Source organism: Thioalkalivibrio thiocyanodenitrificans ARhD 1, assembly GCF_000378965.1.
Lineage (GTDB): Bacteria > Pseudomonadota > Gammaproteobacteria > Ectothiorhodospirales > Ectothiorhodospiraceae > Thioalkalivibrio_A > Thioalkalivibrio_A thiocyanodenitrificans.
The window spans coordinates 54274-110328 of record NZ_KB900537.1; the positions used below are offsets into that span (position 1 = coordinate 54274).

The 56055-nt window shown below is 61.3% G+C and carries 57 protein-coding genes (2 of these 57 cut by a window edge); 15 read left to right on the plus strand and 42 right to left on the minus strand.

The features are described 5' to 3' along the window. The 14 genes from THITHI_RS0116520 to THITHI_RS0116585 form a co-directional block, all read right to left on the minus strand. Positions 1–37 carry the 5' portion of a hypothetical protein gene (locus THITHI_RS0116520; protein ID WP_018234193.1) on the minus strand. Its footprint begins 2015 nt before the window's first position, so only the first 37 of its 2052 coding nucleotides appear in the window; its start codon is at positions 35–37; its stop codon lies beyond the left edge, outside the window. Positions 38–125: 88 nt separating this feature from the next. Continuing rightward, positions 126–2387, minus strand: coding sequence for a conjugal transfer protein TraN (locus THITHI_RS0116525; RefSeq protein WP_156820674.1), 2262 nt, complete (start codon positions 2385–2387; stop codon positions 126–128). Between the two features lie 223 nt (positions 2388–2610). Further along, positions 2611–3666 carry a TraU family protein gene (locus tag THITHI_RS0116530; protein ID WP_018234195.1) on the minus strand — a complete coding sequence of 352 codons (1056 nt, stop codon included), beginning with the start codon at positions 3664–3666 and terminating at the stop codon, positions 2611–2613. Between the two features lie 71 nt (positions 3667–3737). Then, positions 3738–4490: an HDOD domain-containing protein gene (locus THITHI_RS0116535; RefSeq protein ID WP_018234196.1), complete on the minus strand. Its 753-nt coding sequence runs from the start codon at positions 4488–4490 to the stop codon at positions 3738–3740. A gap of 72 nt (positions 4491–4562) precedes the next feature. Beyond that, entirely contained in the window at positions 4563–5735 is a 1173-nt protein-coding gene (locus THITHI_RS0116540; protein ID WP_018234197.1) for a type II secretion system F family protein, read from the minus strand. Between the two features lie 8 nt (positions 5736–5743). Then, positions 5744–7243 (minus strand): GspE/PulE family protein, encoded by a 1500-nt coding sequence (locus THITHI_RS0116545; RefSeq protein ID WP_018234198.1) that lies wholly within the window; start codon positions 7241–7243, stop codon positions 5744–5746. A gap of 15 nt (positions 7244–7258) precedes the next feature. Further along, a complete protein-coding gene (locus THITHI_RS0116550) occupies positions 7259–7495 on the minus strand; it encodes a hypothetical protein (RefSeq protein WP_018234199.1) in 237 nt (78 codons plus the stop codon). Positions 7496–7648: 153 nt separating this feature from the next. After that, a complete protein-coding gene (locus THITHI_RS19930; protein WP_018234200.1) occupies positions 7649–8110 on the minus strand; it encodes a hypothetical protein in 462 nt (153 codons plus the stop codon). Positions 8111–8271: 161 nt separating this feature from the next. Further along, positions 8272–8595, minus strand: a complete 324-nt coding sequence (locus tag THITHI_RS0116560; protein ID WP_156820676.1) for a hypothetical protein — start codon at positions 8593–8595, stop codon at positions 8272–8274. 41 nt (positions 8596–8636) lie between these two features. Beyond that, on the minus strand, positions 8637–9017 hold the full coding sequence (locus THITHI_RS0116565) for a hypothetical protein (RefSeq protein WP_018234202.1): 381 nt from the start codon (positions 9015–9017) through the stop codon (positions 8637–8639). Further along, positions 9017–9796: a hypothetical protein gene (locus THITHI_RS0116570; protein WP_018234203.1), complete on the minus strand. Its 780-nt coding sequence runs from the start codon at positions 9794–9796 to the stop codon at positions 9017–9019. The genes THITHI_RS0116565 and THITHI_RS0116570 overlap by 1 nt, the downstream gene beginning before the upstream one ends. Continuing rightward, positions 9793–11343, minus strand: a complete 1551-nt coding sequence (locus THITHI_RS0116575) for a type II secretion system protein GspD (RefSeq protein WP_018234204.1) — start codon at positions 11341–11343, stop codon at positions 9793–9795. Before THITHI_RS0116575 ends, THITHI_RS0116570 begins: the two co-directional genes overlap by 4 nt. Further along, on the minus strand, positions 11340–11633 hold the full coding sequence (locus THITHI_RS0116580) for a hypothetical protein (RefSeq protein WP_018234205.1): 294 nt from the start codon (positions 11631–11633) through the stop codon (positions 11340–11342). The genes THITHI_RS0116575 and THITHI_RS0116580 overlap by 4 nt, the downstream gene beginning before the upstream one ends. Before the next feature lie 8 nt (positions 11634–11641). Next, a complete protein-coding gene (locus tag THITHI_RS0116585; protein ID WP_026186444.1) occupies positions 11642–13747 on the minus strand; it encodes an HD domain-containing protein in 2106 nt (701 codons plus the stop codon). Positions 13748–13893: 146 nt separating this feature from the next. Between THITHI_RS0116585 and THITHI_RS0116590 the strand changes: the two genes are divergently transcribed. Next, positions 13894–14160, plus strand: coding sequence for a hypothetical protein (locus tag THITHI_RS0116590; RefSeq protein ID WP_018234206.1), 267 nt, complete (start codon positions 13894–13896; stop codon positions 14158–14160). A gap of 54 nt (positions 14161–14214) precedes the next feature. Here the strand turns inward: THITHI_RS0116590 and THITHI_RS19355 are convergent, their stop codons facing one another. The 10 genes from THITHI_RS19355 to THITHI_RS19360 all read right to left on the minus strand — a co-directional run bounded on the left by THITHI_RS19355 (position 14215) and on the right by THITHI_RS19360 (position 27529). Further along, a complete protein-coding gene (locus tag THITHI_RS19355; RefSeq protein WP_018234207.1) occupies positions 14215–17475 on the minus strand; it encodes a conjugal transfer protein TraG N-terminal domain-containing protein in 3261 nt (1086 codons plus the stop codon). A gap of 123 nt (positions 17476–17598) precedes the next feature. Next, entirely contained in the window at positions 17599–19140 is a 1542-nt protein-coding gene (locus tag THITHI_RS0116600; protein ID WP_018234208.1) for a conjugal transfer protein TraH, read from the minus strand. 51 nt (positions 19141–19191) lie between these two features. After that, complete coding sequence (gene traF / locus THITHI_RS0116605) at positions 19192–20178, minus strand: conjugal transfer protein TraF (protein ID WP_018234209.1); 987 nt, start codon at positions 20176–20178, stop codon at positions 19192–19194. Positions 20179–20236: 58 nt separating this feature from the next. Further along, entirely contained in the window at positions 20237–20503 is a 267-nt protein-coding gene (locus tag THITHI_RS0116610; RefSeq protein WP_018234210.1) for a hypothetical protein, read from the minus strand. Positions 20504–20588: 85 nt separating this feature from the next. Beyond that, complete coding sequence (locus THITHI_RS0116615) at positions 20589–20969, minus strand: hypothetical protein (protein ID WP_018234211.1); 381 nt, start codon at positions 20967–20969, stop codon at positions 20589–20591. A 46-nt stretch (positions 20970–21015) separates the two neighbouring features. Then, complete coding sequence (locus tag THITHI_RS0116620; protein ID WP_018234212.1) at positions 21016–21690, minus strand: nucleoside/nucleotide kinase family protein; 675 nt, start codon at positions 21688–21690, stop codon at positions 21016–21018. 58 nt (positions 21691–21748) lie between these two features. Next, the gene (locus THITHI_RS0116625) at positions 21749–23470 is read right to left on the minus strand and encodes a GspE/PulE family protein (RefSeq protein ID WP_198005657.1); all 1722 of its coding nucleotides are present in this window, start codon (positions 23468–23470) and stop codon (positions 21749–21751) included. Between the two features lie 267 nt (positions 23471–23737). Next, positions 23738–24790, minus strand: coding sequence for a recombinase RecA (recA, locus tag THITHI_RS0116630; protein WP_026186445.1), 1053 nt, complete (start codon positions 24788–24790; stop codon positions 23738–23740). Between the two features lie 212 nt (positions 24791–25002). Beyond that, on the minus strand, positions 25003–27225 hold the full coding sequence (gene recD2, locus THITHI_RS0116635) for an SF1B family DNA helicase RecD2 (RefSeq protein ID WP_018234215.1): 2223 nt from the start codon (positions 27223–27225) through the stop codon (positions 25003–25005). A 58-nt stretch (positions 27226–27283) separates the two neighbouring features. Further along, the gene (locus THITHI_RS19360) at positions 27284–27529 is read right to left on the minus strand and encodes a TraR/DksA C4-type zinc finger protein (protein ID WP_018234216.1); all 246 of its coding nucleotides are present in this window, start codon (positions 27527–27529) and stop codon (positions 27284–27286) included. Between the two features lie 224 nt (positions 27530–27753). Here THITHI_RS19360 and THITHI_RS19935 point away from each other — a divergent pair, with 224 nt between their 5' ends. Continuing rightward, positions 27754–28152 carry a hypothetical protein gene (locus tag THITHI_RS19935; protein ID WP_018234217.1) on the plus strand — a complete coding sequence of 133 codons (399 nt, stop codon included), beginning with the start codon at positions 27754–27756 and terminating at the stop codon, positions 28150–28152. A gap of 60 nt (positions 28153–28212) precedes the next feature. On the opposite strand, the gene THITHI_RS0116650 is transcribed toward THITHI_RS19935, so the two are convergent. Further along, a complete protein-coding gene (locus THITHI_RS0116650) occupies positions 28213–28395 on the minus strand; it encodes a hypothetical protein (RefSeq protein ID WP_018234218.1) in 183 nt (60 codons plus the stop codon). A gap of 114 nt (positions 28396–28509) precedes the next feature. On the opposite strand from THITHI_RS0116650, the gene THITHI_RS0116655 reads away from it, so the two are divergent. The 5 genes from THITHI_RS0116655 (at position 28510) to THITHI_RS0116675 (ending at position 31682) form a co-directional block, all read left to right on the plus strand. Beyond that, entirely contained in the window at positions 28510–29268 is a 759-nt protein-coding gene (locus THITHI_RS0116655; RefSeq protein WP_156820678.1) for a hypothetical protein, read from the plus strand. Between the two features lies 1 nt (position 29269). Then, on the plus strand, positions 29270–29938 hold the full coding sequence (locus tag THITHI_RS0116660; RefSeq protein ID WP_018234220.1) for a ParB/RepB/Spo0J family partition protein: 669 nt from the start codon (positions 29270–29272) through the stop codon (positions 29936–29938). A gap of 111 nt (positions 29939–30049) precedes the next feature. Beyond that, positions 30050–30355, plus strand: a complete 306-nt coding sequence (locus THITHI_RS0116665; RefSeq protein ID WP_156820679.1) for a hypothetical protein — start codon at positions 30050–30052, stop codon at positions 30353–30355. 17 nt (positions 30356–30372) lie between these two features. Beyond that, positions 30373–30942 carry a hypothetical protein gene (locus tag THITHI_RS19370; RefSeq protein ID WP_018234222.1) on the plus strand — a complete coding sequence of 190 codons (570 nt, stop codon included), beginning with the start codon at positions 30373–30375 and terminating at the stop codon, positions 30940–30942. 173 nt (positions 30943–31115) lie between these two features. Then, a complete protein-coding gene (locus tag THITHI_RS0116675; RefSeq protein WP_156820680.1) occupies positions 31116–31682 on the plus strand; it encodes a hypothetical protein in 567 nt (188 codons plus the stop codon). Between the two features lie 41 nt (positions 31683–31723). On the opposite strand, the gene THITHI_RS0116680 is transcribed toward THITHI_RS0116675, so the two are convergent. From THITHI_RS0116680 to THITHI_RS19940, 4 genes are all read right to left on the minus strand, one after another. Continuing rightward, complete coding sequence (locus THITHI_RS0116680; RefSeq protein ID WP_018234224.1) at positions 31724–31945, minus strand: hypothetical protein; 222 nt, start codon at positions 31943–31945, stop codon at positions 31724–31726. A gap of 19 nt (positions 31946–31964) precedes the next feature. After that, positions 31965–32222: a hypothetical protein gene (locus THITHI_RS0116685; RefSeq protein ID WP_018234225.1), complete on the minus strand. Its 258-nt coding sequence runs from the start codon at positions 32220–32222 to the stop codon at positions 31965–31967. Between the two features lie 39 nt (positions 32223–32261). Continuing rightward, a complete protein-coding gene (locus THITHI_RS0116690; protein WP_018234226.1) occupies positions 32262–32840 on the minus strand; it encodes a hypothetical protein in 579 nt (192 codons plus the stop codon). 156 nt (positions 32841–32996) lie between these two features. After that, entirely contained in the window at positions 32997–33674 is a 678-nt protein-coding gene (locus THITHI_RS19940; protein WP_156820681.1) for an LPD29 domain-containing protein, read from the minus strand. Between the two features lie 179 nt (positions 33675–33853). Between THITHI_RS19940 and THITHI_RS0116700 the strand changes: the two genes are divergently transcribed. Then, positions 33854–34252: a hypothetical protein gene (locus THITHI_RS0116700; protein ID WP_018234228.1), complete on the plus strand. Its 399-nt coding sequence runs from the start codon at positions 33854–33856 to the stop codon at positions 34250–34252. Between the two features lie 87 nt (positions 34253–34339). Beyond that, positions 34340–34729, plus strand: coding sequence for a hypothetical protein (locus tag THITHI_RS21240; RefSeq protein ID WP_018234229.1), 390 nt, complete (start codon positions 34340–34342; stop codon positions 34727–34729). 147 nt (positions 34730–34876) lie between these two features. On the opposite strand, the gene THITHI_RS0116710 is transcribed toward THITHI_RS21240, so the two are convergent. From THITHI_RS0116710 to THITHI_RS0116740, 7 genes are all read right to left on the minus strand, one after another. Further along, positions 34877–35542: a hypothetical protein gene (locus tag THITHI_RS0116710; RefSeq protein WP_018234230.1), complete on the minus strand. Its 666-nt coding sequence runs from the start codon at positions 35540–35542 to the stop codon at positions 34877–34879. A gap of 46 nt (positions 35543–35588) precedes the next feature. Further along, entirely contained in the window at positions 35589–36770 is a 1182-nt protein-coding gene (locus THITHI_RS0116715) for a Wadjet anti-phage system protein JetD domain-containing protein (RefSeq protein ID WP_018234231.1), read from the minus strand. Next, positions 36763–40161, minus strand: coding sequence for an SbcC/MukB-like Walker B domain-containing protein (locus THITHI_RS0116720; protein WP_018234232.1), 3399 nt, complete (start codon positions 40159–40161; stop codon positions 36763–36765). Before THITHI_RS0116720 ends, THITHI_RS0116715 begins: the two co-directional genes overlap by 8 nt. Next, positions 40158–40793, minus strand: coding sequence for a DUF4194 domain-containing protein (locus tag THITHI_RS0116725; RefSeq protein ID WP_018234233.1), 636 nt, complete (start codon positions 40791–40793; stop codon positions 40158–40160). The genes THITHI_RS0116720 and THITHI_RS0116725 overlap by 4 nt, the downstream gene beginning before the upstream one ends. After that, entirely contained in the window at positions 40790–42241 is a 1452-nt protein-coding gene (locus THITHI_RS20880) for a Wadjet anti-phage system protein JetA family protein (protein WP_018234234.1), read from the minus strand. The genes THITHI_RS0116725 and THITHI_RS20880 overlap by 4 nt, the downstream gene beginning before the upstream one ends. Before the next feature lie 434 nt (positions 42242–42675). Then, positions 42676–43221 carry a hypothetical protein gene (locus THITHI_RS0116735; protein ID WP_018234235.1) on the minus strand — a complete coding sequence of 182 codons (546 nt, stop codon included), beginning with the start codon at positions 43219–43221 and terminating at the stop codon, positions 42676–42678. Positions 43222–43562: 341 nt separating this feature from the next. Next, a complete protein-coding gene (locus THITHI_RS0116740) occupies positions 43563–44333 on the minus strand; it encodes a site-specific integrase (protein ID WP_018234236.1) in 771 nt (256 codons plus the stop codon). A 167-nt stretch (positions 44334–44500) separates the two neighbouring features. Between THITHI_RS0116740 and THITHI_RS0116745 the strand changes: the two genes are divergently transcribed. Both THITHI_RS0116745 and THITHI_RS0116750 read left to right on the plus strand, forming a co-directional pair. Further along, positions 44501–44890 carry an MbcA/ParS/Xre antitoxin family protein gene (locus tag THITHI_RS0116745; RefSeq protein ID WP_018234237.1) on the plus strand — a complete coding sequence of 130 codons (390 nt, stop codon included), beginning with the start codon at positions 44501–44503 and terminating at the stop codon, positions 44888–44890. Further along, on the plus strand, positions 44862–45569 hold the full coding sequence (locus tag THITHI_RS0116750; protein ID WP_018234238.1) for an RES family NAD+ phosphorylase: 708 nt from the start codon (positions 44862–44864) through the stop codon (positions 45567–45569). The genes THITHI_RS0116745 and THITHI_RS0116750 overlap by 29 nt, the downstream gene beginning before the upstream one ends. An 80-nt stretch (positions 45570–45649) precedes the next feature. Here THITHI_RS0116750 and THITHI_RS0116755 read toward each other — a convergent pair whose 3' ends face one another. From THITHI_RS0116755 to THITHI_RS0116765, 3 genes are all read right to left on the minus strand, one after another. Next, a complete protein-coding gene (locus THITHI_RS0116755; protein WP_018234239.1) occupies positions 45650–46321 on the minus strand; it encodes a GNAT family N-acetyltransferase in 672 nt (223 codons plus the stop codon). Beyond that, entirely contained in the window at positions 46318–46581 is a 264-nt protein-coding gene (locus THITHI_RS0116760; RefSeq protein ID WP_018234240.1) for a hypothetical protein, read from the minus strand. Before THITHI_RS0116760 ends, THITHI_RS0116755 begins: the two co-directional genes overlap by 4 nt. A gap of 111 nt (positions 46582–46692) precedes the next feature. Next, on the minus strand, positions 46693–48720 hold the full coding sequence (locus tag THITHI_RS0116765; RefSeq protein ID WP_026186448.1) for a PcfJ domain-containing protein: 2028 nt from the start codon (positions 48718–48720) through the stop codon (positions 46693–46695). Between the two features lie 99 nt (positions 48721–48819). Here THITHI_RS0116765 and THITHI_RS0116770 point away from each other — a divergent pair, with 99 nt between their 5' ends. Next, a complete protein-coding gene (locus THITHI_RS0116770) occupies positions 48820–49356 on the plus strand; it encodes a hypothetical protein (RefSeq protein ID WP_018234242.1) in 537 nt (178 codons plus the stop codon). Positions 49357–49413: 57 nt separating this feature from the next. Here THITHI_RS0116770 and radC read toward each other — a convergent pair whose 3' ends face one another. Continuing rightward, a complete protein-coding gene (gene radC / locus THITHI_RS0116775; RefSeq protein WP_018234243.1) occupies positions 49414–49905 on the minus strand; it encodes a RadC family protein in 492 nt (163 codons plus the stop codon). Between the two features lie 132 nt (positions 49906–50037). Here radC and THITHI_RS0116780 point away from each other — a divergent pair, with 132 nt between their 5' ends. Both THITHI_RS0116780 and THITHI_RS0116785 read left to right on the plus strand, forming a co-directional pair. Next, positions 50038–52299, plus strand: a complete 2262-nt coding sequence (locus tag THITHI_RS0116780) for an RNA ligase (protein ID WP_018234244.1) — start codon at positions 50038–50040, stop codon at positions 52297–52299. 144 nt (positions 52300–52443) lie between these two features. Further along, a complete protein-coding gene (locus THITHI_RS0116785; RefSeq protein WP_198005658.1) occupies positions 52444–53517 on the plus strand; it encodes a helicase associated domain-containing protein in 1074 nt (357 codons plus the stop codon). Positions 53518–53721: 204 nt separating this feature from the next. On the opposite strand, the gene THITHI_RS0116790 is transcribed toward THITHI_RS0116785, so the two are convergent. After that, positions 53722–53973: a hypothetical protein gene (locus tag THITHI_RS0116790; RefSeq protein WP_018234246.1), complete on the minus strand. Its 252-nt coding sequence runs from the start codon at positions 53971–53973 to the stop codon at positions 53722–53724. Positions 53974–54092: 119 nt separating this feature from the next. Here THITHI_RS0116790 and THITHI_RS0116795 point away from each other — a divergent pair, with 119 nt between their 5' ends. Further along, on the plus strand, positions 54093–55370 hold the full coding sequence (locus THITHI_RS0116795) for an RNA-guided endonuclease InsQ/TnpB family protein (protein WP_018234247.1): 1278 nt from the start codon (positions 54093–54095) through the stop codon (positions 55368–55370). Between the two features lie 181 nt (positions 55371–55551). On the opposite strand, the gene THITHI_RS0116800 is transcribed toward THITHI_RS0116795, so the two are convergent. After that, positions 55552–56055: the 3' portion of a DUF4942 domain-containing protein gene (locus THITHI_RS0116800; protein ID WP_018234248.1), read on the minus strand. 1077 nt of this gene lie beyond the right edge of the window; the window shows 504 of its 1581 coding nt (coding positions 1078–1581); its start codon lies off the right edge, out of view — the gene reads right to left on this strand; it ends in the stop codon at positions 55552–55554.

The following is a 56055-nucleotide window of genomic DNA, read 5'->3' on the forward strand; positions in this document are numbered from 1 at the left end:
CTCCGATGACGATGGCTGTGCACACGAGTCTGAACATGAAGGCAAATCCGGTTAGAGGTTCGTTTCTGGTATAGGGAAGGCGCGCCACCCTCTTGCGAGGCCGAGCCGCTGGCCAGGGCGCCCGTTCACGGCGCCTCAAAATCGAGCATCAGGTCAAACAGGAGATCCTCGGCCGCCCTTCTGGCATCTTCCCGGGTAGCGGTCAGCAGCGACTCCACGTACTCGCTCAGGTCGATCTTGTCCATATCCAGCGCCATGAACTCATCCAGAGTGAACCCCTCGCAAAGCGGCTGGTAGCGCCGGTCATGGATCGTGCTGGCACGAGAGAGACACCGGCCAAAGACGCGCAGCATGCAGGGGCGGTACTGCTTCTCCGAGTAATCGAACCAGGGCTTTGCATTGATATCGAGCGTAAACATGGCTCGATAGTGGCAATCGTTGCCGGAGCACTCTCCCGTCAGCGTGGTATGCGGGTTGAACAGGATCGTGTGCTGGGCGCTGCTGATCGGGTTGGGCACGTTGAGCTCCGTCCACGCCCCATGGTTCGCGGTTCTGCAATGCTCCGTGCTGCCTCGGCAGTAGCGCAGCCTCGGGTAGGGGTTCTGCGGATCATCGAGCGAGTTCCAGGTGAAGGCCTCGATGTGGACATCCCCGTAGGCCCAGCGGTAGTCGCCCCAGGCGGTGCGGTTGAACACCATGGGCCAGGTCATATCGATAGGCGCCCGCAACTGCCCGCTGCGCCCGGCAGGCCAGGCGTGGATCGTGTACTGACACGCGCTGTTGTCAAAGCATCCGCCCTCGGGGATCACGTAGCGATTGACGGGCTTGACCGCGTGATCCTCAGCCGGGAGGAAATAGATATCCCACCCGGAGGATCTGTCGAACGGATCGACGGGCATGGCGCCGCAACCCGTCTCCGGCTTGGAGCACACCGCCAGCGGCACATCCGGGAACACCGGGCACGTGATCGACCCCATCATCTCCAGGCCACCGCCTTCCTCGGTCTGACAGCGCTGATCCCACTGCCAGGCGGCGACGCGGTTCTGGTTGACGAAGTATTGATTCGTCCACCGCCCGGTGGGAGCCCAGAACGAGAAGTTCATCTGGATACTCTGGGCATTGCCGGCGCCCATGGCCGCCATCTCGTTGATCTGCTCACGGCCCTGCTCATGGATGATGCGCGCAAGCATGGAGTCGAACTCGCACCACGCCTGATAGCGGTCCACCTGGATCTTCTGGTTCAGGTAGGACCAGGGCCGCGTCCAGTGCGAAGTGATCTGCCGGCAGGTGTTGATGTCACCGGCGGCCGGCGCATTCGGGGGTCCAAACGGCCCCAGAATGGTCAGGCAGTTATCCGTGGGCACCCAGGCCGGCCACACCTGATAGGCCCGCTTGCCGAGGCGCGCAGCCGCAAGGCTCACATCATCCTGATCGCAGTACTCGATCAAGGGGTTGAGCTTCACGTTCTCCGGGTTGTCCTGGCAGCACTTGAGATCATTGGCCATCTGAGCAACCGAGCCCCCGGCCGCGGCGGTCAGCAGCGCCGACCACCAGGGCCCAAAGTAGGCGCTGATCCCTGTGAGGATGGCGGCTTGCGTCTCGATATAGCGGATGAACGAGTTGGTCAGTGAGTTGCAGATCCGAGGCTGGCCGCTGAAAAGGCGGAGCTGGCCGTCAATCATGCTCCCTTCTTCCTGGATCAGGTCAAAGAGCGCGGAGACCGCCAGCGCCTTCTCAAAGCCCTCGCCATCCTCGCCGAGCAGCTCATTGATATCGTCACTGCTGTTGCACATCTCCCGCACGCAGCTGTACTCCTGCGTCACCGCAAGACACAGACCCTCTTCCTCCTCGATGCACTCGTATTCGAGCAGCAGGCAGTCGTCGTCATTGATGCAGCGCGGCATCGGGCCTGTGTGGCAAAGGTATTCGGTGCGGGTTTCGGTCTCCTCGATGAGAACGCACCCGTAGACATCATTGAGCTCGCAGTTGTCGACGCTCGTCTCCCAGACCTCGACCCATGAGGTAGGCAGCTTGGTCCATTCCCCGTTGTCGAGCAGGGTGTACTCCTCGCTGTGGATCTCGGTTCTGCTCCAGCCATCCTGCTCGAGCTCCTCGATATTGCACGAGGAGCTCTCTTCTGCGAAACAGGTGTAGTCTCGCTGGTATTCCCAGCACTCGCGCACGACCAGCTGGCCTTCGATGATGCGAGGCTCCGTGTCGACACACTCCTCGCCGATGAAGTAACACGCCGTGTAGGTGTTCACGTTGGCGGAAACCCCATGAGAGAACGCCGAGAGCGCCAACAGGCACAAGGCGGCCACGCACAGCCACAATGCGCGCCAGCGCGAGACGGTAAGTGGGAGTTGATCGGCCAATACATGTGTCATGAGCGAGGTACCGGAGATAGCGAACGGCGATCGGGCTCCTGTTCTCTCGGAGCAGCCCGAGGCTTGCGCCAAAGCGCCGCCGCGGCCTTAGATCTCCTTCACAGGCAGGCGCGGCATCTGTCGCCGCTGCGGGTGTATAGCGAATATTTCCGGCCCCTCGCGCCAGAGCAGGGGCGGTGTAGGTATTGGCTCGAAATACAGTGCCTTGCGCGCAGAACAGGACTTAGAAGAACTGGAGGCAGCACTGGCGTCCCACCCAGACGAGATAGGCCGAATCGGTCCGTACGGCATTGTTTGCCGGCGGCGCGAGCCCCCAGCGAAACTCGGACATCCCGAACACCACCGTGCGGTTCAACGGGTTGGGGGCAATGGGGTCGAGCCGGTACTGGCTCTTGAGCCAGAAGGGCGAGTACAGGGAATTGCATCGTGCCCCGGGGCCGATAGTGACCAGCAGGCCGGCCATACGGTGTTTCTTCGCCACGTACTTCGCCAGGATGTGCATGTTCCCGCCCTGGGGGCTGGTGTAGGACTGGGAGTTGCCTGTCAACGGGTAGACCATCCCCTGGGAGCCCGAGCACCAGAACAGGTTGTCCATGGGCTTGCCGAAGCTCGATGCGACCGCATCCGGCACGCAGGAGAGCGTGCCCATGACATTGGCGAACATGATCCCCTCGGGGTTATAGACCGCGCCCCAGGCATCATCCTGCCATGTGGGATCGATGGGGGTGAGATCCGCCAGGTTGAAGCCCGAGGTCGCCGCGCAGGTCAGCGTGCTCATCATGTTCAGGACCGCGAAGACGGGGTAGATGTACCAATGCACCTGCATCCGGGTGACTTCATCGCCGGCCTGCGCTTCCGTGCCGTCGCGCTGCTCCGAGGCCATGCGCCGAAAGCTCGAGGGCAGGGCACGCACACCTCCGAGCGTCGACAGGCAGCCCGGCTCGCGGGCCACCTCGGCAACGTAGGTGGGCTCCCAGTACGTGACTCCCAGCCCCGGGGTCGGAATACCGAAACTGCCGGGGCATGTACACACCGCGGGCATGTGCATGATCGATGGGTTGCTGTTGCTGCCTGATGAGATCGTCATCCCGGCGATCGTTACCGGGAACATGTTGTTCCAGTTGACATCGCTGATCGGATTGAACAGCCGCCCCTGGCACTCCGGACTCGCCTGGGCCAGCAGCGGATTCATCGCCGCCAGGAAAAGAAAGATCGACAGGACGAGCGTCAGGCGCCTGCGATAAAAGGTGGTGCTTCGAGATGTGGCGGTCTTGTTCATGGGTAAGCCATTGATCGGGGTATGGTGTGTATAGCGATCGAACACGGGAGCCGGGCAGGGCGCTTGCAGCATCAGCCTTTGGCGCTGGCGCCAAGCCCCAGTTTTCTGAACGCAGCGGCATGCGCGAGATCCTGATCCGCCACGCCGCTGACCTGGAGATGCGCCACGATGCACAGATCCACGTAATCCGGGTGAGTCCGTCCGGATTCGTACTGAGGATTGCGATGCTGCGCGACGGCTTCCAGCACATGCTCAGGGAATCCCCACTGACTGAGAACAAACTCCCCGACATCGCTTGAGTGCTCCTCGAGCAGACCTGAGATATCCTCAATCTCTTCGCCGGCCGCGATCTCTCGCTCCAGGCCTATCAGGACAGGCCAGCTGCCTACATCCGCCACCAGCCCGCTCAGGTAGGCCACCTCCGGCCTGAGATGCGCGGCGTAGGCCTCGCTGAGCACCCGGGCCGCGCGCGCCCGCCACACGGAGGTTCTCCAGCGCTGCGCGAGGGTGCGGTTGATGCAGGGGTCGGCTGCGTTGTGCAGCCGGCCCAGGACCAGCCCGATCACCATGTGCGGGAGTAGCTTGAGCCCGATACGCGCCACCGCGCCCTCCAGATCCTCGATTACGGCCGGTGCGCTCTCAGGCGCCGGATTGGCCACCTGGACGATACGCTCGGCCACCGCCGGATCTGCCTCGAGTGTTTCGAGAAAATGGGCGCGCGTGGCTCGCGGGTCCTGGGCCAGCTCGAGCGTCTGCCTGGCCACCTCCGGAAGCTCAGGCAGTTGCAGATTCCCTTCTTTAAGCTTTTGGGTGAACACACTCACTTCTTGCAGACTCCAGAGAAATCGTTGTGGATTGCCACGAGGCCGGATTCGACCTTCGATACCAAAACAGCCCTAGAACGCCCCTTCTGTCGCCTGGAGCATCGGAAGGATGGTCATGCCGAACAGAAGTCCGCCGGCGATCGACAAAAACAGCGCGGCCAGCAACTGCATGATGGGCACAAAGGTCTCGAGACGCTGACCGTAGATCTCGCGGTACTGGGTGGCGAGCACGTTGAGCGCCGCGGCGATCTGCTCACGGTCCTGAGAGGCCGCCAGCGCCGCTTTATCGGTCGGGTGAAGCGTACCCATCGCGGTGGGCCATGGCTTGCCGACACGAACCGCCTCGAGCGCCTTGCCGAGATCCTCCTTGAGCGCGCCACGCGGCGCGGTGCTGTGGGACATGCTCAAGGCATCTTCCATGCGTACCCCGGATCCGATCAGGATCGATAGGCCATAGAGCACGATGTAGTTGTTTCGCGAGAGCACGAGATCCTTGTAATACGGGATCTTCATGATGAGCTTGTCCGCCAGATTGGGCATCCACTGGCGCCCGAGCGTGCCGAGCAGCACCAGAAACGCCAGCCCGGCGAGCATCGTGCCCATGATCCAGGTGACGATATCGCCAACCACGAACAGCCAGCCGATGTTGATCGAGTCTGACATCGCCTGCATCATTGGGCTGCTCATGACTTCCGGGCCGATGTAGGCCGTGGAAATCACGGTGATGATTGCTGCAAGCACGAAGCCGCCGATTCCGGACCAAAGCCCCTTTCCGGAGGATTTCTTGATGTGGTGCATCTCGAGCTCGAATCGCGCCGCATCCTGAAGCGACTTCCAGGTGTCGCCCGCGCGCGAGCCCGCCTTGATCAGCGCGACCGTGGTGATCGGGAAATCCTGAGGACTGAACGCCTCGAGCGCCTCAGGGATGTCTTCTCCGGCCTCCACCCGCCTCAGCAGGTTGTTCGAGACGGTGCGGATTCTGCCGGAGAACGTGTCTCTGAGCAGCGTGAGCGCCTCGCCCGCGCCAACGCGCGAGCCGAGCATGGAAGCCAGGCGCTGCAAGAAGGTCTGGCGCTCTGCCGGCGTCAGGCCGCGCGTCGGGAAGAACGTGGCGCGCTTTTTCACCGAAAGGGGCCGGCCCTGGCGCTTGGCGATGCGCTTGGCATCCTCCACCTTGTTGGCTTCGACCTCGATGGTTCGCACACCACCTTTCTTCGCCTGAATCCTGATTTGATAGATCGCCATGCGCCCTCCTAGAGCCCGTGCTGCTTGAGATAGGGCTCGGCCTCTGCGCCGAACACGCGCAGGATCTCGCGCCGGTCTGTGATGCCATCGGCGCATTTGAGCACCGCATCCTCGATCATCTCCGGCCAGGAGCGCTCGCCGGCGATCAGCGCGTCAACCTCGTTCACGCTCTGGAAGTACTGAGCTTCCGACACCACGCAGCGCCCGGAGTAGCCGACCCCGTTGCATTCGGGGCATCCCTCGCCATTGCAGGATTTACAGATCACGCGCACCAGGCGCTGCACCAACACGCCGCGCAAGAGATACCTGAGCTCGTGCGACTCGATTCCGATATCGCGCACACGATCCACTGCGCCACGGATGGATCCGGTGTGAAGGGTTGCGAGCACAAGGTGTCCGGTTTCCGCGGCCTTGATGGCGTTTCTCGCGGTTTCGGTATCACGCATCTCGCCAAGACAGATCACGTCCGGGTCGGCGCGCATGAACGCACGCACGCTACGCGAGAAGTCGAGCCCCACCGCCGTGTTGATGTTGATCTGCCCCGTGAACGGCATCCTGTATTCCACAGGATCCTCGGCCGTGTAGATCGCGCGCCCGAAGCGGTCCATCTCCCGGATGGTCGCGTTCAGGGTGGTGGTTTTGCCGGAGCCGGTGGGCCCGCAGATCAGGCACAGCCCGTCTGCCCGGGATACCGCGCTTCGCCAATGATCGACGCGCGTGATGCCCAGCCCATCGAGAGACGGCTGGACGCTGTCAGGATCAAGCAGACGGATGACCACGATCTCGCCGTCAGGGCTCGGTAACGTGGCCACGCGCATGTCGACCATCTTTCCGTTCTGCTCGACCTGAAATCCGCCATCCTGCGGGACACGGCGTTCCGCCAGATCCATGCGCGCCCTATCCTTGATGCGCGCAACCAGCGTGTTGTACTCCTCCAGAGAGCCCTCGTGCGCGATGTGGCGCACGCCGAGATAGCGGAACAGGACGGTATAGGAGGCAAACCTGGGGATGATGTGCACGTCTGAGATGTTCTCGGTCAGGGCTCGGCGAAGCATCACGTCGACCACCGCGCCCTCATCGTCGATATCGGACTGAAGCCGCTCCAGGTACTCGTCGAGCCGCTCGGGGGTTACCGCGACAAAGAGAATCTCGAGACCCGGGAAGTAAGGGGCGAGCTCGGAGCGCACCTCCTGCTCCGGGGAGAGGGTTGCGACGATGAGCTTGTCATCGGTTTCTGCTATGAGCATCGCGCGCAGTCGCACCAGCAACTCCGCCGGCACCTGGGTGGTGAATACCTGCTCACCGATGATGCGCTCGGGCGCGACCTCGAGGATGGTCTTGATCAGATCCCGGTGGCGGATAAATCCATTTCTCACCAAGATCAATCCGAGCGGCTCACCGGAGACTTTCTGCTCGAGCAACGCCGCCTCGATCGCCTCTGGACGTGCGAGTTTGCGCTCGATCAGGTGCTCGCCGAGGCGCTTTCGCGGTTCTTGTGGCTGACTCATCGTCTGCACGGCCGGTTACGCCGATCTGCGGGTGCCGACCAGGCGCGAGCGGATCCACCCTGCGATGCGCGGAGCCGGGCGATACCAGGCAAAAAACAATCCGATGCTGCCGCCGACAACCCAGAGCGACCCATCGAGACTCACCCCCTTGGTGAGCAGCAGGAACGCTCCGAACGCCAGACAGCCGAGTGCGATGATCCAGTCGGCGCTTTTCATGAAGCGCGAGTTGAGGGCTTTTTCCGCTTTTGACATCTTCTCTACCTTTTTTGAGGCTACGCTGCCGGATTGCAGCTCAAAGGCGCCATCGGCGCCCCCGTGTATAGGTAAAACCCGGCGGCCTTTGCACAAAGAAAACCCCCGCACTAGGCGGGGGTTCCCGTACTGGCTTTGAAAGCCACGAACGTCTTACTTGAAGTGGAAGACCAGCTCTTCGGCGTCGGTGTCTTCGGCGCAGCCGTACTGGCCCGTGATCACGCTGGACACGGGATCCTGGCTACCGTCGAAGGTCGGACGGGTGCTCACACCCATGTTGTCGTTGACGGCGTCACAGACTTCACCGGCGCTCACGACAGCAGTGGCGGAGGTACCGGCGGTGGTCCAGCCGGAGGCCAGCACGTTCGGCAGGGAGGGCTCGGAGGCGAGGTAGTTCTCGCTCACCAGCGTGGCCACGTCGGAGGCGTAGGTGCCACCGTTGTCAGCGGCGTGGATGGTCTGGGCAGCAGAGATCTGCATGGCCTGGTTGACGATGGCGGACGCATTGGCCTTCGCGCCACCCTGCGTAAAGGCCGTGCCGCCATAGTAAATGGATGCCAGGGCCAGAGCCGCGATCAGGGCGATCGAGATGATGGTGATGATCAGAGAAAACATGTAGGGTAATCCTCCACGGATTGTTCTGGTTGATTGCGTCCTGCGAGCGTATTCCCGCAGGACTTGCATGAATGTATAGTCACCGAGTGTGCAAATTTGCACATCGAGTGAAAAAAATTTCGCGCCACAAGCAAAACGCCCGCGACGAGGCGGGCGTTTGTTCAGATGGAAGCGGGAGGCGGCCTCTTCTCCGCCCTGTCTTGCGGATCACCTAAGTCCCCGGGCGCGCTCTCCCGGCCGGCCGCCTCTTGCAACATCGCCATGCTCTTCAAATGAAAGGCGATCGCGCTTTCAAAACCGCCAGAGATCGCTTCGTTGTAATGATTGAGCAGTGATTTTCGAAACCCCTCGAGCTCGGGCGCCTGGAAGGCGGGCTCATTGAGAATCTCGGAGGCGGTGCGCGTGATGACCGTTCGCACATCGCTAAGCGTGCCTCCGAGCGCTTTGAACTCTGCCGCGATTTTCATCACATTGCGGCGAAACACGGGCGTATCGGTCTCCGGACACTGAAGCATCACCAGCGCCCTTATTCGATCGCCATAATCATAACGAGGCCCATGCCCGGGCAGGCGGAGCCGAAGCAAAAGCTCTTGATCCGGTAGCCGTGACAGGCGTGAAGGGCCAGCGAGGCTCTGGTCAGCGTCTCTTTCGGGGAGTCGACGCCACGCTCTCTCAGGACAAACTCCTTGGGGGTGTTGATCGATCCCCCGGATGCCGAGAACGGGATCTTCAGCTGATTCAGGGAAGCCTCGCAGCGATTGCTCATCTGCATCTTGACAAGATCAGGATCCGCCGCGGGCTCGGGGTAGTCGAACAGCTGGTAGGCGCCAAAGCCGAGCATTACGAGCCCAAGCAGCATCAGAGCCACTCCAACGAGCTTGTTGGTGACTTCCACATCGCGATTCATCAATTTCGCCTCCGCGCAGCAGACGGCCTCGGAGGCAGTCTGGAGAGATCATTTGCCCCGGGGTCGTCAGAGTCCACGGCCTCCAGATCCACCTGCCATTGCTTGGTCTGGGAGTTGTAGCGAAGCGCGGTCACGTAGGAGCGCTCGGCTTCATTAGCCGCCTGCTCGCGTAGAATGCGGTCCCACTGCGCGATGGGCAGGTCCTCGGCAGGCGTCGAGGTGGCAAAGGCCGGCGCCGTGGCGCGGGGGTAGAGGATCTGGAGATACTCCACGATATCGGTCTGAAGGTGCATCCCCAGGCTGTAATCCTGGGCAAGGGTCGTGACCCGATTGATCAGGCTGCCACTGATGGCAACGATCAGCCCGAGCGTGACCAGCACGCCGCCAGAGATCACCCACCCCTTGGCATCGCCCTTGGCGGGCTTGAGCTTCGGTCCGCCCTTGATGCCCGGGGTCTCCTCCTCGACTGAGGATTCCGGCAGCAGCAGGCACTGAAAGCCTCGCTCCGTGAAGCCGAGCCTGACCTGACGGGTGGAGGTCGGGATGATCACGGCATCCTCGGTCTGAAGTTTCTTCAGGATCGAGGGCAGCAGCGCGCGCCCCTTGCCGCCCTCCTGAATCTCGTAGAGGATGCCATCCTCGTACTTCTGGACCCAGTACCCGGTCGCATCGATAGCGTCGATGTTGCGCTCGATGTAAGCATGGACAAACGCGGTACCGTCCTTGACGGACAGCCCCGGCATGTGCCCCGCGATGTAGCGGATCGGGAGCTGCTTCATGGACGCACCACCCGCTCGTCAACCAGCATGTCCCGATAGATCGTCACGCTGGGGCGCATCACGATGAACAGGGCGTTCTTGTTGACGTTCCTGTTCTGGCTGGCGGTGCGAAACCGGTCAAGGCCCGCAAGACTCGAGCGGTTGTCGCTGATCTGGTCGTACACGATACCGCCAAGGATCACCGTGTCGCCGGCGCGGATGCGCACCAGGGAATTGAACGACTGGTCCTGTGTATTGGGCTGACTGATCGAGCCAACCTCTCGCCCCGCGGAGAGCTCCACAAACCCGAGCAGGCTCTTGAGCTCAAGATCGAGATCAACGGTGACCAGCTCGCTTTCGGCATCGAAGAAGGGCGTCATCTCAATGGTCAGGCCGGTCTCCACGGTGTCCGTGCGCGTCGACGAAGTGTTGAGCGAATCACTCACCGAGGAAACCCCGACATCGCCCACGTAAGGCACGGACTGCCCTGAGCGCAATCTCACCGGCAGGCCGGAAAGCGACTTCAGGTTCACGTTCTGCATGGTCTGCGCGCTGCCGTAGGTGGACAGCATGTTGATCATGCCGCTGAGCGAGAACTGATCGCGCACCACGCTTGCGCTCAGGCCCCCGGAGCTCAGCAGCGCCGTTGCCGTACGAATCGAATCCTCGATGACGCCTCCGTTCCCCGGATCCGGGGACTCGCCGTTCTCGAGCTCAGACAAGGTCGGGCCGAAATCGAACGGATCATCGCCGGCCTCCAGGGCGGGCTCCTGAGGGCCAGGTGCCCCGGGGATCGCCGGTGCACCGCCGGGATCCGGGATCCCTGGCCCCGGCCCGATCGGCGCATCGCCCAGGCGCAGTGCGAAGGTGTTCCAGTTGAGCCCCTGGTGGCGCTCACGATTGAGAGAAACATTGATCACCGCGACCTGGAGATCGACCAGGCCTGCGTTTTGCGAGATTCTCTGGATGTACGGCTCGATGGCGCGCTGTGTCTCCGGCGTCGCACGGTAGCTGATCAGCCCCGCGCCCTGGGAGACGCTGACATCACTGGCGCCAATGCTCTCGATGCCCGTTCTCACGCCGCTAAGCAGCGCCTCGTCCTGAGGAAGCGTGATCTGGTAGCGGGCGCTCTCGCCAAACACCACAAACCCGGATCGCCACTCCACAGCCAGCTCATTGGTGTCCCCGATGACCTCGAGCAGTTCCCCAAGGGTGCCCTTGTAGGAGGGGATGAAGAGCTGCCTTGCGAGGATCTCGGAAGAGGCGCTGGTCACGGGGACGCTCATATTGCCGAGCATGGCGATGAAGTCTCCGATCGTCGTGCCGGGCTCCAGGGTGATCTCGATCGGGCTGTTGGCAATCGCCGCAGGCAGCCGGTTGGGCTGCGTGACGGTAATCCCGCTGCGCGCTCTTGCCTCGACCACCGCCGGGGTGAGCGCCCAGTCCTGGGTTGCTTGATCGACGATCTCGGACTCGGCCGGCAACGACAGATCGGTGGGAATGCTCGCGCATCCCTGAAACAACGCCAGAACCGCCACACCAAGGGTTAGCTTGCGAAAGTTGATCACTGGGAACCTCCTCGTGCCTCGAGCGCTTGCAGGACATAACGCCCGCTCTCGCTATGATGGAAAACGGCGTATCCGTTGATGGTGCCGATCTGGCGTGCGCCGGACGGAGGATCCTGGTGGTAGGCAGGCGGCGGAGGTGGCTCGATCTCAGGCGGGATCTCTCCGGCAGGCCCCGCCACTGGATTGACGGTCCCCGGCTTCAGGAATGGATTATCCCTGCTATCGGCGGTGGCACTGGCGCTCACAAAGAGAAAACCCATGAGAATCAGGGCAATCGTTGGCTTGTTCATAATCGGATCTAATCCTCGTTGGTCGCAGCGGGTTTTTTCTTGCTGCGAGCAGGTGTAGAGAATAATTTTGCAGTGTTTACGCCCATCCCTTTATCGGTGAGCAGCCCCTTCAGCGGGTTCTTGCCTGACTTGAGCTTGACCCCCTTGCCTGAGCGCTTTCCAGGCCGCCCGGGTGGCTTTTGCAGGGCCTGAGAGGGCGCTTTGTCGGTCGTGGCCTGGGCCGCCTCAGGCGCCCTCTCGTCGCCCTGCTTTCCGGGGTCTTGCGGCGCCGCGGCGGGCGCCTCAGGTTCCGTGGGCGCGGTCGAACGGGCGTCCGAGCGCTCCTGCCCCGCGGACTCGGCCTTGGCGGGCGCCTCGGGCTCTGCCAGAACCACCACGCGCCGAGTCTTGCCGTTTTTGATCACCGTCTCAGGGGCGGGCCGTGCCTTCGGAGTCGATGTCGGCTCGGCCTTGTCGGGTTCGGCAGGGGAGGGGGGATTGGTTTTCTCAGCCTGCGGCGGGTTCAGGACGATCTCATCGTCAAAGGCGACCACAGGGTCGGCCGGTGGCAACGGGCTCGCCGGCGCTGGCGCCCCGCTCGAGTCAGCCGGCGGGTCCCCGAACAATTCATCGATCGCCGACTCGCCTGCCGCTGATTCTGGCTCCGGCGGGTCCGGGGCTACAGGGGCTTTCTTCTCGCCCGGCGCATTGGTTTTGGCGGGTTTCTTGGACCCAAGGATCGCGTCAGGCAGCTTGCCGCCGGAGATGACATGCATCCCGGGGGCGACAAACATCGGCGCCAGCACCTCGATCTCGTAGAGCGTATCCTCGCCGGGCAGCAACGCCTTGAGCTCCTCGGCCTGCGCCAGGTCGATGATGATGACGCCGTTGAACTCAAGCGATCCGGCGCGGATCTTCCACAGCGCATCCTCCCAGCCAAGCTTTGCCTCGCCTACGCGCTTGACCAGGCAGCCGCGCTCATTGAATTGCTCCATCAGCGCCATCGAGAAGGGCGCGATCTTGTTGTATTGGCGGTAATTCTCCCCCAGCGCCGCCCTGGTATGGGAATCCAGATGCTTCATGGCGGCCTTATGGATCGCAAGCTCGAGCAGGTAGAGCCGGTCGCCGACCTTCCAGCCCGCCGCCTTGATCTTTCTCGGCAGCCCCGGCACCTGTAGAGAAACCTCGCAGAGCGCCTTGCTGAAGGCCCGCCAGACCATCTCCGGGAGAGGGAGATTCTCGAGAAACTCGCTCTTCTCCTCCCCGGTGGCTTTGCCATCGGCCTGCTTCATCTGGGAAACGAGCCCCTTCAGGCGATCGACCATTGATTCCTCGACCGGAGCCTGCCAGATTGAGTGGGAGTAGCGCACGGCGAGGCGTGCCAGCGTGCGATCCTCTTCGCAGAGTCGAACATAACTGGGCAGCAGCGTCATCAGGCGCGCCGATTCCTTGTCATGCATGCGCGTGACGACCCAGCTGCCGCCACGCTTGAGGTAGGATGTGATTTTTCCCAGATCGTGGGCCGCCAGGACCAGGGGGAGCAGAGGATCCATGTCTTCGATCTCAAAGCCCTTGCGCATGACTCTCAGCGTGTGCTCAAGCAAGGTGACCTCGCCGTGACCCTCGCCGACATAGGCCTCGGAGTGGGCGGCAATCGTCCCGAGCACCTCGCGAGTCAGCTCCGCGGCGCCCTCAGGCATGGCGCCCAGCGCCGTAGCCACAGGCCCTGCCGCCTTGAGCTTGACCGTGCGCCTGGGCAACTCCGGGGGCTGCGGGAATGCGCCGAGATTGACGCGCAGCCCCCGATAATCCCCCTTGCCTTGCTCGCGGCACACCCGCTGGCGATGGGTGCTGAATGCGGAGATCCAGACAGAGGAGTAGCCGATCAGCGCGATGGTTGCGGCAACCAGAAGAAAGGGCAATGTCCAGTAGGACAGGACCTGGATCTGCACGTGAATCGCGTTATGTGCGGCAACGCTCTCAGGAAGGTCCAGCCCCAGCCATGGCAGGGTCTCGGCGAGCCGGCGCGCCGCGGAGAGGTTGTTTGCGGGATCTCCGGCGGAGAACTTCACCAGTCCGACGATCCACCAGAACAGAGTGACGACAAAGGCGCTTCGAGCAAGAGTTGGTCGCATAAGGGGCTGCCTAAACAAAAATCCCGTCCGATACGGGGGATATGTTCAGGGTATAGCGACAGAACGGCTTGCTATTACATGTCGATTTAGACTATACTGTCAGTATACAGCCGCCTTCAGGCAAGAGGGCGCAAGGAGTCAAAATCATGGAAAAAATGCAAAGAACAATCACTTTTCTCGTCAACACGGCTTCGACCTTGTTCGCGCTCGCTTTTCTCCTGGCGATCCTGATCGCGGTCGGGGCGCTGGTTCAGGTGACGGCCTCGGGCATGTTCCTCAACTGGGGATTCTCCGAGGAGATGTCCAACATCATCGGATGGGGCCTGGCCGTAGGCCTTGTCTGTTACTTCATCGTCAGCGACCCGGTGATCTTCATGCCAGGAGGCATCGGGATCAGGCGTAGACGCGAATAGCATGGAGAAAAGAAAAGGGGCTCGAAGCCCCTTTTCTTTTGCCTGCCTGTCTGGCTAGGGCATAGCCATGCTCATGAAGTTGTTGCTCGTCAGCCGCTCCTTGGTCAGAGGCCCGTTGCGATCCTGCTCTTGTCTTGCATAATCCAGGATCGCCTGATCCTGAGCCTGTATCGACTCCACGGAAACCCCCGTCTCTGCGGCCCGCTCAACAAGGCTACCGGACAGTTCATTTCCGATGCTATCCAGATCAAGGAGGTTGTTGCCTGTCGCGTTCTGCCCCAGCAACGACTGAACCCTCCTTGCCTGATCAGTCATGTTGTCGCGGATCTGGTTGATCCTGTCGCGCTCAGCCTGAAGCTCAGGCGCATCCAGCCGGTCCATCTGGGAGGCGAGATTATCCAGATCACGGATGCTGACCGCCCCGTTATGCATGCCATTCATGATGTTTCGCGCCTGACTCTGCAAGGCAAGCATCTCCTGCTCTCTCTGGGAGAGCTGGCCGGCGCCCTGCTGGATCGCCGCCAACCCGGCTCCGCCTTGCGCGTTCAGTGAGGCTTGGCGTGCAGCGTTCTGGCTACGCAGGCTGCTCGCGCCTTCCGACAGAGTGCCAAAGCCTTCCTCCATCTGGCGCATCTGCTCACCAACCCCGGCACCGCCCGCCCGCGCAACCATGGACCCGTGCGGGCCTGCGCCCCGGTGCGCCGCGTAGGCATCCCCGGGCCGGGTAAACGTGGTCGAATCAAGCTCTGCGGCCGTGTTCTGCCAGGTTGCGGTCTCCACAACCCCGCGCGAGATGTCGTTGACCCAGTCCTGCGAAACACCAAGGTTTGTTGTATATCCCTGCGATTCCGCTGCCTTGGTAGAGGCCATCAGGTTCTGAGCAATCGCCATAGAGTCGCGCGCCGAGATCTGATGCTTCAGGCTTTCTCCGAACGCTTCCGTATCAGAGATAGAGACCTTGTGGTCAGCCCCCTCGGATGTAGACGCGCCAGTACCTGCCTCGAGTTTTACACCCGCCTTGCCGACTAGGCGATTCCAGAGCGCTCCAGCAGAGGCGCCCACGCCGGCGCCGAGCCCAAGTCTGGTGGCGACCCCGCCAAGCGCAATCTTGCCTCCCTTGGCCGCTCCAACGCCAAGCGCGGCAATGCCAGCGCCCGCCGCCAGCTTAGGCAGAGCCACCGCCGCTGCCACCACAAGACCAGCGCCGACCGCCGCAGCAAGCCCCTTGTTGTTGGAAAGGGTGTTCTTGAATCGATCCAGGACGCCGCCGATCGCGTTCCTGATATCCTCCGCGCTCCCACCCCTTTTCCTGGCCGCATCCGCCGCACCCTTGGCCGCGCCTCCGAGGAGAGACTCCAGATAGGCCGCTTTGGAGGTATCATCCTTGAGGGTTGATGCATAGGAGAGCGCATCGCTCGTTTGGCGATCCAGCCTGTTGGACAGCTCCTGGCCTTGGTCGCTGGACATATCCCAACCGATCTGGTCGAGCTGACTGACAGTATCGGCAATATCCTTCCCGAGCTGCTGGGACTGCGCATACACGGAAGACGACATTCCCTGCTCGCGCTGAGTTGCGGCTTGCGAATAGGTCGCCGCGAGCTGCTGATTCCGAGCGATACTCGCTTGGTCGCTTGCGGAGTGCGCCAGAGATATCTGCTGCCCGTGCTCACTGGCCGTACGGCCACCGTAATCCGCACGAAAGAGGCTGTTTGACCCTGAGACAGAGGCTTCCGGAACGGAGTAGCCGCCGGTGAACTTCGGCGCCATGTTCTGCTGTGCAAACGACTGGTTTCCCATGCTTTGGGAATCAAGCGCCACCGAGCCGGCGGCCATCCCTGTCGCGGCGCCGGAGGACTGCGCCATACCCACGCCCGAGGAGATGAATTCAGAGAACGCCAGAGCGCCCTTCACGATACCCCACGAGATCATCGGCACCAAGGTCGCCATAAAGCCCGCCGCGGTCAAAAAGTGGCTCGTCTGGTTCGTGATCGAGGGCAGATTCGCCATCGCCATGCCGTCGAAATCAGCCAGGACCCCGGAAAGACCCTGCCGGGCATAGACGTGGATGATGAAATTGATGATCGAGAGCATGGGCTCCCAGAGCACCATCCAGATGGTGACCTGAGCGTAGTTCACGATGATGGTCTTACCGAACCCCGGGATCATCACGGCGACCAGCAGAAGCGGGATGACCGCAAAGATGAAGGCCTGCAAGATCGAGTAGATGTAACCCACCATGTCCCGAAACAGCTCAGATGCCGCCTGCCATTGGCTTTTCTGCGCCTGCTTGCCCTGCGCGATCGACATGGCCATGACCAGCTCGTTGTTGCCGGACATCGCCGAGGCGTGCGTGAACGAGTTCTCCATCATCGAGATGGTGGCAGCCTGCTGGACCGCCTGAGAGGCGCTGACGTTGGCCGTGCCGTCCGACAGCCACGTGAACGCGCTCTGCGTGGCGCCGGCAAGCCAGGCCATTGAGCGATCGGCATACCACGCCGAGGATGCGGCCCCGATCAGATCGGGCGCGTAGTTGTTCAGATCGTTCGCCACCGCCACGTAGGCTGCGCTGCAAGGCACCACGGTGCCGTCTGGCGCCGCAGGCGAGTAGTACTGGGTGAGGGCGGCCTCGTTGCTCGACTGGATGAGCGCGAAGAGATCGTTTGAATTCATGATCTCGTGAGTGGTCAGCTCCCCGCTGACGATCATGGGGATCACGCAGTCGATCATGTAGTAAGACATGGACTGGCGAAGCATCGGATCCATGATGCGCACCTCGCTTGCGTTCTTCACAAGCTGGATACCGGTAGTGAATCCGCCGGCCCCTGAGATCGCCATGGAGTTCGGGAACCCGGCGAGGGAGAAATTCTGCTCGATCTTGCGGGTGATCCAGTTCCCGATATTGGAAATGACGGCCGCCGGCACCCCGACCGCGGCCGGCACGCCTGTGGCAATATTCGAATAGCCCGATACCGGGTCATGTACCTCGATATTGGTTTCAAGCTTGGTCATGGCGAAGATCGCCACCCAGGCCAGCACGAAGTACACGATCAACCGATAGGCTCTCTGCGGATTGAACGCTGTCGCAACGCCAAGCACCAGCACGGCGATCACGGCGATCAGGGTCATCAGATTGAGGTATCCCCCATCCGACGTCATCGCCGAGATCGCGTTGAGAATGTGCCAGATGACATCTCCGTTGCCGAACACGTAGAGCGTCCAGGTGTTACCCGAGCCCGGCTCTACCGTCTGCCCCAGGGCAACGGCAGGCACCGAAAGGCCGGCAAACGCAAGCAGTGTAAGCAGAAAGCGAACCATAGTCAGCAAGTCTCTTGAAGCCACCCGGGCGGATCCCGGGCGTCTTTCGTATAGCGACTCACAGGCCTTGCTTTACAGGCCGATGCCGGTCGCGTGTATCAAAGGCTCAGCGCAGCGCCGCGGTCAGTTGCCGACCATCTGGCGAGTGACGTTGTAGGCAAACTCCTGGTTCCCCATCAACCCTCTGGACCAGATGGTGTCCTGCATGACGCGCTCGACACGCTGAATCTGAGCAAGCATTGTTTGCTGGCGCGCCAGCATGTCATCGAACATCGCCATGTTGGAGTCCATCCCATCAAGCATATCCATCTGGAACTCATGCAAGGCCCGGATCAGTGATCCGCTGATCGCGGTCTCGCGGCCGTGGCGACGCACATCGAGCATGAGGTGGCGCACGTAGGCGTCGGCGAACAGGTAGGCAAGCAGGAAGGCGTTGTTCTGGATCATCTGCTCGGCCACGCCCGGGTATACCGCCGCGAAGTTGATGACCTTGTAGAGCGGCAGCGGCGCGGTGGCGATCAGCGCGATCTCGTTGTGGGCAAGGGCCTGACCGGCGCGCGCCTTCTGCACGGCCGACATGAGCGTGTTGTAGGTGTTGAGAATGAACCCATGCCCCACGCGGTCGCTGACCTGGTTGACCCACTGTGTCAGCCCGAGCTGCTGGACGGTCATGCAGGTTGCTCGCGCCCCAGTACTCGTCCCGCAGTGATAGACTCCACCCACGCTCCCGACGCTGCCAAGGTGCGACTGGCAGAACTTGTCGCGCTCAGGGAAATCAGAGTTCGCGATGTAGCCGCACATGAATACGGCAACCGCCTGCTCCGGGTCGGTGAGAAGCGGCGGGTAGCGCCGCGGCTCCTCCATATCCGGGAGCATGACCGATGTACCGACCATGCTCATCAGTAGCTCTGCCATCTCAGGATCATGCTCGAACCCCATCGCCCGCAGTGCGTTCCACGTGGAGTTACCGACCAGCCCGGTCAGAGCCTCTCGCTGGCGGGGGTTGTTCTGCACGAAATCGTGAAGCGCTTGGCTCGCCCTTTTCATGGAGTTACACACGCCGCCGATCACGGACATGACGCTGCTCCAACCCTCACCGAGGCCGGTGTATTCCTGGCCGCAGATGGCCTCCACGCCGGCCTGGGACGATACGTTATCGTCACCCATCGGATCCCCCATCATGCGCCGGGCGATGGATTGACCGACCTGGCAGGAATCCACCGCCATCGCGTTGGCCATCGCCGCCGCGCGCTGCAAGGCCTGAATGACCGCCTCACATTGGGGGCATAGCTGCTTGAGGGCCAGCATGACCACGTAGCCGAGCGTCGCCTGCCCGATATCGCGTATCAGCTGCTGGAACTGCTCGGCATTGATGAAAGAGAGCCCGCCAAAGAACATGTCGATCCCGCCGCACCCGGCGGAGACGTTCGGCGGCGTGATGGAGAAGAGCTGTACGTTGCTCGAGGGGAAGCGCACGCCCGCGCCGCCGAGCACGAACGAGTTGCGCGCCTGGCTCTGATATGAGCCCGGGTTCTGGGTGGAGACGTTCGCGCCTTGCAGCAAGCTGCCAAATGCCGAGCCCAGCTGAGCGTGCGCCGGGAACGTGCAAGCGAACGCGAGCACCGCGCCGAGCATCAAGTTTCTGATCAGCTTTCCGAAAGCCATGTCTGCTCCATCTGTAGTCGTTTGGCGGTATAGCGAAATCCGTGCCGCTTCTTACCGGGCCTGCCTGAGCATCGTCTCGATCCCGGAGGTTGATCCCGGTCCAGGCTCAAGTCCCCGGCCCAGGCCACGCGCCCCTGTGCCGCCTTGTGTTGAGAAATCCACCGGCACCTGTCCGTCTTCAGGCTCGATACCCTTGATCATGGCCGCTCTATACGCCGAGAAGAAATTCACGATTCTCGATTCCAGCACGTCATAGGTCACGATGCCGTTGCCCACGCGGATCCAGGTATCGGGCTCGACATAGAGAAAGATCGAGGGGACGATCGAGACCTCCAGGACGCTCGCGGGATCAAGCGTAGCGGGCGCCACCATGCACAGCTGCTCAAATCCCGGCATGCAGTCCTCATCGAGCGAGGCGTTCCAGATCGACAGCCCGGTGCGCTCTGCGACCATCTCCAGCACCGGGCGCATGTTGTGGCAGTAGACACAATCGGTACGCGAGAAATAGACCAGGTAGCCGTTCTCGGAGAGGAAGTCGAAGATATCTCCGGAGTTGGACTCCCTGATATCGTGGAGGATGCGCAAACCGAAGTTGGTGACCGGGTAGGTGACCCTCGGGTCAAGCTCCGGATTCTGAACCCGGTTGAACGTCCACATCGAGGCCACCGCCGTGGCCTGGTCCATCATCCACTTGGTGTAGTACTGAAACGCCTCAACAGCCTTTCTGTCCTGGGGGTTCATCACCATGTGGTTGAGGAGCTCATCGCGCTGACGCTCCTGGAAAGAGAAGTCGTTACCCGGGTTCACGAACCCGCAACTGACCGTCCACGTATCCTTGTCCAGGCAAGGATCCTCCGGGCCCTGATCCGGCTCGGCGGGTTTCGCGGCCGAAGGCGGCGGGATCGTCCAGATCTCCTCCTCTTCAGTCTCGGGCGGGGCTTCGTAGAACCACCACCCGCGCTCAACGCGCTCGTTGGCCCCGGCGCCGAGCGCGACGAAAAGCCCGATGAGGATGATCGGAAGGGTGAACGATTTCATGCTTACTCCGCATCGATAGAAAAAGGATGCGCAACAGCGTTGCGCATCCCGGGGGAAATCAGGCCGCGTTGGCAGCCCGCTGGTCATCGGTCTCCGTGAGGAGATCCGCAAATACGCGCCTCATGTCCTGGCGAGCGAGGATGTCGTTGGCGTAGAGTCGCCAGCGTGAAGCCCGCCCCTCGTCGATGACGACCCGGGCGCACACGCCCGTGAACATGTCCACGATCTCGTCGGCGCCCTGCGGCTTCTCCACGATCACGGGATCCGCATCACGATGCTGGCGGACCGTGTACCAGATGCCTCGCTTGGTCTCGATCTGGGCCATCTCTACTCTCCTTTTCGGTTGACTCCCTCCGTATAGGGAAAAACCGATCGGAACGGACGCGGGCCCTCAAGAGCCCGGCGTCAGATCAGATCCGCCCCCAGAATCTGGGCATCGTCTCGTCATCACAGGTTTCACAGATGATGTGATCCGCCCCCTGGGAGAACTCCGCGGTTGGCGTACTGCACTGGGTGTCGTCCTCATCGGCGATCAGGAACCCGTCTCCTTGCCGACACACGGAGATGTCGACAACATCGGACACGCCTACGGCCGTGACGTAGAGCACGCCTCGCGTCTCGCCGATGTCCAGACGTACTTCCAGCTCGGCTATGCCCGCGATGATCGCAAGATCGGCGCTGCCGGACGTATAATCCGCCTGGTACGAGGCCATGGTCTGATTCGCGGACACCAAGGGGCCGAGACCCGCCGTGGCGATAGCCAGCAGCAACGCTGCAATGGTCTTTTTCATGACAACTCCTATAAAAGAGACCCTGCATCGCAGGGTCTATTGAAGGTCAACCGACAAGTCCGAGCTTGAGGGTAGATTCCAGGTTGAGCGCTTGTTCCGCCTCCCGATAGAGCGCGGCGATCTCGCCTTCGCGGTTGGTGAGCGTGATATCCGTGCTGAAATCATCGAGCGCGGTCTCGCTCGGGTGTTCATCGGCTCTGCTCTTGTTCTGGTTGAGCAGGGCAGGGCGAACAACCCGCACCGTATGGACCTCCAGCCCAAGCTCCGGGAACTGATCCATGAACAGGTCAGCCTCGTTTGGGAAACGGACATCGGTGATGATGTAATCACCGTCTCCCGAGCTTCTCACCTTCCCGACGAGCTTTTTGGTCCAGTACTCCGGATCCCCCTCTGGGCCCAGCCTGCGATACTCGGTACCCCAGTGCTGAAGGACCTCCCGCGGCGAGCGCTTGAGAAACCCCAGTGGCGCGAGAATGCGGCGCATGAACCCCCGGAATCCGACATCCCAGGGCGCCGGCGGGGCAAGTTCCTTGCAGGGGGTCTCCTTGCGGTCCCGATCAAGCAAAAGCTCAACCGGGACACCGAAATGCTCGGCGACCTCCTCGCGAAGCGCATCCGCGAAGGCCATGCGTTTGAACCCGTATACCTCGCACAGGTGGTCCGCGACCGTGTCTTTGCCGTGCCCGCGCTTACCCAGCATGCCGATGATTCTGCCTTTCATATCGTCTCCTTATGTGTCTGGTCCTGGCGTGTATAGGGAATATCGGCCTGGCTCTCGCTCAGCTCAGGCGGGACAGACGCAGCCATTCACGCACCGAGACCTCTCCACGAAGAACCAAGCCGGCCAAGCGGCGCAACATGCTCTTGAATCCCTGCGCGTTGGCGATAGCCAGCAGCTCCTCGGCGGACACCCCAGTGGCGATATGCTCACGAAACTCCTTGGTGACAGGCAGAAGCTCATAGATCAGGGTCCTACCCTTGTGTCCGGTATGCCCACAGCGCACGCAACCGGTTGCTCGCATCACCTTGCCCTTCGCAAATCCCTTTGGCGGATCCGGGTCCGGCTCCTTGCAGTAGGGGCAGAGTTTGCGCACCAGTCGCTGGGAGAGCACCGCGCTCAGGGCGGAGCGCAGCAGGTAATCGGGCACGCCCATCTCAAGGAGGCGCGCAACGGCGCCGGGCGCGTGTATCGTATGAAGGGTCGAGAGCACAAGATGCCCGGTCATGGCCGCCTCGATGCCGATCTTGGCGGTTACCTGATCACGCACCTCGCCGACCATGATCACATCAGGGTCCTGCCTAAGGGCGTGCTTGAGCGCCACCGAGAAGGAAAAATCGTGCTCAGGGTCGACCTCCATCTGGGCGACCCCGGGCAGCCGGTACTCGATCGGATCCTCCAGGGTGAGGATGTTTCGCCCGTCGCAAGCCATGCTCAGCAGGCTCGAGGCGAGCGTGGTGGTCTTCCCCGAGCCCGTAGGCCCTGTGACAAGCACAAACCCCTGGCTCTGATTCATCAGCCGCTCCCACAGCGCCAGATCTTCCTCATCAAACCCGAGGCCTTTGGGGGAGGGCGGCAGTTCGCTTTGATTGAGCACGCGAATCACCAGGTTCTCGCCATAAGCGGAGGGCATGGTCGAGACCCTGAAATCAACGTCAAGATTCTCGAACGAGCCTCGAATATGGCCATCCTGCGGGCGGCGCGTAATCGTGGTATCCATCTTCCCCATCACCTTGACGCGGTTGACCATATAGGCGAAAAAAGCCTTCCCCATGCGCCGCGCCTCCTTGAGGATTCCATCTACCCGGTAACTGATCGTCACCGTATCGATACCGGGGCTGATGTGAATGTCCGAGGCCTCACGCTCCACGGCGGTGCGCAGCACATGATCGACGAGACGCACCGCCAAGCCATCGCGCTTGGTGCGCTCGACCCGATGACCGTATATCTTCGTGGTCGCCTCCTGGCCCTGCGCATCCGGGAGGTTCTCTGCGCGCAGATCGTACATCTCTAGCAACGCCCACTGGATGTCTTCCTCGCGCGCCATGACCGCCATGATCGGGCGCGAGGCATGAAAGCCCAGGGAGTCGATCTGCTTCTCATCGGTTGGGTTGGTCATGGCCACGACCAGCCGCCCCTTCATGATTCCGACCGGGATCGCGCTCAGCTCACGGCAAAGCGTCTCTGGGATCTCGAAGGCCAGGGAGGGGTCGGGTTTGATCAGATCAAGATCGACAATAGGGATCTGTAGCTTCTCGCAGAGCGCCCATGTGACCTGATCGGCGGTAAGCACCTTCTGCTCGACGAGGATCTCGCCGATCAGCTTTCCGGGATGCTCGTTCTGATATGCAATGGCCGCCTCAAGCTCCGCCTCGGTGAGGTAGGCCGCCTGGAGCAGAAAATCGCCAATGCGCCGCACTTCGACCGGGGTTCCGGGGATCCCGGAAACCCACGCTTCGAGGTCAGCAAAACTCTTTAGGGCCGTCTCTGGGAGGGTCTTCATACTCATCCGCTATACCTTTTGATCCTTCGGCGCGCAGCGCCATATCGAGGCCGTAACGGGTATAGCGAATACGCCACGGCCTTTGCACACGGATCAGGGTTTTTTTCGGACAAGCGACAAGGCGCGAAAACCTCGGCATAAACGGCGCGCGCCGCACACCTCTCATCTATGCCTGCAAACCTCAGGGGTGAGTCATCACCTCAAATAAAAACCCCCGGAGAACCGGGGGCGTGAAAGGGGGTAGAGGGGAGACTCTCGCCAGACCTGCTATGCGTCGAGCTCCGGTCCCTCGTGTTCCTCGTCAGCATCTTCTCGTGCGGGCTCGACACCGATCTCCGGCATATAGTTCGAGCGGATTTCCTTCTCGATCGCCGCCCGCGCATCGGGGTTGGAGCTGAGCCACTCGCCCGCATTGGCCTTGCCCTGGCCGATGCGCTCTTCCCCGTAGCTGTACCACGCGCCGGATTTCTTGATCAGGCCGCAAGCCACGCCGAGATCGACGATCTCCGCGTTACGGTTGATCCCGGCCCCGTAGATCACCTCGAAGATGGCCTGACGGAAGGGAGGGGCCACCTTGTTCTTGACCACCTTGACCTTCAGCTCGTGGCCGATCACCTCATCCCCGGACTTGATCGCGCCAGCGCGGCGCAGGTCCAGTCGAACAGAGGAGTAAAACTTCAGAGCGTTGCCCCCGGTGGTGGTCTCCGGGTTGCCGAACATGACGCCGATCTTCATGCGCAGCTGGTTGATGAAGATCACCAGGGTGTTGGAGCGCTTGATGTTGGCGGTAAGCTTGCGCAGCGCCTGGGACATGAGCCGGGCCTGAAGGCCGACGTGAGAATCGCCCATCTCGCCCTCGAGCTCCGCCTTGGGGGTGAGCGCGGCCACCGAGTCGACCACGATCACGTCAACCCCTCCCGAGCGCACCATCACATCGGCGATCTCCAGCGCCTGCTCGCCGTGATCCGGCTGGGAGATCAGCAGATCGTTGATATCGACGCCCACGTTGACAGCGTAGCTGGGGTCCAGCGCATGCTCGGCGTCAATGAAGGCACAGGTCAGGCCCTGCTTCTGCGCTTCGGCCAGCACATGCAGACACAGCCCCGTCTTGCCGGTACCCTCCGGGCCGTAGATCTCGACCACACGCCCGCGCGGAAGACCGCCCACGCCCAGCGCAATATCAAGACCGATGGAGCCCGTGGAGATGACGGGGATATCTGCCGTCTTCTGCTCCCCCAGGCGCATCACCGACCCCTCGCCATAGGCCTTCGAGATCTGTGCCAGCGCCGCCGCCAACGCCTTGTTCTTCTGCGTATTCACGGCGGAATCGTTGCGGATATCTTCACTCATCGTCGCTTCCTCACTTCATGCCGCATGGCGGCAGGGTTTCCAATCGCGCCGCAACAGTTCGCGCGGCACATCTATCGTTCTGATGTGGCCAAGTATAGCATGGGTATCGTGCGTACTTCAAGCAGTTATATGGCGGGGACTGGGCGCTACCCTCAATGAACCCTCGAAGGCATTGGGGCCTCTCAGGCGGCAAGCAGTCGCGCCAGGTTCGTCACTCTCTGGCGGGCCGTCACGGTACGCACGGCGCGTTTGAGGGCGCGCTCCTGACCAATGAGAAGCACCAACTGCCTTCCGCGGGTGATGCCGGTGTAGATCAGCTGTCTCTCGAGCATGATGGTGTGCTGAGTGGTCAGAGGGATCACCACCGCCGGGTACTCGCTGCCTTGGGATTTATGAATGCTCTTGGCGTAGGCCAGGGAGAGGTTGATGAGGTCACTGGTCTTGTACTCAACGACCCGCCCCTCCATGTCCACCCACATGAGCCCGGCGCCCAACTCGATACGCACAACCCGGCCCATGTCTCCGTTGAACACGTCGCGGTCATAATCATTGGACAGCTGGATAACCTTGTCGCCAACCGCGTAGGACTGCTGGCCATGGGTGAGCCGCACGCCCTGCGAGGGGTTCAATGCCTTCTGGAGCGCCTCGTTGAGCGCCTGCGTTCCCAGTGCCCCGCCGTGCATCGGGGTCAGCACCTGGATATCCTTGATCGAATGCAGGCCGAAGGTCTGAGGGATCTTGACGGTGACCGCCTCGAGAATGCGCTCACGGATGCGCTCATAGACCTCTGGGCGATCCTCATCGTGCGCACCGTCTACCTTGAAGTAGTAGAAATCGGAAGATTTCCCGGGCTCTCGAGCCAAGGGCATCTGTCCGTTGTTGATGCGGTGGGCGTTGACCACGATCATCGAGCCCTGCGCCTGTCTGAAGATCTCGTTGAGCTCCACCACCGGGATGGCCTTGCTCTCGATCAGGTCCCGAAGCACCGCCCCGGCGCCAACCGAGGGGAGCTGGTCCTTGTCGCCAACGAGGATCAGGATCGCATGGTCAGGGAGCGCCTCGACAAGCGCCGCCATCAGCTGAACGTCAACCATGGACATCTCGTCGATGACCACAACATCGGCTTCAAGCTTGTTATCGGCATTGAACTTAAAGCCCCCTGCCGGGCTTACTCCGAGCAGGCGATGGATGGTGGAAGCGTCTCTCTTGGTTGCCTCTCCCATGCGCTTGGCGGCCCTGCCGGTGGGCGCGCAGAGCAGGACCCGCTTGTCTGAGTGAAACTCGAGCAGGGCCTTGAGGGTGGTGGTCTTCCCGCACCCCGGCCCGCCCGTGATCACCAGGACCTTCTCAACCGCCCCAAGGCGCACCGCCTCGCGCTGGCGGCCGGCAAGCGTGATCGAGTTTCGGGCCTCGACCTCGGCGAGAGCCTTATCGAGATCCGGCGCGCAATCCGCGCCCGCGCCTGACATCAGCCTCTTGAGCCCGCGCGCCACTTTACGCTCGGCGTACCAGTAACGGGGCAGGTAGACCACGAGCCCAAGCCCTTCGATCTCGGTGGAGAGAAGCTGGCGTTCAGCAATCTCCAGCTCGATGCCGCGCCTCAAATGATCATCGCTGACCTGGAGAAGCGTCCTGGATTCTTTCAAAAGCTCACCCGCCGGCAAAGCGCAGTGCCCGTTGTTGGCTGCTTGCAAGAGGGCGTGATGAAGCCCGGCCCTGACCCTCTCCATGGAGTCGTGCGCGATCCCGAGGCTTCGAGCCATCCCGTCAGCGATCAGGAACCCAATCCCCTCCACCTCGATCGAGAGCCGGTAGGGGTTTTCCTTGATTCGCTCGACAGCCTGATCGCCGTAACGGTCATAGACCGCCTTGGCTCGGTTCGCGCCCAGGCCGTGAGTATGGAGAAAAACCATGATCTCCTGCACAGCCCGATGCTCGGACAGGGCGTTCACGAGCGCTTCAGCGCGTTTTGGCCCGATCCCCTTGATCTCGTTGATGCGATGGGGCTCTTTCTCGAGCACCTCAAGGGTTTGATCGCCAAATGCCTCGACAAGGGTGCGCGCGAACTCAGGGCCAATTCCCTTGACCATCCCCGAAGACAGAAACTTGACGATCCCTTCGCTTGAGCTTGGGTTTTCGATCTCCAGGCGGCTCGCCTTGAACTGCGGCCCCCACTGCCTGTGGGTCGTCCAGACACCCTCGGCAGAGCACTTCTGCCCGGCGCCCGCGCAGTTGGTGACGTGCCCGATCACGGTGGCCGGCTCACGCTGGCCGGCCAGGCGCACCTTGAGAACGGCCCAGCCGGAATCAGGCTTGTACGCCTTGACCGATACGATCTGCCCGGCAATACGCTCCACGCCCCCTTTGGGAGACATAGCGGCGTTGGAGCGCGTTGTTGTGGTCACAATAGATCCTCCCTGCATAGGCCGGGCAGCTTACTTTTGTATAGGGAACAGGGGTTTGCTACCTGCCCTGGTGGGCGCGGATGGTTTTTTCGCGCTGATGCCAATCCTCGCACTCAGCGCAGCGCTGCACACCAGGGATGGTGCGCTTTCTGTAATCCTCGATCGGATCATCGCAATCCAGGCAAAGCTCCCTCGACGGAGGCAGGGCCCTTGTCTGCTGCTGCTGATCCTGTGCGCGCGCCTTAAGGATACTGGCCACCTCCTGATCAGTGATCTCTCCGGCCCAATCGGCATCGTCCGCCATGTGTCTTCTTCTCCGAGTAGTTGATGGGTGCTCTCAATGCCGCTTACCGGCTGAGAGGCGATCCTGTATAGCGATTTATCCTGCCCATCTGCACGAAGTGCGCAAAACAGCGCCCGCTTGTCGCTATACCAAGACCAGATAGACAACCGCGATGGGCCAATGGCCTATCGAAGAAGGGCTTGGGCTCTTTTCCAACAAACAACCTGTAAACAGAGGATCGCGACATGTTTTCACTCATCATCACCATCATTTCCATCTTGCTGGTTGCTGTACTGGCCATTGCGTCGATTTACTTCGGGGGAACGGCCTGGAACCAGGGCGGCACCAAGGCAGCGGTGACCCAGTACTTCAACGAAGGCCAGCAGATCGCCGCGGCGGCCACGCTCTATCGCGCCGAGAACGGCGGGCGCAACCCGGAGAGCATCCAGGTCCTGCTGGATAACAACTACCTCAGGGTCCTGCCTGAGGGTCAGTGGGAGTTTGGCAACGAGATCATCACGCGCGGCTCCCTGAACTACGATCAGTGCCTGCTGGCCAACCAGATGGCCGGTTACGAGGATGTCCCGATGTGTGATGACCCGGGTATCAGCGGATCCGTACGCTGCTGCGAAGTCCCGGAGTAATCCAGACCGCAAGAAAGCAGAAGAGCCACGCACCGAAAGGGGCGTGGCTCTTTCTTTGAATTATTGAACAGGCAGCCAACCGGGGAGATTGATCCTGCCATTTTCCCTTACGCAATCCGCGTATATCTGAGCGGCGCGGTCGGTGGGGAACTTCATCCCACGATCATAACGCTGCCCGTCCAGCGTGGTGGCCTCCACCCGCAGACCCTTTGCCTCGACTTTCTCGATCTTCTTTCTATGCATGCTACCTCCTAATTGGTCAGGCCCTGTTTCTAGGCCTGTATAGGTACTCGCTGGCGCGTGCTGCGCGAGGTAATCGCTATACGCCTTGAGAACACACTCAAGTGGAGGACATGTATGAGAAGAGTCAGTGGTTCTACAGGAAGCCGCGGCTGCGGCTCACGCAAGGCGGGTGGTGTTTACCTGTGCACCGGCCTGGCGGAAGAGGGACTCCCGCTTTCACACTTCATGATCGATCCGGTCAGAAGTCTCGATCTGGAGGCGTTTCGCGCCCCTATCGTGTTCAAGGATCCGTACAACGAGAACCTCAATCACGTGCTGATCTGGGTGGGTGCGGAGCACTATCCCTCGCCCGCGGATTTCCTGGTGGAGTGCCAGTTCAAGGGCGCGAGCCGGCGGATTCCCGCCGAGTTCGATCTCTCAGACCTGACGCCCGGCGCGAGCCGGATGGTATTGGTCCATCCCAAGGCCTTCACCAAGCGCATCGATGAGCCGAACTGGTGCCCGAAGGATATCCATCCCGAGAAGCCCGAGCCGTGCCTTGGCGCTCATTGGCGCTACGCCGGTGCCCTGGGCTCGAAGCCGAAGAGAGGTCCTGATGGTGATATTCCCGAGCACTTCGTGGTCGGGGATCTGAGCTATCGCGGCGACGGCCAGATCGAGGTGCGAGCCTCGGAGTTCTCGCCCGGCGCGTTCCTGCAACTGCCTGTCACTCATATCGAGTACCAGGCCAAGGACGTGAAGGATGACGGCCCCGACGTGCTGAAAAAGCACGACAAGCAAGGCTGGCGCGTCGATATCGTCGACGACCCGGGTGTCTATGTGAGCCCGGCACGAGCTCTTGGAGGGGATCCTGATGAAGAAGAAGGAGTCTGAAATGAGAATCGAGAGCGAGGTTTTTACCGGAACGATCCGGGTGGTCCCCGTCTCCAGTATCTTCGGCGGCGGTGTTCAGGCCAGACCCTCCATGGTGCGAAGCATCAAGAGCCGCGGCCTGCGCAGCCTTCCAGTGGTTCGCGAGGTCCGCGACGCTGACCGCGAACGATGGGCCGAGGAGGGGTTCCTGGATACCGGGTTCGAGTATGCGATCGAGGCCGGTCGTCACCGGATCGCGGCAATCAAGGAGCTCAACATCCAGGAAGTGCCGGTGATCGTCGCCGAGGATGATGCAGATGAAACCACCCTGGTGGAGAATCTGGTTCGAGGCCGCAACCTGATCAGCGAGCTCGAGGCCCTCGAGGGTCTGCTCGATGCAGGCAAGGAGCCTGAAGATATCCAGAAGGAGCTGGGCATCTTCAAGCGTGATCTCAACAGATTGCGCCGGCTCTCGAATATGGGCAAGGTCACCCGCGGCAAGCTCGCCGCCGGCCTGATCGCCCCCTCGACCGGGGAGGTGCTGGCAAAGATGCCTGAGCAGTACCAGGAGGCCTTCTTCAAGGCCGCGGACAAGACAACCCTGAAGGCGGCCCGGGAGTTTCTGTGGAAGTACCGGTTGCCGAGCAACCAGCTCGACTTCCTGGCCGAGGACCTGCCAACGCTGGAGTAAGCCATTCAAACACCCCGGATCCTTCCGGGGTGTTTTTTCTTGCGCACCGCAAGCCCGCCGCGCTTTTCGCTAAACCAATAAGGACCCTGCATACCACCAATGGAGGATATCATGGCAAGCAGACTGGAAAACGTCGCCAGACTCTATGTCGAGGCGATCCGCAACAAGGGTGACGTGGGTGAGGCATATCGGGAGCTCGTCAAAGCCGTTGATATGTCCGCATATGAGAACTTCATTCCCTACATCGCCGCGGGCAAGGCCCTCCAGCAGGAGGGGGAGATCGAGGTTGACGACGACGCCTGCGTTTCGCTCGGCGAGGGCGGCGCCTACGTGGCCGCATGGCTTTGGGTGGAGAACAAAGATGTCCAAAAGTTCATCGATGACCCAGGGCTGATCCCGTGGGGCATGCGGACGTAATAACTGGAGAACGCACCATGTCATACGGTTTCGACGACTTCGACATTCCGAGCAACAGGCCGGCTCCGCCTGAGCACCACGCGCCACAATGGGATGGTGCTGCACCCAAGCGAACAGGGGGGCAGTACCAGAACCACAAGGTCTACGCGGGCAAGGCGGCACTGCACGTTGAGCCAGATGAGACGCGCGCCGGCGTGGCGACGATTCGCATCGAGGCAGCTCCAGCGAAGTCGCCGAGGGTTTACGACTGGAAATCGAAGGTCACCATCCAGGTAACCCAGTCGGAGCTTCCGCTGATCGCAGCAACGCTTCTGGGCTTTATCCAGGAGGTAAGCTTCACGGCTCACGGTGAAGGGAAGGATAAGGGCTTCTCGATCACACGCCAACCCGAGCGCGGCGGACTGTTCGTGCGCGTGTTCAAGACCGGCACGGCGATGGCGATACCTGTCCCCGCCACGGATGTCACTTATCTCCTGGCAATGGTGTTGAGTCAGATCAGCAAGAACGGGTTCGGTGTCCATCCGGCGCTGCTGCCTGGGATCATCAAGGCCGCGGCTTCGTTGTACAAGCCCCCTGAAAGGGCGTAATACCAGCACGAGCACTTGCGTGCCATTCAAGAGACCCTCGCAGTCCCAGCGGACTACGGGGGTCTTTCTCTTGCCTCGATCAGCGCCCCGGCCGTCGAGGGCCCGGATCTTGACCTGGCGGCGTCAACAATATACGCTGTACAGAGATAGCGAAGCGACCGGGGTAGGCGAAAATGGCTAAAGGTTGGAGCGCAGCCGAGGAGGCCCTTCTTCGTCGGCACTATCCGCACGAGGGGGCCCTTGCCGTGGCGAGCAGGCTTGGGCGCAGCGCAACCGCGGTACGTCAACGCGCGGCGGCCCTCAACGTGCGAAGCACGGAATGGTGGTCAAAGCGTGATGATGATTTCCTGCGGGCCAATTACGCAAAGCACGGCGCCTCCTGGTGCGCCCGCAAGCTGAAACGCACCGCCTTGTCGGTACTCACCCGCGCCTCCCGCCTGGGGCTGTCTGAGAACCAGGCGTGGACAAGCGCCGAGGATACCCACCTGCGCCGCCATTACCAACGCACCGGGGCGCAAGCCTGCTCAAAGGCTATCGGGCGAAGCCCTCATGCCATTCACCAGCGCGCCGCCCAGCTCGGACTCTCCCGGACAAACAACACGCCCTGGAAGGACAGCGAGGATCGCTACCTCATGCGCCACTACTCAAAAAAGGGACCCAACTGGTGCGCCGAGCGTCTCGAACGGAGCTATCGCGCCGTCGTCTCCCGTGCCTACCGCCTCAAGCTCCCCGCCAAATAAGAACCCCTCGCGCCGCGTACGGCAGGGAGGGGGTGTGAATGTTACGTGCTTTCTTCTTCCCAGATCCGGCGGAAGCGATCAAAGTGTGATTGCATCAGATCCACCAGATCCGCTCCGCTGATTTCCTCGTCGCCGCCGTAGCCGATGCTTCGGAGGTCGCTGACCAGGTAGTCGATAGCGGTCATGACCTCTTCGGCTCTTGCCCCGAGGGCTTCGGCTCGCTCCTGGCTGTCGGCGTTTAGAAACTGACAAAGTGCCGGCATATCTCTTTCTCCTGTGTTCCTAGAAGTGGTACGGATTTCCCGTGATCACCTCTATAATCTCCGCCTTCGGAAGATCAACCCAGATATCTGGATCGCGGTTCAAGTATGTCGGGCCAGGCATCGCCTTGAAAACCACCTGCGCCTCCTCATCCAGCACGCCCACGGACGTGTCTGGATTGAAGAAGCTAACATACTGGACGCCATCGATGGTCAGATAGCTTTCTCCGAAGCTGTTCTCTGCAATGTCGATACACTCGACAGCGCCTAATACATACATCGCCCCTCCTTTCGTGCCCTTTTGTCCCTCGTATAGCGATCAAAGCTCGCCGCTTCTCATCGCCTTGTTGTACGCTCGCTCGGAGAACACCGGGTCAGAGAGCACAAGCTCTCCAGTGGATTCCCGAACCATCAGATTGGCCTCATGCAGATCCGCGCCCACGCGATACTCGCCGGCAAACCTGAGCAAGCTCGCCAATGCGTCCAGGAGAACCCGGCTGACAAGTCGTTCTCGCCTGACGCAACGCACCACATCGGAGAACCTCTTCTCCCGAAAGAAGATGCTCTCCAGTCTGTGCGCAATCGCGACCAGGTGCTTGTGCCGAGTCCGGTGTATCGGCGTGAGCCGCTCGATGCGAAACAGGTCAAGTCCAAAGGACCTGTCTTGCCAGACAACCCCGAAATCTCGTAACACCCTGGGGAATGCCGGGCTTTCAATGCCCGATTCGCACAACAACCAGCGCGTGGCCGGGTCTTTCGTGAGTTTCAGTACACTGCCTTTTCCCGACTCACGCTCAAAGACCACGCCAAAGGCGCCTCGGGCGAGCACCCGGGCGCCCCTCAGTGGAGGCTTGCGGATCAGCGCGTTATAGGGACTGCACCTCAGATCAATCGCCATCTTCTGCGCTACCTGTCATGTGAGACTGACAGGTATAGCGAACAACGAGGTCCGCCAGATCCCTCACCGGCGCAAGGTGGAGGGCTATTGCTGTACCGGGAGTTGGAGTCGAAAAAGCCCGTGACCGATAACAGTCACGGGCAAGTGAATCTTGTATCAGGGGGCGTCGACAAACAGGTACTCAACCCCGCCGAACACCTCATTCCAGGGGGTGCGGTGGTAATCGTAGCAGTCCGTCATGCCGTTGAACCTCCCCTTCTCGTACTTGGCGGCCAGCGCCTTGATCTCCTTGATGCCCGGCACGCCCTCCTGCCCTGTCGGCTCCCAGGTCACCCGCACACACGAATGACCCTGTTTCCTGACAGAGAACTTGACCCCGGGAAACCGGGTCTTGAGCTCCTTGCGAAGGTTGGCAGCCACCAGCTTTGCGCCGCGCCATTCATGGCCTTCGCCCTGGCGCAGTTGCGGGTGCGCCTCTCGAAGCGCTGCGACGGCCTGATCGAACTCCAGTTTGGCTGCTTGCGCTTCGCGCTCCTTGCGCTGCTCGAATTCCTTCGCCAGGCGAACACGACGCTCGACCTCTTCCCGGGAGACGACCTCGTCGTAGATCCTCCACTGAACGCCGTGAAGGATCGTCTCGGGGATTGTGCTGCGCGCGCCGTTGTCGTAGACCACCTCAAGAGTGGCGTTACCGCCGGCCCGCCCGATCCCGTTGGCGATAGAACGAACGCTTTGCGGGGCCTGCTCGCCGAGAATGCCGACCACGACCCCGTTGCGCCCTCCATAGAGGATGCTGTGTACCCGCTGACCTATCTCGACAGGTTTGTTGCTCATGAAAATGCCCTCCGCATGCATCACGACAAAACCGCAACCGGTGTTGCCGCTCGATAATTCTCTCCAAAGCGACTTCTCGTCGCACTGGTCCTGGTAAGTATAGGGACCGCAGGAGGGGCTCACTTGCGAAGCGCCTCCCTATACTCATTGGAAATGCAACACACCTGAGAGAGGAACCGATGAGCGAGAAAATCAAGCTTGAGATCAGCAATATGCGCGATTGGCGCATCGAGGAGGGCCTAACGTCAAAGGATGACGCCGACCTTCATCCAGGAGACGAGCGCTTGTTCCAGGCAACCGTGGAATACAACGGTGCTTCCCAGCTCTTCGTGATGATCGCCCCTGTGGGCGAAGGCGCCGGCGCCGGCGCCGATAACAGCCCCCAGATCGGGATCTCGATCGAGATCAACAACGGCGTGCCGTGCGTCCACCTGTCGGCCGACGCCCTCGGGGATAACCTGCTCCACGTATTCTCCCCGGACGGCAAGCGCCTGGTGCTCAATACGGAAGGCGAGACGAAATACGAGCCTCCGTCGCGACTGACCTACCGAAACCACGGTGTCATCGCTGTCTCGTGATCATTCCCCCCGGGCTCTGCCCGGGGTTTTTGTGTTCCGGTGCCGCCCACCCGGTTCAGGATTTGCCTTGTATTCGCTACACGCATCATGCGCGTGTTCGTATACAAGAACCTCCACAAGGGGTGCTTCTCTGTCAAATCCCTCGAAGGAGAGGACAAGGGCAGGGTGATTGCGCACGCCCGCGCCGTGCTTCTCCAGGATGCGTGCTTCAAGGTATCCGAAGCAGGCCGCCAACGTGTGCTCAAGGAAAGGCGCAAGAACGTGCACGCAGGTGTTGTAGGGCAGCTGAGCCTTATGGTGGCGCTCGATGAACCGCCTGACAGGACGCTGACGCCTCCCCCTCGCTGCGTCCTGGTCACCTACAACCCTTACCGGTACAGAACCTTTGTAACGGATGGCACAGAAATCCCTGTGCAGCACGCCGCCAGCGCATATCTGGCGGATGGCCGGGTCTACGTCTGCACGCCTTGGGGGTAGGGCAGCGCTTGCGCCGCAAAGCCCCTGCGAACAGAGACCTCTCGCCTTCACTGGAGCGCACAAAAAATCCCCTGAAGCCGCGAGGCTTTAGGGGATTGAGAGGGTGAATATCTTCGTGCTCCTGGCTTTCTGCCGGTGCTGGCCGGCCTACCGGCGGGTCAGCGGTTCGTGGATCTCGCCGGTCATGAACGCGACCCAGTGTGCCGCTTGCCCCATTGTCTCGAACCGGGCGTGAGTCTCGCCATCGGCCTTGACCGATACCGGCAACTCCCCGCAGGCAGCCTTTGTGATGAGGAACTCGGGCTGATGGTAGCCCCGATGGCGGTACAGCTCGCGCCCCGTCTCGACGTCGATGATTCGAATGACGTTGGAGTCAAGGATGCCGCCGCCTCCGATTCCGCCTTCCTCCTCAATCAACAGCGGGATCTTCAGGGTGCCCATAGAGCGCCCGATCCTGCCGAGCACATCGTGCTCGGACAACCAGTCGCGGCCGGTCTGGGCATCACCGAAGAACAATCGCAGCCGAGTGCCGTTCTTGCGGGCTTTCTCGAGGATGGCTCGAACCTTCTTCGGGGTGTCCGGGTTGAACCAGGTCCCCAGTTCGCTCTTGGCCGCCTCCTTGAGCAGCTGGTCGCGCTTCTCCAGCGCGGCCATCGTACCGAACTCGTCATCGCTTGGCGCCAGCTCAGGCAGGCCCAGGCGCGTTGACAAGGCCGCGGCCTCCTTGAACAGGTTCTCGAACCCAAGGCAGGAGAATCCGTGCCCCAGGTCGAACACGTACATCTCCTGTTCGTGATTCAGCAGTACACGCATGCTACACCTCACTTGATGTGGTTGACCTCAAGAGGTATAGCGAACCCTACAGGGGCCTGGCCACCGGGACCCTGCGCGCCACGATCTGCTCCTGCTCCAGACGCCCTGTGCCGCGCTCGAGCATATCAAGAACAAGCGGGTCGACCGCCGGGTTGATGGGCAGGAGCCGCTTGAGATCGTCCATCTGCTTCGTGGAGAATGCCTCGCCCTCGTCTAACCCCATGAGGTGAGGGTGAACCGTTATGCCGGCGCTGGCCTGTTGCAGACACTTGAGGATCCTGAACCCTCCTACATCCGTATCCCCCCAATGATACACAGGCGCCTGGCTCGTAGCGGTGAGGCGTCGGTAGAAGGCCTGGAGCGCGCGAACGGGGAATCCCGCCGTGTAGATAACCACCCCCTCGTCTCGAAAAGTCGCGGTGTACTCGTTGAAGCTCGATTGATTCTCGATGGTGAGAATGTACTCCGGACCTGCGGTGAGGGCGCAGGATTGCAGGAGGGCTCCTGGTACACCCACATAGGGCTGCACGCGGGCATCCACGCGATGCTCGCCATCGAACACAGTCAGAGGCCCTCTCAGGAGTACCGGCTGGGAAAGCGGGACCAGGTTGAGCTGGGCGAGCACCTCGCGCGACTCCAGCTCGACCCCCACCCGCGGGCGGTAGAGCGCAACAAGCGGCGCCTCAAGAAAGCGCAGCGCCTTTGAGTCGCCAAGGTATCTGGCGCCGAATTGGCGAAAATCGAGCGCGCCCTCGGGCTCAAGTGCCTCGATGGCGCGTACCGCCTTGATGAGCAGGGGCAGTTTTCCCGCATCCTCGACGCGAAGGGCGTAGCGCGAAGCGCCTCGAAGCCAACTCTCGCGTAACTGCGAAAGCGCTCCCTGGAGCCATTGCGGCAACCCGCCGAGGTCCAGCGCCTCGAATGCCTGATCAACCTGTTCCGGCAAAAAGGGCCTACCCAGAAATCTCGCCAGCGCCGGCGCGTCACGAAGGCGCACGCGCGCCAGCTCATGGCCTATGTAGCCACGCACCCATTCAACCGCGATGGCGCCGCGTTTCTCCGCATACTTCAGGGTTTCGTGGAACTCTGCGGCTGCTTGTGCGTCCCTGATCGGGTACCCGGCAATCCTGGATGCCGGCAGGGTGATGTCTCGTACCCGCTCGCTCGCCACCTCTCCGCGGCGAAGAAGGCTCTCCAGGACGCCCTTCGCAGACAGGCTCCTAACCATCCTGAGCCACCGCCTCATCCTGCAAGAAAGCCTGCTTGAGCAGGCGCTGCGCGCCCGCAGTCACGTAATCAGGCTCAACCCATGCCTTGTCCCCGTCGCGAATAAAGAACAGCACGGTATCGACGACACACCGAAGCCGGGCCTCCGCGTTATCCGGGGCGGCAACAAAGAGCTGGAGCCCGATCGATTTCAGGTAATCGGCGGCCTGAGCGGTGTTGATGGAGTCCATTTTCTCGAACGCCTCGTCGGCGAGATACAGATTCAGCCCTCCGTCGAAGCCTCCGTTTCCAGGGCGAGGTTCAATCCGGTACGCGCTCGCCATCGAGGCGCCCATTGCCACGTAGAAGGGTGTCTTGTGCTCACCTCCAGAGGCCGAGCCGATGCGCTTTGAAAGCCGCTCCTTGATACCGGTCTCCGGGTCCTGGATCTCGATATCGAAGGTGAAATACTGGCGGTAGTCGGCAAATTCGTCCCCGGCGTCTTCGGCAAGCATCTGCTCGATCTTCTCATTGATCCCGGCATGCACGTCAAACAGGCCGTCGATGTCCGCGACGACATGCTCATCGACGTTGTCGATGAAGCTCAGAAACTCCTTGAACTCGGGCTTTCTTTCATAACGGAACTGATAGATCTGGTTCGAGGAGAACGGCCGGCGGCGAAGCTCGGAGTTGAGTTCCGTGAATCTTCTCTCCATTTCCTTGATCTGGGTCTGGAGCTTGATGGCGATATCCGAGCGCAGCACCCGCTGCACCCGGCGAAGCGCCTCATCGAGCTCCTCAGCACGCTCGTGGAGTCCGACCTCACGAAGCTCACGCACCAGGTCCTGGACCTCCGCCCGGCGCCCGGCTTCGCTCACCGCGTCCATGAAATGGCGCGTCTCGTAGGTAACCCTGTACTCAGCGAGCTTTTCGCGGCCATCGTCGGCGTCTCTTTTCTGAAGCTTCTCCGCCGATTTGCTGCGCTCGGTCGCCTTCGCGATCAGATCCTGATAGCCATCAGGACCCTCCTCGGAGATCGTCTCGTCGAGGTCCGCAAGCATCTCGTTGGTTCGTGTGGCGTCGTAGTCCTCATCCTGCTCGCATTCGCGCCGCGCCTGCGCCAGATCAGGGAGCTGGCGGGCCAGCTGACGGCGTTGCTTGTTGGTGTTGCGAAAGGTCGCTCGCAGCTCGCCGATACGCTGAGTCCCCTTGCTCAGAAGCGCGTCGACCTCATGCCACTTCCCTTCCAGGGCCTTCTCCTGGGCTTCCAGCTGCTCCAGGTGGCTGGTATCGATCGCCTCGATCATCTTCTCCAGGCTGCGGGTCTCATCGCGCGCCCCGCCAAGGGCCTTGACGCGCGAGGCGACCGTATCGGTGAGCTCATTGAGCTGGTGGTTGAACCCGGACAACGCCCCGGCGAGCGCGCCAAGGGCTCGGTGCTCCTCATTCTGGCTCGTAAGCTCAGCGCCCAGGCGCTCGGCCTCCCGGGTGATCTGCTTGATCTGCTCTTCGGCCGCCCCCTTGCCCAGTGTCGGCACCGAAGGCAGACGCAGCCTCTGGATGCCCGCCTCTCGCACGAACATCCCATCCTTGGTCAAGGCCCGTTTTTCATTCATCAGGGCGCGGGTATCGACGTCTCTGAGGGCGATATCATGAAGGAGCCGGCGCACATAGGCGACCGCGAGCGGATCACTGCCCTCGATCAATGCGCCCGCGGTGCCGGGCTCGACTCTGTCCCGCCAGCCGGAGACTTTGAGGGTGTTGACCACGGTGGCGCCGTAGACATCGCCTTTCTTGAGCCGCCGGTATATCTCGGTCGCCTCGGTGGCCTGCTCGGCAGGCACGATCAGCGCCTCCATGTTCGAGCGCAGATACGCCTCAATGGCCGGCTGCCACTGGGGGTCGCTGACCTCTACAAGCTCGCAGACAGGCACAGCCCGGATCCCGGCCTCCTCGAGGGCTTCCTGAAGCACCAGAGTGTTGCGCGACAGGTCCGAGGCGCCGCCCTCAAGGCGCTTGCGCCTGCCTTCGAGCTCAGCGATGCGCTCCCTGATGCGCTCGCCCTGGTAGCCCTGGCGGGCGTGCTTCTCGGCCGTTTCTTCAATCATCCGCCCGATCGCGCCCCGCACGGCCTTGGTCGCGCGATCCACGGCGGCGGCGTCTTCAGGCCAGTCAGGGGAGATTTGCGCGCAGACCCGGTTCAGTTCGCTCAGAAGAGCGATATCAGAGGCATCCAGCCGATCCTTGTACTCGAGCACCTCCGAGACATGCGCCAGGCGATCCCGCGCGCGCGAAAGCGCCTCTTGCGCACGCTCGATCTTGCCGCGCACCGCCTGGAGTCTCTGCTCAAGCAGCGTCTTTCTGGTCTTGGCGTCGTCATTTGCGAGCGCGCCTCGCACCGCCATGAGCTCCGTCTCAAGGCGCTGACGCTGCGCCGCCAGCGCCCGGCGCTCTGCGCGCAGTGCGCTGTACTGCCCGGCCGTCTCGACAAGGCTCTCGGTGAGCTGTTCTCTTTGGCTGTCCGCCATCTGGAACCGGTACTCGGCTGCGCACCAGGCATAGCCGGCGCGGCGCTGCCCGCTGCGCTGGGCCCGGGTAAGCAGGGCGTCGATCTCGTTGAGACGCTCGATCTGCTCTTTGGTGCGCTGCACCGCCTCCTGCTTGCGACGATAGCTGGCGATGCTCTCGCGCATCTGCTCGAGGTTGAGCGTCTTGCTGTCCAGGATGGAGGTGCGTACAAAATCCGAAACCGACTCATCGAGCCCGCTCAGGCTCACGGTCTGCTTGAACGCACGCCGAAACTTCGAGTCGAGCGGGATCCGTGAAGCGGTCCCGAGGCTTGAGAGCAGCTGCTTGACCATCTCGGTGGGCGCGTGGGGGTAGAAATGGACCCTGGTGTCGGCCAGATGGTGCCCAAGCATCGCCTTGAGGGCAGGGTAGGGCTTGGGGATCTCCCCGAGATCCGTGGTATCCAGAAGATCACTCAAGCGAAGCTCGTGGCCCTCCGCGATGAAAAACCCCTCAAACTGCGCCTGCGGGTCGCTCTTTCTGGCCGAGATCGCCGCGCCGACGCTGACCTTCTCGCCGGTTTCCTCGTCCGTGAAGACCAGGACGATGCGCGAGAGCGCATCCGGGCGCGGCTGATAGAAGGCGGATCCCGCAACCGCATCCTCATCCTTGACAAGACCCAGGACGTAGCTTCGCACATCGCGCGCGCCACGCCGGTCAGTCGCCTTGGCGTTGGAGCGCCAATCAGCGAGGTTGCCGCCGAGCATCACGAGCTGGATCGCGTCGATCAGGCTCGATTTCCCGGCCCCGTTCTTGCCCAGCAGGGCCGCGTGCCCGCGTATCTCCCACTCGACGGCCTCAAAGAGATACCAGTTGACCAATACAATACGGGTGAGTGCCTTCACGCCTCGTCCTCCTCGACAGACTCATCTTCCTGGTGTTCGCTGGTATCGATATCCTCAGCCCTGAGGTATACCTCGATGCGCTTGATGGCCTCACCATTGAGTAGCGCGGTGATGGTCGGCAGAATGCGCAGGCGCTCGATCTCCGGGTGCTCCTCATCGGCGCCGTGCTCCAGGATGGCGCAGCGGATGAAAGGGGCGATCAGGGCGTCGAAGTCGCCCTTGGTCTTGGGTAGGTCGCGCTTGGTAAACTGATGGTGGCGGATCTCGAAATCCTCAACGGTGAGCTCCACCGTGCCGTCCTCGTTGGCGGAAAAGTTGGTAACCGCCTCGTCGTAGAGATAACGCAGGGTGAACAGCACCAGCGTCTCGGCAAGGCTCATGCGGCGCGTATAATCCAGCGGCACCGCTCCGACGTACCCTCGCTCCTCGCTGATGACGAGTTCGTAGTTGAGCGCCTCCATGAGGTTTCGGAAGTACCCCGGAAATCGAACCACCAGGTCATAGTGCTTGCGATGCCTGCCTTTGTGCTGGAGCAAGAACTGGCGGGCCAACAGATTGTAGGCCGCCTCCTTGATCGCGCTCTCCTCGATATCCTCATGCCGGGCGAGCAGGTTCTTCAAATCGGAAATCACAGCCCCTCCTTGCGCCGCGTGATGGTCACGTTGCGCATGCAAAAATAGTCGGTCTCGACCCAGTCTTCCCCGGGGGTCAGCTGGTAGCGAGATAGAACATCCGGGAATTCCTGCGCACCGCTCCCCGGGCAGCGTGCCGCCCTGCGAAGCGCCAGTGTGCAGAAGTAATCACGCACTGTGCGTACCTCGAACGCACCGAGCTCTCCCTTGCCGCCAGGACCTACCCGCTGGGAGAGGAACTCACCGAGCGCCCGCTCGGTCACCTGAACTGCCTGGTGCGCAAACCTCTCCCGATCCGATCGCGCACGGACCTTCGGATCAAGCGGCGTTTTCTTCACCGCCCGCGGCGCCGGCGCTTCGCGCACACGTTTTGGCTGAGCAAGCCTCGCCTCGCCGGGCAGCTCAGCGCCCATCAAGGGCAGGGCGATACCTGCTTGAGGGTGCCTTTCGCCATGGCGCACGAGCGCCGCGCTCAGGCGCGCCAGATCCTTGCCAAGGGTGCGCGGGGCGCGGGTCGCGTAATCGATCACCGTGTCGATACGGCGCTCGTAGCGAACCTTCATCGCATCGATCGCATCGAGCTGGCGCTCTATGTTGAGAAACACCTGCTCAAGGCGGGAGAGGTCCTGATCGAGGCGCACGCGGGCATCTCCCACCTCCACCTCACCATAAAGGCGCTTGTACCCCTCGAGGAGCTCCGCCTTGATCTCGTCCTGGTAACGCAACGCAGTCACGATACGCAAGAGCTCGTCGCGGATGCGCAGCGGGTTCTCCGAGGTCTTGATGGGCGCGTAATCTCGCACCAGAAGATCCCGCAGGAAGTCATCGAAGAAGGTGGCCACGATCTCACGGGTGGGCAGATCCCCGCGGATCCGGTCATAAAGAGCCTTGATCGCGCCGCGGATGCTGTTGACGTGGCGCGCGAATCGCCCGGCGTCCTTGGCAAGCTCGGTGAGCGTGTCGGCCTGTTCGCGGGGCGACTCATAGACCTGGCGCATCCCGGCCGCCATCCCCTTGAGCTTTCCAGTGACGATCAGGGGCCGGCCCTCGGCCATCTCTATCAGAAGAGACAGGCACTGGCTGACTCTCGATGCCATCGATACATAATCGTGGTAGCCCCTGCGCTCTTCTTCCAGCCACCCCGCCGCCCGGAGGGCGTAGTAGGTGTTGTTGGCACGCAAGCGCCTGGGGTTGTCCGTTTTCTCGGATCCTGCGCCCTCGCCACCCTCATCCACCCAAAGATCGGAGCGCTCATCGAGCACCGCCTCGATCGCGTCGATGACAGATGATCGCGCATGCCCATAGTCGAGCACCTCGACCTCATCATCGAACATGGTCTTGTACAGACGCAGCAGCACCTGCCAGTACAGGCGCCGGTTCGGCGAGGCCAGGGGGCCAAACAGCCCCTCGGGCAATTGATCAAACAGGTTGCGCGGCGTTCTCGACATCACGGGCTCTTCAAGTGGGCATCACAGGCCTTTCTGCTTCGGCCGACCCACCTTCTGTCATGAAGGTGCTTCGCGCCATGCTTCTCTTGTTTCGATGGTCAGAGTATAGCAATTGTAACATCTATACCCCCTCAGAGGCAATTATGCGAAACGCAGGATCCGCCCCAAGTCGCTCAGGCGGAGCGCGCAGTGCGTCTGTCAATTTAATCTGGAGGGGTTCGCCCGCAGGCGGCGCTCGCGCACCAGGCCCGGAAGGGGCAAACGGAAAGCCCATTACCTGGCCGGCGAAGGCGTCATCGGTCCGCGACCATAAATACGGCTTATAGAAGCCGCGAAAGCCCCAGGGCAGGGCGGCGGGGTTGATTGAAGGGTGTCGGTCAGGCGCCATTGCGCTGCGAGCGCGCCGGCCGCCTGACGGGTTCGAGGGCTGCGGGTCAGCGCCCCAGCCGGGTCTTCTGATCCTGTATCTGGCGCACAATGCGGTTCCACGCGTCCGCGTGCTCGTCGGACTGAATCTTTGCTGAGACGCCCTCGTTATCGGACAGGATCGACTGCATTCCTACGGTCTCCAGGCCCAGGCAGCGAACATAGACCACGGCGCGCGGCCAGCGTGCCTGAGGGTTGTAGAGCAGCGCCTCTGGCATGCACCCGGCGATGCCGGCGCTGCCGGCAATGGTGCATGTGCTCAGGACTCCGTAGTTGCGGGTGCCGTTCGCATCATCGCATTCGCAATTCGCGCTCAACAGGAGGGTGTCTTCCGGGCAGTTGATGTGCGCAACCCCATCGATGGGCGCAGTGGAGTCATCGGCCCCTATGGTGTGGATGATGACTGCGGACAGGGAGCGCTCCAGGAGGGCTTGAAAGTTCTCGTTTACTTCGCTGGCCCGAGCCGGCTGTCCCGCCTGAAATGTATGCGGCAGCTCGGCGTATACCGCCCCGCTCATCAGCCAGAACGACAAGAACACTGCGCGTTTGAACATCACCGGTCCCTCCCTGAAGAGATCCTATTGCCACGTGGCGCTATCCCAGTCCCCGCTATCCCACGCGAGCGGGGCGGCCTCACCGCCGGGCGGTGGTGCAGCGCCATTTCCGGGGGCAGGGGTCGATGAGCTCGAGCCTCCGCCGCCGCATCCTGCGAGCACGAGAAAACAGATGACCAGGGGAATCGCCACGCGAAGCCGTGACCCTGCAAATCGACGAAGGTGCGTGTTCGGATTCACTGACAGCCCCCAAAATGAACCCGGCGCTTTCTCAGGCGCCGGCTCTCCCCACCTAGACCTTAGGCAGCCCTCGCGGGATTGTCAACGAAGCCTGGCCGCGCTCAGAGGTCTTTCAGCGCCTCGCTGATGAGCTCTTCGGGGGGATCCTCGTAGATCAGGGTCGTGGAGGGGTTCACATGCCCGGCGATCTTCTGGGCGACCTTGACCGATTTCTTCTGCTTGTGGATGACGTTGGTGATCACCGAGCGCCTCCCGCTGTGCGAGCTGGCCTTCTCGATCCCCGCCCAGTCCCGCAGCATCAGCGCCATGTGCTCCTGGAGCGTATTGGGGGAGTAGGGCCCGCCTTTCTGCGTCACGAACAGCGGGTCCGTGGGACGAAGGACTCTGGCCTTGTCCAATCGCACGCGTAGATGGTCCTCCAGGGCCTCCCGTAACACGCCATCGACCATGGGGAGATCGCGCGCGTTGCCTTTATGTTTCTTGACGTTTGGATAGAAATCCTCTGGGTCGATCTCGGCGCCAGCCTTGGCCTGTTTCTCTACCTCGCGCAGAATCTTGGCGAAGTCCTCGACGCTGAAGCTCACAGCCCTGCGCTGGTAACGGCTTTTGGATCGACCCATGGCGTTCGCGCCCTTGGTGTAGGACGCAGGCAGACTCAGGACCTCCAGAAGCCTGAAATCCTTGCCCGTGGGCGCAAGATGAGCCACCTCCTTGATCTGGAGCAGCGCGATCTCCTGGGCACGCAGGCCAAGCTTGAAGCTCACCTGCATGATGGCCGTGTTCTTCTCGGGATGGCGGTGCTCGCGGATCACATCGAAGAGATGACGCTGCTGCTCGGCGGTGGGTACGCGTGCCTGGCCGGATTTTGCCATGGGGGACCTCTGGGCAGGGTGGGCTCTAAAATCCGTAATAATGTTATTTTAACGGATATCCACGCAAAATTGGCAGCACATGGGAAAAATCGAGGCCTTGAGCGTTTCTGCTGCACAATTTATGTGCTATCGTTTCCCTAGAATATACTTAGCGGGAGATCACAGCCATGCTGAGTACCGACACGCAACACACCAGGCATTCACCGCCGACCCGCGCGCAGGTCCTGACAAAGGCTGTTCTGCGCGCCGCGGACCTACTTGGCCTCAAGCGCAGCCAGCTCGGCGCCGCCATCGGGTTGAGCCCGGCGACGCTGAGCCGCATGCACGCCGGCAAGTACCAGCTCGATCCTGGAGACAAGTCCTGGGAGCTGGCCTTGTTGCTGGTTCGACTCTACCGCGGCCTGGATGCGCTCATGGGCGGAGATGAGCGCTCCCTTCAGGCATGGATGCGAAACCCCAACAAGGATCTGCATGAGGCCCCCGTCAATATGATCGGGCAGGTGGCCGATCTTGCCCGACTGGTCGCCTATGTGGACGCACATCGCGCTCGCGTCTGAAGCCCAGCCCGCTGCCGGCGAGGCCTGGAGGGTGGTGGAGCACCAGCACACGTTCTCCACGCGCAAGGTGGTCGATACGCAGGAAGAGCAGCTGGTGCTTGAGGACCTGGTCGAGCAAAGCAAGCCCCCGTACCCACCCGGCACCGAGCACCTACATTACCTCCTGAAGACCCCCTTTCGCTACTATCCACCCTCTCCCTGGGGGTCCCGATTTCGCCGCGCGGATGATGGCCGCGGCGTCTTCTACTGCGCCCCTGAGAAGCGCGCCGCGATGGCTGAGTGCGCCTACTGGCGCCGGCGCTTCCTGGATGCCTCCCCCGGCACGCCTCTGCCGCGCAACCCCGGACTGCTCACCGTATTCTGCATTGCCTATGAGAGCGATCTCCAGCTCGATCTGACGCGCCCGCCGCTCGATGCCGATCGCGCGCTCTGGGTTCACCCTGAGGATTACTCCTCCACTCAGGCGCTGGCCGATGCGGCGCGCCAGGACGGGATAGAGATCATCCGTTACGAATCGGTCCGGGATCCGCAGCGCGGAGACAACCTCGCCCTTCTGACCCCCGCCGCCTTCTCCGAGCCGAGGCCGATCACAGAACAGGCCTGGTACCTCTATCTCGACGCAACCGAGTCTAACTTGAAGCGCTCGGGTGGCGCAGAGGTGGTGACGTTCTACGTTTGATGGGGCCGCCCCGGCGGCCGGCAAAAGAAAGCACCCCTGCGAGAGGGGTGCGGAATTGATCATGCTCACGCCAAACGGGCTCAGGCAGCCTCACGGAGAGCTTCGGAAAGTTCGAGATACCGACGAGGTACCCGATTCCTCCCCCAGTGCCCCATGTGGTGCGCAACAGAATAGGCCTTTGACAGTGCCCGCCAGGTCTCCTCGGCGCCTCCACCTGGAACCACGCAAGTGGATCCGTAGAGGCGCAGATTGCGTTCATTCATCCAGCGCGTAGCTTCGATGTACAGAGCGGTGCCGATGCCTCGTCTGCGCCACTCTTCCTCGACACCCACAAAGTCGACCACCGGCTTGTCCACAAACCAGCCCAGAAACTCCCTGTACGACCTCTGATGTCGGCGCTCAACGGCCTCGAGAAGCTCGAGCGCCTCGTCGATCGGCATCTCGCCGCGCTCCAGCTTGAGATAGGTGTCGTAGCTACAAAAGCCAAGCGCCGCCTGTTTCGCGAACTCCAGCGTGCCAACACCAAAAGACATGCCGACTCGGCCCTTGATCTTCCTCAGCCAATCCCAGATGCCGTGCTTATAGAGTGCCTTGAGATTCTCCCGCGGGATGTAGCTGATCTTCAGATAGCCCGCCCGGCTGCGGCCGATCCAGGCATCCACCGAATGAACCACCCATCCCCGATTATGCGGCTCGGTGTCCTCAAGGCGCTCCATCACGATCGGCTCGCCTTGCTTGGTCGCATATCTCATACGGCATCCCTCCTTGAGGGGTCGGCGCTTGCGTCAGCGGGATCGTGCTCTGCGCGCACCCGCTCCACAATCTTTGCGATATCGGCGACCCGCTCGCCCATGCCAAACTCATCAGTGGCGCCCGCCTCCTTCATGATCTGTCGTCGAAACTCACCCAGGATCAGGCCGTAGTCTTCGAGCCACTCCAGCGGCATCACCACCACAATACCGCCCTCCTCCGTGCGCCTCGCATCCCCTACTACCAAGTCCTCACAAGCCATCGTAATGCTCCTCCGAATACGAGATCCTCATGTGTGTGCCACGTATAGCGAAAAGCACAAAAAACCCCTCAAGCAAAAGCCTGAGGGGTGCCTTCCAGGGAAGGGAAAAATCTAAAACGGGATGCTCTGTTCCTCGATCGGCACCTGAGGCATTGGCACGGGTCGCCACACCTGCTCGTGATCCGGATACGGATCGGCGTCCTGATTCAGAAGGGTGTTGACCTGATCGCACAATACCTGCGCTGCTTGACGCAAAGTCTCCGGCGCCTCTCGATTATAAGGCCCCCTGTTCTGAGCGATTCGCGCCCCGCCCTGAGCCATCTTCAGCTCCAGCGTGACCCGCTCGCCCGTGTTGCACTGCGTCAGCGAGAAGATGCGACTGCTCCCTTTCTCCACGGCATGCATGTAGCCGCCCACGCAATGGTGCATTCGCACGCCTTCCTCATACAGCCTGGTCCCTGTAACGAGCTCTTCTACGCGAACCCGCTCGGGATCCTCGATCTCCAGCGTGACAGCCCCGAAAAACGGCTCCGCCAGGGTGCGATTCATCTGCTCGAGCTCGCTCTGGATATACCCGTCCAGAACCTCCAGGTAATCCTCAACAGTCATGTCTCCACGCAATCTGGAGCGCAGCACCCTCAACACATCGATATACTGTGGGCCTGAAGGCTGAGAAACGGTCTCCAGGGCTCCGTAGACAATCGGCCCGTATTTCGCCGTCATACGAAGCACGCCATCGATCAGCGTTCGCAGCTTCGGGACAGGCAAATGCGTGAACTGAGTGATCGCCGTGGGATGCTCACGCCCGATCCTGTCGAGCCTGGCAAGGAGTACCTTGTCGGGGCGCTCCAGGATAAACTGCGGCCCCCTGTTCAGAAGAACAGCGTAGACAAGGCTCCCTGGCTTGCTTCCGTGGCATGCCAAGAGCCTGTGATACTGCTCGATCACCGCCTTGGACCACATCCCCAGGTCGAGCCTGTAGCTCTGCAACAGCACCACCGGCTCACTGCCCAGCGCGTCCGTGTTGCGCATCTGCTCAAGCCAATCCTCACGCACAAACGCCTGGTTGATCTCGGATACCCCCCAAAGGGAGTCACCTGCGGGGGACTCGCGGCGCCAAAGGGCATAACGCGGGTCCGCCTTGATCACGCTCGCGACGGGCCGTTCTACAAGCCTGAATACCTTCTGAAGGATCGGGTACTCAAGCGATCGCTCCATGATCTTGCGCGAGAAGAGCTCACGGAATCGCTCCGTCGTCAGTCCCACGCGCTTGTTGAGATACCTCCCGAAGCGCTGCTTGAGGAAATCATCATCTTTCGGGTGAGCGCACAGATCCGAGATCTCGCTGCACGACATCATTGTCTGCGATGACTCATCGAACTCCTGGCGGACCACCTGCCGGTACTTGACCGCCTGAAGCGTAGTCGCGACCAGCTCGAGAGCCCGCCTGTCATTGCCGTAGCAGCCCAGCTGACGCTTCTTGTCAAAGTACCTGACCAAGGTCCGATACGGCGTGGTGGCTCTGGTTATCCTGAGCTCGTAACTGCGCAGGAATTCGAGAAACTCCCCGGTACAGCACACCTCCTTGCGATTAAGGTCGAGCGCCACCTGAACGCAGTTCAGATCAAACCTTTTGATCAGTTCGGGTCCAAACATCTCGCGCTCTTCAGGCCCGTAAGCGTTGACCTCGATGAGATTCAGAATCCCCGCGGTCATCGTTCTTTTGACCATGTAGCTGACCTTCTCCGAGTTGATGACTCCGATCAGATCATACTCCGCATCATTATCCAGACAGGGGACCGGGGTTGGGTCGCGCGCGATGTACATCGAGTCATCGTGACGCCAGCCGTTCTCCAGGTTGCCCGCGGCATGTGGATTCTCCACCCTGAAACCAGGGCCGTGTTCGGTAAGATCCGGGTAGAACACGTCGATATCTTTGATGACCAGCGGCCCTATACCGAGAAGGTGTAGGACTGCGCTCGCCACGGCCTGGCCACTCACAACAAGCGGCCAGTTCTCCACGTCCATGTGCCCCTCAGGGAAGCACAGAGCGCGAAGATTCTCTCCAGAGAGATCCGCGTAGCCTGACAGCACGCGGAAAATCTCGTTATAGCTTGGAAGCTCGATCTCTCGATCCATCTCCATCTCCTGTATGCGTTGACCTCAAGAGGTATAGGGAACGCCTTCTCCGGCGGGATTCGCTAGACATGAAAGGTCCAAAGCCAAACAGAGGTTCAAATGGATATTCAGAAAGAAGACCCCTCCTTGATCGAGACCCTCAAGCCCTACAGGTGGGCGCACCCGAGCTCCTACGGCGGGTTCTCCCCGGATGGGGATTACGTGGTCGCCTCCTACAACCGCGACTCCAAGTTGCTGGAGAGAGCCAACTTCGAGGCATTCAAGAGCGCGCTGGAGAGCGCCGCGAAACCTTTCGGTGACGCGCCGTGCCTTGGTGACATGCACAGGGAATACGTGTACACCTGGCGCGCTCGGCACTGGGGCTGTGGCTGGGTGGAGTACCTTGGCGTACGTTCGGACGCGCCTTACGTGATCCTGAAGACCGCCGGCGACATCCTCGACGCGATGGCCGACTACCCAATCATCGACGATGAGCTTCACTCGTTCCTCGAAAGCGAGGAAGTCGAGAAAGCCTGGGATCAGGCCTCGATGAATGAGAAGATCGATTACTGCCGCAATGCAGAGATCTCGATTTTCGCCGCAAGGGAGGAGATGCCTCGTTCCGAGGTATTTGAACGCATTCGCGAACAGATCTAGCTCACTCAATAAACCCCCACCAATTTGGTGGGGGTTTCGTTTTCAATGACGCAAGTTTCAGATCATCCCTCTCTCCGCAAAGCTGACCTGCGTGCTATCTCCGATGATCACATGATCCAGGACATCCACACCCACCAGCTTCAATGCTCCGGACAGCTTCTGGGTAATAGCCTCGTCCGATCTTGAAGGCTCCGCGACCCCGGATGGGTGATTATGCGCAAAGATCGCGGCGCCTGCGTTCAAGGAGAGTGCCTCCTTGACGACTTCTCGCGGATGGACACTAGCCCCGTCGATGGTTCCTCGAAACATCTCCTGCATTGCGATGATGCGGTTACGCACATCAAGGAAGATGACAAAGAACACCTCATGTTCGAGAGGGGTGAGACGAAGCCTGAGGTACTTGTAGAGATCCTCAGTACCGTGAATCGCATACTCCTTCTCGACGAGCCTGCTCTGAAGAATCTCCAGCGCCTGCTCGATAATCCGGTCTTCCTCGACCCGGTCCTGCTCATCACTCTTGAAAAGCTGACTCACTTGCCCTGGCGCCATCTTGGTTCTCCTGTCTTGGGTTCTCCCTGGTATAGCGACCCACGGGCCGCATACCGAGCACCGGGCTCACGCCCTCCGCGCACGATTCCCTATATCTGAGTGAGCGACAATTCATTCTCAGGAGGGCAAGTAATGCGTGAGTTGATTGTCTTGCAGGGCCCCGCCGGGTGCGGGAAGAGCTATTTCACAGAAACCCAGGGGCTTTCGCCCTACACGCTCAGCTCCGACACGATCCGACTCATCAAGAGCGGCGCTGTTGCGAGTCCCGAGGGTGGGTTTATGATCGACCAGAGTCAGGCGGCTGCGGTCTGGCAGCTGCTCTTTGAGTGTCTCGATGAGCGCATGGGTCGGGGCGAGTTGGTGGTGGTTGACGCCACGCACACCAAATCATCCGAGCTGGAGCGCTACCGGCAGCTGGCCCGCAAGTACCGCTACCGGTGCACGCTGGTTCAGTTCCCGTTCGACCGCGAGACGCTTCGTGAGCGTAACGAGCATACTCGGCCGCCCTACAGGAAGGTGCCGATGACTTCGATCGATCGCATGATCGAGGAGCTCTCGAGATTCAAGGCCCCTTCCGGTATGCGGGTCATCCGCCCTGGAGAGATTCGCGAGGTGCTCAATCGGCCTCCCAGGGATCTTGCCGGCTACAAGCGGGTGATCCATATCGGGGATATCCACGGGGTTTACAGTGCGCTGCTGAGTGCGCTTGACGCAAAGGCGCTCGATCCGGACGTGTTCTACGTGTTCCACGGCGACTATATCGATCGTGGCCCGGAGAACGCCAAGGTGCTGGCGTTTGTCGAGCATTACCTCTATGCGCCCAACGTGGCGTTCCTGCGCGGCAACCACGAGCTTCACCTGTGGCGCTTCGCGGAAGGCATGGAGAGCGTTTCCAACGAGTTCGAGCGCATCACCCGCCCTGAGCTTGAACGCCATGGCTTCGCGCCTGAGCGTGTCGGGGTGATCTTTGATGCCATGCTTGATGGGATGGTCTACCGGACGCAGGCCGAGCAGGGTCGTACGATCTCAGTCCTATGCACCCACGCCGGGCTTTCCTTCATGCCAAGCGCCGAAGAGATGGCGCTGGTGCCGTCCTGGCAGATGATCAAGGGTGTCGGCAACTATGGAGACCCGGTGCATCAGTGGTGGGATCGAAATACCGGCCCTACCGAGTACCAGGTCCATGGCCATCGCAATACGCTCGATCTGCCTCATCAGGCCTCAGAGCGCTGCATCAACCTGGAAGATCAGGTGGAGTTCGGAGGCGGCCTTCGTACCGTGGCGGTATCGGCTCAAGGGTTTTCCTTTGAGACCCATCGGTGCACCGAGGGCCTTGACTCCAGGGAGCGGCGCGGGCGCGGTGCGATTCTCCGGGCGCATTATCCGGAGATCAAGGACGACTGCCTGATTTCTGAGCAGATGACGGAGAAGCTGGAGGCCTCGAGCTACGTTCGGGTCAAGGATTTCGGATCCGTGCGCTCCTACGCCTTCACACCCAAGGCCTTCTATAAGGGGGTCTGGGATGATGTCACCGTCAAGGCCAGGGGGCTTTTCGTGGACCCGAAGACGCGCAGGATCATCTCCCGGGGCTATGACAAATTCTTCAACATCGGGGAGCGGGAAGAAACCCAGATCGACCGCCTTGCAGAGGATCTGGTCTATCCGGTGACGGTCTATCTCAAGGAGAACGGGTTTCTCGGCATCGCCGGGTACCACGAGGAGGAGGGTCGGCTGTTTCTGTCCTCCAAGAGCACTCCTGAGGGAGAGTTCGCCTCCTGGTTCAGGGAGATCCTGGGTGAGACCCTGGGCCCTGTGGCGCTTGAGCGTTTCGGGCGCTATCTCAGGGACGCCGGCGTGACCGCGGTCTTTGAGGTCATCGACCCCGAGCGGGATCCGCACCTGGTGCGCTATGCCTCTCGAAAGGTCGTGCTGCTGGATCTGATCCGGCGCAGCGAGAGCTTTGAAAAGCTGCCTTTTGACGCGGTCAAGGTGATTGCCAAGCGCTTTCGCCTTGAGCACAAGGAGCGTGTCACCGAGATCAAGGATGACCGGGCCCTGGTGGGGTGGTACAAGCAGGCGAGCAGCCGCAAGTATTCCTATCGCGGCCAGGAGGTCGAGGGCTTTGTGCTCGAGGACGCTGCCGGGCGCCACGTGAAGGTCAAGTGCTTTGCTTACGGATGGTGGAAGAAGATGCGCTCTGTCAAGGACAGGCTCATCAAGGCCCGTGAGAAGGGGCTTGAGCTTCCGACCGCCGAGCGTCTCGGTCTCACCGAGAATCATCAGCGCCAGGTGCTCGAGTTCATGCTCGGGTTGCTCGATGAGGGGCGGCTCGATCAGCCCATTCTCGAGATCAAGGCGTTGTTCGAAAAGACATCAACCAAGGCTGTCGCGTAACCGCACAACCTTTCATTGCAACCCAGCCCCTTACCGCGAGGTGAGGGGCTTTTTTATGCAGCACCCCTTCTTCCACGCCCTGCCCTGGGTTCGCGCCCATTCCCTATACCTCCTGAGGACAACACAATACAACGAGGCATGAAAATGACAGGATCAGTCTCTGAAACGCTGCGCAAAGAGGCTCACAGGAAATGGTCTCAGCACTATAAGGAGTATCTGGATCACGTCGAGGAAAGCGGCCGGCATGTGGTCATCAAGCCTTCCCGGAACAAAGGGCTGGCTGAATGGGTGCGAACCCAGCGCCACATGTATCGCAAAGGGCTTCTCGACCCGAGACGAAAGGCCATGCTCGACGCCTCCGGGTTCCTCTGGTACTGCGGAGGAAACGCCTACTGCTGGGGCTACCTGTACGCCCAGCTGTCGATGTACAAGGACCATCACGGCAACGCCAACGTCCCCTACAGCCTGTACCGGGAAAAAGATCCCGATTTCGGCTACCTGGCGATGTGGGTTCACTGTCTTCGGATGCAACACAGGAAGGGCCAGCTCAGCCAATACAAGGCCGGCATGCTGCGCTCGCTCGGCTTTGACTGGGGCCGCCCAGGTGTCACGCCAAAGCCGTGGATAGAGATGTACGAGCTGCTTCGGGATTACCACGAGAAGAACGGTCACCCGAACGTCACGCAAAAGGAAGATCGACGTCTCTACCAGTGGTTGCAGAACCAGCGCACCGCTATGAAGGGAGGGAGCCGGGACCGCAAGCCGTTGACGAAGGAGCAGACCTGGCTTCTGAACGCCATCGATGTCTACCCGACGGTACTCCCCTCCTTCGATGAAGGCATGCGGCGGCTATCGGTGTTTCACGCGATGCACGGTCACGGGATGGTCCCGTCGAGCTACCCGCAGGATCCGCGCCTGGCTATCTTTGCCAAGCAGGCCCAGCGTGCCGCCAAGGCTGGTCGCTTGACGCCTTGGCAGTTGCGTCAGCTTGAGTCCCTGGGGCTTAACCCCTTCGGTCGCCAGTTGCCGCGCCGTGAGCTTGATCGACGCTTGAAGCTGTTCGTAGAGCGCCACGGGCATGCGGATGTTCCAAGGCATTACCCCGAGGATCAGGTGCTGGCCGACTATGTGTACTATGTGCGCCATGAAAGCGCATATCGCACCATGAAGAAGTACACGTGGCTGCTGAAGCGATTGGAGAGCAAGTTCAAGTCTTAAGCTCTACCACCCTCTCGCTACCGTCTTGGCGGCGAGAGGTTTTTTGTGCTCATTGCGGGCATCGCCGACGCCTCTGGACCGGAACCCAGGAAAAACAATCCCCTTCAACCGTCGGGTTGGAGGGGATGGATAAAGGAAAGTGTCGAGTCGGCTCAATGGTGCTGGATGGTTACTTGGCGAGCCGAAGGTGTCGCCTGGGTGTACTCAGCGCCTGAGATCACACCACTCAGGCAGGCGGGCCTCGTAGACCTCTTTGGGTACATCGAACTCGATATGCTGGCAGTGTTTGCAATACAGCCCGGCGCCACCGTGCGCTTGCTTGCACAGATGATTCCAGCCGCGGGTCCAGTTGTTGCCGCGCACAGTATCGCGCGACCCGCAGGCACTGCACCGCTCACCAAAGAGCGTATTCAGGATACGCTCGATCAGAGATTTTTCGCTGCTCTTGCGCTTCATGGTTTTACCTTGGCGCGCCGTAAAGCCTCACCCTTCAGGGCGGGGATATAAGGCGCGGTGTGCGAGGCGCGCCTGAAGGCGCGTGCAGGCCGGCGGTTTCTGTCGCTATACTGCCCGGTATGAAGCGTCTACAGGCTTTCAAGTTCGAGCTACGCCCCGACGGTGAGCAGCGGCGCCAGATGCGCCGCTTCGCCGGCTCCTGCCGATTCGTATTCAACAAGGCCCTGGCGTTGCAAAAAGAACGCTACGAGCGCGGGGAGAAAAAGCTCGGCTACGCAGAGCTATGTAAGGAGCTGATATCCTGGAAGCGGAATACGGAAACCACCTGGCTTGGCGATACCCCCTCTCAGGCTCTCCAGCAAACGCTCAAGGACCTTGAGCGGGCTTATACCAACTTCTTCGCCAAGCGGGCCGCCTTCCCGCGCCGCAAGAAGAAAGGCCTTGCCGATAGCTTTCGCTATCCGCAAGGCTGCAAGCTCGATCAAGGCAACAGCCGGATCTTCCTGCCCAAGCTTGGCTGGCAGCGCTACCGCAACAGCCGAAAGGTGCCCGGTGTGGTGAAAAACGTCACCGTCAGCCTGGCAGGGGGTAAATGGTTTGTGTCGATCCAAACCGAGCGGGAGGTGGAACAGCCGATCCCGAAAGCTATTAGCGCCATCGGTATCGACATGGGGGTCACCCGCTTCGCCACCCTTTCGGACGGAACATCCTACGCGCCGCTGAGTAGCTTCAAGCGGCACCAGGACAGGTTGCGTAACGCGCAACAGTCCTTGAGCCGAAAAGCAAAGTTCAGCAACAACTGGAAGCGGGCAAGGGCCCGCGTCCAGAAGATTCACGCCCGCATCGGCAATGCCCGCCGGGACTACCTGCACAAGACCTCAACCGCGATCAGCAAAAACCACGCGATGGTGTGTATCGAGGACTTGCAGGTGCGGAATATATCCCAATCCGCGGCAGGCACCATCGAGCAACCGGGCAGGTATGTTCAGGCCAAGGCCAGCCTGAACAAGGCCATCCTCGACCAGGGCTGGTTCGAATTCCGTCGTCAATTGGACTACAAGCTGGCGTGGCAAGGCGGGTGGTTGGTGGCCGTGCCACCACAAAATACCAGCCGCACATGCCCGGCCTGTGGCCATGTCTCGGCGGACAACCGCCAGACGCAGGCCAGGTTCGTGTGCGTCGGATGCGGTTTCGAGGAGAACGCCGACATGGTCGGCGCGATCAACATCCTCTCTCGCGGGATGCAAAAGCTGCGAGACGAAGGGCAGGACACGGCGGATGCTTCCGCTGGGTGTGAAAGCACAGCCCGGATCGCCTGTGAAGTGAGCGGTGCAGTAATGCCGCCAGCAGCAGGAACCTACCGAAGCGACTCAGGAGTGGCTCGACGCCTCGCCTGAGCGCCGTAGGAATCCCCGGCCTTCAGGCCGGGGAGGATGTCAATCCTGTGTCTTGATACGGGCCTGCTTCGTATAGACACCAGAGGGGATCAGCGTAGCCCGAATAGAAAACACCCCTGAAACCAGACGGTTAAAGGGGTGTGTGATTGAATGCGTCAAAGATCAACGCATGATGCGTGTGCTACAGACGCTTCGCCTGCAATTGGACAACCGAAACGCCCGTGCCCTCGAACGCCCCGGTGATCGGCGCCGTCCAATGGAGATCGTAGCCTGATATGCTGAACTTTCGAGCCATGCTCGCCGGCAGAATCGCTGCCAGCCGCCCCCCGGGTTTGAGAAGCCCGAGCGCCGCACGAAGGTGGGCTTCCGCCCTGCCCTCCCCAAATGGCGGGTTCATGAGCACTACGTCGACCGGCGCGATATGCTGCGCCTGCTCCAGGAAATCCCCAGGGATCACCTCGTAGCCGCTCGCCTCCAGGATCTTCGCGTGCGTGGGGCTCACCTCGACACAGAGCGTGCGGTCTTTCGGCAAATGCGCCGCGAGACTCCCGTGTCCTGCGCTCGGTTCCAGGCAGCGATCCTCAGGACCGATGTCAATCATGGCCGCAAGCGACTCAGCAAGCTCCTCCGGTGTCGGATAGAACTGGTGGGACTTGTGGTTCGGAATCATGCCGCGGGTCAGCAC

Bases quoted from the DNA above. Each gene is read 5' to 3' on its own strand.
- THITHI_RS0116690 (WP_018234226.1), bottom strand. From the start codon at position 32,840: ATGGCGATTGATCTGAGGTGCAGTCCCTATAACGCGCTGATCCGCAAG.
- THITHI_RS19355 (WP_018234207.1), bottom strand. From the start codon at position 17,475: ATGGTTCGCTTTCTGCTTACACTGCTTGCGTTTGCCGGCCTTTCGGTG.
- THITHI_RS0116760 (WP_018234240.1), bottom strand. From the start codon at position 46,581: ATGGCTTGTGAGGACTTGGTAGTAGGGGATGCGAGGCGCACGGAGGAG.
- THITHI_RS21240 (WP_018234229.1), top strand. From the start codon at position 34,340: ATGCGCGTGTTCGTATACAAGAACCTCCACAAGGGGTGCTTCTCTGTC.
- THITHI_RS0116795 (WP_018234247.1), top strand. From the start codon at position 54,093: ATGAAGCGTCTACAGGCTTTCAAGTTCGAGCTACGCCCCGACGGTGAG.
- THITHI_RS0116790 (WP_018234246.1), bottom strand. From the start codon at position 53,973: ATGAAGCGCAAGAGCAGCGAAAAATCTCTGATCGAGCGTATCCTGAAT.
- THITHI_RS0116770 (WP_018234242.1), top strand. From the start codon at position 48,820: ATGGATATTCAGAAAGAAGACCCCTCCTTGATCGAGACCCTCAAGCCC.
- THITHI_RS0116660 (WP_018234220.1), top strand. From the start codon at position 29,270: ATGAGAATCGAGAGCGAGGTTTTTACCGGAACGATCCGGGTGGTCCCC.
- THITHI_RS0116740 (WP_018234236.1), bottom strand. From the start codon at position 44,333: ATGGCAAAATCCGGCCAGGCACGCGTACCCACCGCCGAGCAGCAGCGT.
- THITHI_RS0116525 (WP_156820674.1), bottom strand. From the start codon at position 2,387: ATGACACATGTATTGGCCGATCAACTCCCACTTACCGTCTCGCGCTGG.
- THITHI_RS0116550 (WP_018234199.1), bottom strand. From the start codon at position 7,495: ATGTCAAAAGCGGAAAAAGCCCTCAACTCGCGCTTCATGAAAAGCGCC.
- THITHI_RS0116675 (WP_156820680.1), top strand. From the start codon at position 31,116: ATGGCTAAAGGTTGGAGCGCAGCCGAGGAGGCCCTTCTTCGTCGGCAC.
- THITHI_RS0116625 (WP_198005657.1), bottom strand. From the start codon at position 23,470: ATGAAGACCCTCCCAGAGACGGCCCTAAAGAGTTTTGCTGACCTCGAA.
- THITHI_RS19930 (WP_018234200.1), bottom strand. From the start codon at position 8,110: ATGTTTTCTCTGATCATCACCATCATCTCGATCGCCCTGATCGCGGCT.
- THITHI_RS19370 (WP_018234222.1), top strand. From the start codon at position 30,373: ATGTCATACGGTTTCGACGACTTCGACATTCCGAGCAACAGGCCGGCT.
- THITHI_RS0116685 (WP_018234225.1), bottom strand. From the start codon at position 32,222: ATGTATGTATTAGGCGCTGTCGAGTGTATCGACATTGCAGAGAACAGC.
- THITHI_RS19360 (WP_018234216.1), bottom strand. From the start codon at position 27,529: ATGGCGGACGATGCCGATTGGGCCGGAGAGATCACTGATCAGGAGGTG.
- THITHI_RS0116680 (WP_018234224.1), bottom strand. From the start codon at position 31,945: ATGCCGGCACTTTGTCAGTTTCTAAACGCCGACAGCCAGGAGCGAGCC.
- THITHI_RS0116530 (WP_018234195.1), bottom strand. From the start codon at position 3,666: ATGAACAAGACCGCCACATCTCGAAGCACCACCTTTTATCGCAGGCGC.
- THITHI_RS0116570 (WP_018234203.1), bottom strand. From the start codon at position 9,796: ATGAAGCAGCTCCCGATCCGCTACATCGCGGGGCACATGCCGGGGCTG.
- traF (WP_018234209.1), bottom strand. From the start codon at position 20,178: ATGAAATCGTTCACCCTTCCGATCATCCTCATCGGGCTTTTCGTCGCG.
- THITHI_RS0116565 (WP_018234202.1), bottom strand. From the start codon at position 9,017: ATGAATCGCGATGTGGAAGTCACCAACAAGCTCGTTGGAGTGGCTCTG.
- THITHI_RS19935 (WP_018234217.1), top strand. From the start codon at position 27,754: ATGTTTTCACTCATCATCACCATCATTTCCATCTTGCTGGTTGCTGTA.
- THITHI_RS0116615 (WP_018234211.1), bottom strand. From the start codon at position 20,969: ATGAAAAAGACCATTGCAGCGTTGCTGCTGGCTATCGCCACGGCGGGT.
- THITHI_RS0116785 (WP_198005658.1), top strand. From the start codon at position 52,444: ATGACAGGATCAGTCTCTGAAACGCTGCGCAAAGAGGCTCACAGGAAA.
- THITHI_RS0116665 (WP_156820679.1), top strand. From the start codon at position 30,050: ATGGCAAGCAGACTGGAAAACGTCGCCAGACTCTATGTCGAGGCGATC.
- radC (WP_018234243.1), bottom strand. From the start codon at position 49,905: ATGGCGCCAGGGCAAGTGAGTCAGCTTTTCAAGAGTGATGAGCAGGAC.
- THITHI_RS0116585 (WP_026186444.1), bottom strand. From the start codon at position 13,747: ATGCGACCAACTCTTGCTCGAAGCGCCTTTGTCGTCACTCTGTTCTGG.
- THITHI_RS0116650 (WP_018234218.1), bottom strand. From the start codon at position 28,395: ATGCATAGAAAGAAGATCGAGAAAGTCGAGGCAAAGGGTCTGCGGGTG.
- THITHI_RS0116735 (WP_018234235.1), bottom strand. From the start codon at position 43,221: ATGTTCAAACGCGCAGTGTTCTTGTCGTTCTGGCTGATGAGCGGGGCG.
- THITHI_RS19940 (WP_156820681.1), bottom strand. From the start codon at position 33,674: ATGAGCAACAAACCTGTCGAGATAGGTCAGCGGGTACACAGCATCCTC.
- THITHI_RS0116610 (WP_018234210.1), bottom strand. From the start codon at position 20,503: ATGGCCCAGATCGAGACCAAGCGAGGCATCTGGTACACGGTCCGCCAG.
- THITHI_RS0116710 (WP_018234230.1), bottom strand. From the start codon at position 35,542: ATGCGTGTACTGCTGAATCACGAACAGGAGATGTACGTGTTCGACCTG.
- THITHI_RS0116545 (WP_018234198.1), bottom strand. From the start codon at position 7,243: ATGAGTCAGCCACAAGAACCGCGAAAGCGCCTCGGCGAGCACCTGATC.
- THITHI_RS0116715 (WP_018234231.1), bottom strand. From the start codon at position 36,770: ATGGTTAGGAGCCTGTCTGCGAAGGGCGTCCTGGAGAGCCTTCTTCGC.
- THITHI_RS0116620 (WP_018234212.1), bottom strand. From the start codon at position 21,690: ATGAAAGGCAGAATCATCGGCATGCTGGGTAAGCGCGGGCACGGCAAA.
- THITHI_RS0116750 (WP_018234238.1), top strand. From the start codon at position 44,862: ATGTGGACGCACATCGCGCTCGCGTCTGAAGCCCAGCCCGCTGCCGGC.
- THITHI_RS0116745 (WP_018234237.1), top strand. From the start codon at position 44,501: ATGCTGAGTACCGACACGCAACACACCAGGCATTCACCGCCGACCCGC.
- THITHI_RS0116755 (WP_018234239.1), bottom strand. From the start codon at position 46,321: ATGAGATATGCGACCAAGCAAGGCGAGCCGATCGTGATGGAGCGCCTT.
- THITHI_RS20880 (WP_018234234.1), bottom strand. From the start codon at position 42,241: ATGTCGAGAACGCCGCGCAACCTGTTTGATCAATTGCCCGAGGGGCTG.
- THITHI_RS0116780 (WP_018234244.1), top strand. From the start codon at position 50,038: ATGCGTGAGTTGATTGTCTTGCAGGGCCCCGCCGGGTGCGGGAAGAGC.
- THITHI_RS0116580 (WP_018234205.1), bottom strand. From the start codon at position 11,633: ATGAACAAGCCAACGATTGCCCTGATTCTCATGGGTTTTCTCTTTGTG.
- THITHI_RS0116540 (WP_018234197.1), bottom strand. From the start codon at position 5,735: ATGGCGATCTATCAAATCAGGATTCAGGCGAAGAAAGGTGGTGTGCGA.
- THITHI_RS0116765 (WP_026186448.1), bottom strand. From the start codon at position 48,720: ATGGATCGAGAGATCGAGCTTCCAAGCTATAACGAGATTTTCCGCGTG.
- THITHI_RS0116655 (WP_156820678.1), top strand. From the start codon at position 28,510: ATGAGAAGAGTCAGTGGTTCTACAGGAAGCCGCGGCTGCGGCTCACGC.
- THITHI_RS0116700 (WP_018234228.1), top strand. From the start codon at position 33,854: ATGAGCGAGAAAATCAAGCTTGAGATCAGCAATATGCGCGATTGGCGC.
- THITHI_RS0116590 (WP_018234206.1), top strand. From the start codon at position 13,894: ATGGAAAAAATGCAAAGAACAATCACTTTTCTCGTCAACACGGCTTCG.
- THITHI_RS0116600 (WP_018234208.1), bottom strand. From the start codon at position 19,140: ATGGCTTTCGGAAAGCTGATCAGAAACTTGATGCTCGGCGCGGTGCTC.